Origin of the sequence: Natrinema sp. HArc-T2 (genome assembly GCF_041821085.1) — an archaeon.
GTDB lineage: Archaea > Halobacteriota > Halobacteria > Halobacteriales > Natrialbaceae > Natrinema.
The window spans coordinates 277,583-333,323 of sequence record NZ_JBGUAZ010000004.1 but is presented as its reverse complement, the minus strand read 5'-3'; the positions used below and the strand labels follow the sequence as shown (position 1 = coordinate 333,323).

The 55,741-nt window shown below is 62.7% G+C and carries 55 protein-coding genes (2 of these 55 cut by a window edge); 31 read left to right on the top strand and 24 right to left on the bottom strand.

The features are described 5' to 3' along the window. A protein-coding gene (locus tag ACERI1_RS12430; RefSeq protein WP_373618497.1) for a putative quinol monooxygenase crosses the window boundary here: on the bottom strand, positions 1 to 231 show its 5' portion. It extends 159 nt beyond the left edge of the window; only the first 231 of its 390 coding nucleotides appear in the window; the start codon lies at positions 229 to 231; the stop codon falls past the left edge of the window. Positions 232 to 492: 261 nt separating this feature from the next. Between ACERI1_RS12430 and ACERI1_RS12425 the strand changes: the two genes are divergently transcribed. Next, complete coding sequence (locus ACERI1_RS12425; RefSeq protein WP_373618496.1) at positions 493 to 1,545, top strand: deoxyhypusine synthase; 1,053 nt, start codon at positions 493 to 495, stop codon at positions 1,543 to 1,545. Between the two features lie 39 nt (positions 1,546 to 1,584). On the opposite strand, the gene ACERI1_RS12420 is transcribed toward ACERI1_RS12425, so the two are convergent. Further along, positions 1,585 to 1,986: a pyridoxamine 5'-phosphate oxidase family protein gene (locus tag ACERI1_RS12420; protein ID WP_373618495.1), complete on the bottom strand. Its 402-nt coding sequence runs from the start codon at positions 1,984 to 1,986 to the stop codon at positions 1,585 to 1,587. A gap of 267 nt (positions 1,987 to 2,253) precedes the next feature. On the opposite strand from ACERI1_RS12420, the gene ACERI1_RS12415 reads away from it, so the two are divergent. Next, complete coding sequence (locus tag ACERI1_RS12415) at positions 2,254 to 2,478, top strand: hypothetical protein (RefSeq protein WP_373618494.1); 225 nt, start codon at positions 2,254 to 2,256, stop codon at positions 2,476 to 2,478. Positions 2,479 to 2,674: 196 nt separating this feature from the next. Here the strand turns inward: ACERI1_RS12415 and ACERI1_RS12410 are convergent, their stop codons facing one another. Further along, positions 2,675 to 3,304: a class I SAM-dependent methyltransferase gene (locus ACERI1_RS12410; protein WP_373618493.1), complete on the bottom strand. Its 630-nt coding sequence runs from the start codon at positions 3,302 to 3,304 to the stop codon at positions 2,675 to 2,677. Positions 3,305 to 3,405: 101 nt separating this feature from the next. Then, positions 3,406 to 4,659 carry a cation:proton antiporter gene (locus ACERI1_RS12405; RefSeq protein WP_373618492.1) on the bottom strand — a complete coding sequence of 418 codons (1,254 nt, stop codon included), beginning with the start codon at positions 4,657 to 4,659 and terminating at the stop codon, positions 3,406 to 3,408. 218 nt (positions 4,660 to 4,877) lie between these two features. On the opposite strand from ACERI1_RS12405, the gene ACERI1_RS12400 reads away from it, so the two are divergent. Together ACERI1_RS12400 and ACERI1_RS12395 are read left to right on the top strand one after the other, a co-directional pair. Beyond that, positions 4,878 to 5,714, top strand: a complete 837-nt coding sequence (locus tag ACERI1_RS12400; protein WP_373618491.1) for an ion transporter — start codon at positions 4,878 to 4,880, stop codon at positions 5,712 to 5,714. Between the two features lie 402 nt (positions 5,715 to 6,116). Beyond that, positions 6,117 to 7,511 carry an FAD-dependent oxidoreductase gene (locus ACERI1_RS12395; RefSeq protein ID WP_373618490.1) on the top strand — a complete coding sequence of 465 codons (1,395 nt, stop codon included), beginning with the start codon at positions 6,117 to 6,119 and terminating at the stop codon, positions 7,509 to 7,511. A 137-nt stretch (positions 7,512 to 7,648) separates the two neighbouring features. Here the strand turns inward: ACERI1_RS12395 and ACERI1_RS12390 are convergent, their stop codons facing one another. Beyond that, a complete protein-coding gene (locus ACERI1_RS12390; protein WP_373618489.1) occupies positions 7,649 to 8,131 on the bottom strand; it encodes a pyridoxamine 5'-phosphate oxidase family protein in 483 nt (160 codons plus the stop codon). Between the two features lie 64 nt (positions 8,132 to 8,195). Next, on the bottom strand, positions 8,196 to 9,851 hold the full coding sequence (locus tag ACERI1_RS12385; protein WP_373618488.1) for an ATP-binding protein: 1,656 nt from the start codon (positions 9,849 to 9,851) through the stop codon (positions 8,196 to 8,198). Positions 9,852 to 10,110: 259 nt separating this feature from the next. Here ACERI1_RS12385 and ACERI1_RS12380 point away from each other — a divergent pair, with 259 nt between their 5' ends. Continuing rightward, positions 10,111 to 12,042, top strand: coding sequence for an MASE3 domain-containing protein (locus ACERI1_RS12380; RefSeq protein WP_373618486.1), 1,932 nt, complete (start codon positions 10,111 to 10,113; stop codon positions 12,040 to 12,042). 11 nt (positions 12,043 to 12,053) lie between these two features. Here ACERI1_RS12380 and ACERI1_RS12375 read toward each other — a convergent pair whose 3' ends face one another. Next, positions 12,054 to 13,091, bottom strand: coding sequence for an LEA type 2 family protein (locus tag ACERI1_RS12375; protein WP_373618485.1), 1,038 nt, complete (start codon positions 13,089 to 13,091; stop codon positions 12,054 to 12,056). 259 nt (positions 13,092 to 13,350) lie between these two features. Here ACERI1_RS12375 and ACERI1_RS12370 point away from each other — a divergent pair, with 259 nt between their 5' ends. The 5 genes from ACERI1_RS12370 to ACERI1_RS12350 all read left to right on the top strand — a co-directional run bounded on the left by ACERI1_RS12370 (position 13,351) and on the right by ACERI1_RS12350 (position 18,275). Then, positions 13,351 to 14,016, top strand: a complete 666-nt coding sequence (locus tag ACERI1_RS12370) for an AIM24 family protein (protein WP_373618484.1) — start codon at positions 13,351 to 13,353, stop codon at positions 14,014 to 14,016. Positions 14,017 to 14,073: 57 nt separating this feature from the next. Beyond that, positions 14,074 to 15,432 carry a sodium:calcium antiporter gene (locus ACERI1_RS12365; RefSeq protein ID WP_373618483.1) on the top strand — a complete coding sequence of 453 codons (1,359 nt, stop codon included), beginning with the start codon at positions 14,074 to 14,076 and terminating at the stop codon, positions 15,430 to 15,432. A 48-nt stretch (positions 15,433 to 15,480) separates the two neighbouring features. Further along, entirely contained in the window at positions 15,481 to 16,218 is a 738-nt protein-coding gene (locus ACERI1_RS12360; RefSeq protein ID WP_373618556.1) for a hypothetical protein, read from the top strand. Positions 16,219 to 16,315: 97 nt separating this feature from the next. Then, positions 16,316 to 16,756, top strand: a complete 441-nt coding sequence (locus ACERI1_RS12355; RefSeq protein WP_373618482.1) for a DUF2391 family protein — start codon at positions 16,316 to 16,318, stop codon at positions 16,754 to 16,756. Positions 16,757 to 17,015: 259 nt separating this feature from the next. Then, entirely contained in the window at positions 17,016 to 18,275 is a 1,260-nt protein-coding gene (locus tag ACERI1_RS12350) for an MgtC/SapB family protein (protein WP_373618481.1), read from the top strand. A 16-nt stretch (positions 18,276 to 18,291) separates the two neighbouring features. On the opposite strand, the gene ACERI1_RS12345 is transcribed toward ACERI1_RS12350, so the two are convergent. The 4 genes from ACERI1_RS12345 to ACERI1_RS12330 all read right to left on the bottom strand — a co-directional run bounded on the left by ACERI1_RS12345 (position 18,292) and on the right by ACERI1_RS12330 (position 21,805). Continuing rightward, entirely contained in the window at positions 18,292 to 18,750 is a 459-nt protein-coding gene (locus ACERI1_RS12345) for a pyridoxamine 5'-phosphate oxidase family protein (RefSeq protein ID WP_373618480.1), read from the bottom strand. 119 nt (positions 18,751 to 18,869) lie between these two features. Further along, positions 18,870 to 19,685, bottom strand: coding sequence for a GNAT family N-acetyltransferase (locus tag ACERI1_RS12340; protein WP_373618478.1), 816 nt, complete (start codon positions 19,683 to 19,685; stop codon positions 18,870 to 18,872). 113 nt (positions 19,686 to 19,798) lie between these two features. Then, positions 19,799 to 21,457: an acyl-CoA synthetase gene (locus tag ACERI1_RS12335; protein ID WP_373618477.1), complete on the bottom strand. Its 1,659-nt coding sequence runs from the start codon at positions 21,455 to 21,457 to the stop codon at positions 19,799 to 19,801. Between the two features lie 99 nt (positions 21,458 to 21,556). Further along, a complete protein-coding gene (locus ACERI1_RS12330; protein ID WP_373618476.1) occupies positions 21,557 to 21,805 on the bottom strand; it encodes a hypothetical protein in 249 nt (82 codons plus the stop codon). Positions 21,806 to 21,938: 133 nt separating this feature from the next. On the opposite strand from ACERI1_RS12330, the gene ACERI1_RS12325 reads away from it, so the two are divergent. Continuing rightward, a complete protein-coding gene (locus ACERI1_RS12325) occupies positions 21,939 to 22,496 on the top strand; it encodes a Rieske (2Fe-2S) protein (RefSeq protein ID WP_373618475.1) in 558 nt (185 codons plus the stop codon). Positions 22,497 to 22,547: 51 nt separating this feature from the next. Here ACERI1_RS12325 and ACERI1_RS12320 read toward each other — a convergent pair whose 3' ends face one another. From ACERI1_RS12320 to ACERI1_RS12310, 3 genes are all read right to left on the bottom strand, one after another. Then, positions 22,548 to 23,429 carry a TIGR01548 family HAD-type hydrolase gene (locus ACERI1_RS12320; RefSeq protein ID WP_373618474.1) on the bottom strand — a complete coding sequence of 294 codons (882 nt, stop codon included), beginning with the start codon at positions 23,427 to 23,429 and terminating at the stop codon, positions 22,548 to 22,550. Positions 23,430 to 23,503: 74 nt separating this feature from the next. Beyond that, complete coding sequence (locus ACERI1_RS12315) at positions 23,504 to 24,139, bottom strand: DUF3267 domain-containing protein (protein WP_373618473.1); 636 nt, start codon at positions 24,137 to 24,139, stop codon at positions 23,504 to 23,506. Between the two features lie 30 nt (positions 24,140 to 24,169). Then, the gene (locus ACERI1_RS12310) at positions 24,170 to 24,595 is read right to left on the bottom strand and encodes a UPF0146 family protein (protein WP_373618472.1); all 426 of its coding nucleotides are present in this window, start codon (positions 24,593 to 24,595) and stop codon (positions 24,170 to 24,172) included. 39 nt (positions 24,596 to 24,634) lie between these two features. Between ACERI1_RS12310 and ACERI1_RS12305 the strand changes: the two genes are divergently transcribed. After that, entirely contained in the window at positions 24,635 to 25,156 is a 522-nt protein-coding gene (locus ACERI1_RS12305; protein ID WP_373618471.1) for an archaemetzincin family Zn-dependent metalloprotease, read from the top strand. Positions 25,157 to 25,247: 91 nt separating this feature from the next. On the opposite strand, the gene ACERI1_RS12300 is transcribed toward ACERI1_RS12305, so the two are convergent. The 5 genes from ACERI1_RS12300 to ACERI1_RS12280 all read right to left on the bottom strand — a co-directional run bounded on the left by ACERI1_RS12300 (position 25,248) and on the right by ACERI1_RS12280 (position 30,186). Further along, positions 25,248 to 26,420: a PHB depolymerase family esterase gene (locus ACERI1_RS12300; RefSeq protein WP_373618470.1), complete on the bottom strand. Its 1,173-nt coding sequence runs from the start codon at positions 26,418 to 26,420 to the stop codon at positions 25,248 to 25,250. A gap of 85 nt (positions 26,421 to 26,505) precedes the next feature. After that, positions 26,506 to 28,320, bottom strand: coding sequence for a ribosome biogenesis/translation initiation ATPase RLI (locus ACERI1_RS12295; RefSeq protein ID WP_373618469.1), 1,815 nt, complete (start codon positions 28,318 to 28,320; stop codon positions 26,506 to 26,508). A gap of 1 nt (position 28,321) precedes the next feature. Next, complete coding sequence (locus ACERI1_RS12290; RefSeq protein WP_373618468.1) at positions 28,322 to 28,636, bottom strand: hypothetical protein; 315 nt, start codon at positions 28,634 to 28,636, stop codon at positions 28,322 to 28,324. A 102-nt stretch (positions 28,637 to 28,738) separates the two neighbouring features. Continuing rightward, on the bottom strand, positions 28,739 to 29,617 hold the full coding sequence (locus tag ACERI1_RS12285) for a hypothetical protein (protein ID WP_373618467.1): 879 nt from the start codon (positions 29,615 to 29,617) through the stop codon (positions 28,739 to 28,741). Continuing rightward, positions 29,614 to 30,186: a hypothetical protein gene (locus ACERI1_RS12280; RefSeq protein ID WP_373618466.1), complete on the bottom strand. Its 573-nt coding sequence runs from the start codon at positions 30,184 to 30,186 to the stop codon at positions 29,614 to 29,616. Before ACERI1_RS12280 ends, ACERI1_RS12285 begins: the two co-directional genes overlap by 4 nt. Positions 30,187 to 30,447: 261 nt before the next feature. On the opposite strand from ACERI1_RS12280, the gene ACERI1_RS12275 reads away from it, so the two are divergent. The 6 genes from ACERI1_RS12275 (at position 30,448) to ACERI1_RS12250 (ending at position 35,825) form a co-directional block, all read left to right on the top strand. Beyond that, complete coding sequence (locus ACERI1_RS12275; protein WP_373618465.1) at positions 30,448 to 30,981, top strand: hypothetical protein; 534 nt, start codon at positions 30,448 to 30,450, stop codon at positions 30,979 to 30,981. 173 nt (positions 30,982 to 31,154) lie between these two features. Continuing rightward, the gene (locus tag ACERI1_RS12270; RefSeq protein WP_373618464.1) at positions 31,155 to 32,216 is read left to right on the top strand and encodes a CARDB domain-containing protein; all 1,062 of its coding nucleotides are present in this window, start codon (positions 31,155 to 31,157) and stop codon (positions 32,214 to 32,216) included. 117 nt (positions 32,217 to 32,333) lie between these two features. Beyond that, on the top strand, positions 32,334 to 33,515 hold the full coding sequence (locus tag ACERI1_RS12265) for a signal peptidase I (protein ID WP_373618463.1): 1,182 nt from the start codon (positions 32,334 to 32,336) through the stop codon (positions 33,513 to 33,515). A gap of 151 nt (positions 33,516 to 33,666) precedes the next feature. Continuing rightward, positions 33,667 to 34,851: a DUF5305 domain-containing protein gene (locus ACERI1_RS12260; RefSeq protein ID WP_373618462.1), complete on the top strand. Its 1,185-nt coding sequence runs from the start codon at positions 33,667 to 33,669 to the stop codon at positions 34,849 to 34,851. Between the two features lie 221 nt (positions 34,852 to 35,072). Then, positions 35,073 to 35,366, top strand: coding sequence for a MarR family transcriptional regulator (locus tag ACERI1_RS12255; protein ID WP_373618460.1), 294 nt, complete (start codon positions 35,073 to 35,075; stop codon positions 35,364 to 35,366). 45 nt (positions 35,367 to 35,411) lie between these two features. After that, positions 35,412 to 35,825, top strand: coding sequence for a hypothetical protein (locus tag ACERI1_RS12250; RefSeq protein ID WP_373618459.1), 414 nt, complete (start codon positions 35,412 to 35,414; stop codon positions 35,823 to 35,825). A 124-nt stretch (positions 35,826 to 35,949) separates the two neighbouring features. Here ACERI1_RS12250 and ACERI1_RS12245 read toward each other — a convergent pair whose 3' ends face one another. After that, on the bottom strand, positions 35,950 to 36,849 hold the full coding sequence (locus tag ACERI1_RS12245) for an NAD+ synthase (protein ID WP_373618458.1): 900 nt from the start codon (positions 36,847 to 36,849) through the stop codon (positions 35,950 to 35,952). A gap of 315 nt (positions 36,850 to 37,164) precedes the next feature. Beyond that, the gene (locus ACERI1_RS12240) at positions 37,165 to 37,773 is read right to left on the bottom strand and encodes a hypothetical protein (protein ID WP_373618457.1); all 609 of its coding nucleotides are present in this window, start codon (positions 37,771 to 37,773) and stop codon (positions 37,165 to 37,167) included. A 150-nt stretch (positions 37,774 to 37,923) separates the two neighbouring features. Between ACERI1_RS12240 and ACERI1_RS12235 the strand changes: the two genes are divergently transcribed. From ACERI1_RS12235 to ACERI1_RS12220, 4 genes are all read left to right on the top strand, one after another. Beyond that, entirely contained in the window at positions 37,924 to 38,664 is a 741-nt protein-coding gene (locus tag ACERI1_RS12235; protein ID WP_373618456.1) for a bacteriorhodopsin, read from the top strand. Positions 38,665 to 38,861: 197 nt separating this feature from the next. After that, positions 38,862 to 39,731, top strand: coding sequence for a bacteriorhodopsin (locus tag ACERI1_RS12230; protein WP_373618455.1), 870 nt, complete (start codon positions 38,862 to 38,864; stop codon positions 39,729 to 39,731). A gap of 166 nt (positions 39,732 to 39,897) precedes the next feature. Next, positions 39,898 to 40,680: a lycopene cyclase domain-containing protein gene (locus ACERI1_RS12225; protein WP_373618454.1), complete on the top strand. Its 783-nt coding sequence runs from the start codon at positions 39,898 to 39,900 to the stop codon at positions 40,678 to 40,680. Beyond that, positions 40,670 to 41,734 (top strand): Brp/Blh family beta-carotene 15,15'-dioxygenase, encoded by a 1,065-nt coding sequence (locus tag ACERI1_RS12220; protein ID WP_373618453.1) that lies wholly within the window; start codon positions 40,670 to 40,672, stop codon positions 41,732 to 41,734. Before ACERI1_RS12225 ends, ACERI1_RS12220 begins: the two co-directional genes overlap by 11 nt. Positions 41,735 to 41,779: 45 nt before the next feature. Here the strand turns inward: ACERI1_RS12220 and ACERI1_RS12215 are convergent, their stop codons facing one another. Next, positions 41,780 to 43,657: a PINc/VapC family ATPase gene (locus tag ACERI1_RS12215; RefSeq protein WP_373618452.1), complete on the bottom strand. Its 1,878-nt coding sequence runs from the start codon at positions 43,655 to 43,657 to the stop codon at positions 41,780 to 41,782. Between the two features lie 338 nt (positions 43,658 to 43,995). Here ACERI1_RS12215 and ACERI1_RS12210 point away from each other — a divergent pair, with 338 nt between their 5' ends. Beyond that, positions 43,996 to 45,639 (top strand): protoglobin domain-containing protein, encoded by a 1,644-nt coding sequence (locus tag ACERI1_RS12210; RefSeq protein WP_373618451.1) that lies wholly within the window; start codon positions 43,996 to 43,998, stop codon positions 45,637 to 45,639. Positions 45,640 to 45,732: 93 nt separating this feature from the next. Beyond that, positions 45,733 to 46,818, top strand: coding sequence for a M20 family metallopeptidase (locus ACERI1_RS12205; RefSeq protein WP_373618450.1), 1,086 nt, complete (start codon positions 45,733 to 45,735; stop codon positions 46,816 to 46,818). 28 nt (positions 46,819 to 46,846) lie between these two features. On the opposite strand, the gene ACERI1_RS12200 is transcribed toward ACERI1_RS12205, so the two are convergent. Further along, entirely contained in the window at positions 46,847 to 47,215 is a 369-nt protein-coding gene (locus ACERI1_RS12200) for a hypothetical protein (protein ID WP_373618449.1), read from the bottom strand. A 226-nt stretch (positions 47,216 to 47,441) separates the two neighbouring features. Here ACERI1_RS12200 and ACERI1_RS12195 point away from each other — a divergent pair, with 226 nt between their 5' ends. The 5 genes from ACERI1_RS12195 to truA all read left to right on the top strand — a co-directional run bounded on the left by ACERI1_RS12195 (position 47,442) and on the right by truA (position 51,760). Then, positions 47,442 to 47,654 carry a CDGSH iron-sulfur domain-containing protein gene (locus ACERI1_RS12195; RefSeq protein WP_373618448.1) on the top strand — a complete coding sequence of 71 codons (213 nt, stop codon included), beginning with the start codon at positions 47,442 to 47,444 and terminating at the stop codon, positions 47,652 to 47,654. 215 nt (positions 47,655 to 47,869) lie between these two features. Continuing rightward, positions 47,870 to 49,402: a carboxypeptidase M32 gene (locus tag ACERI1_RS12190; RefSeq protein WP_373618447.1), complete on the top strand. Its 1,533-nt coding sequence runs from the start codon at positions 47,870 to 47,872 to the stop codon at positions 49,400 to 49,402. Between the two features lie 81 nt (positions 49,403 to 49,483). Next, positions 49,484 to 50,227, top strand: coding sequence for an SDR family oxidoreductase (locus ACERI1_RS12185; RefSeq protein ID WP_373618555.1), 744 nt, complete (start codon positions 49,484 to 49,486; stop codon positions 50,225 to 50,227). A gap of 57 nt (positions 50,228 to 50,284) precedes the next feature. Next, positions 50,285 to 50,782: a hypothetical protein gene (locus ACERI1_RS12180; RefSeq protein ID WP_373618446.1), complete on the top strand. Its 498-nt coding sequence runs from the start codon at positions 50,285 to 50,287 to the stop codon at positions 50,780 to 50,782. 138 nt (positions 50,783 to 50,920) lie between these two features. After that, positions 50,921 to 51,760, top strand: a complete 840-nt coding sequence (gene truA / locus ACERI1_RS12175; protein ID WP_373618445.1) for a tRNA pseudouridine(38-40) synthase TruA — start codon at positions 50,921 to 50,923, stop codon at positions 51,758 to 51,760. 33 nt (positions 51,761 to 51,793) lie between these two features. Here the strand turns inward: truA and ACERI1_RS12170 are convergent, their stop codons facing one another. Beyond that, complete coding sequence (locus ACERI1_RS12170) at positions 51,794 to 53,092, bottom strand: PQQ-binding-like beta-propeller repeat protein (protein WP_373618444.1); 1,299 nt, start codon at positions 53,090 to 53,092, stop codon at positions 51,794 to 51,796. A 198-nt stretch (positions 53,093 to 53,290) separates the two neighbouring features. On the opposite strand from ACERI1_RS12170, the gene pepF reads away from it, so the two are divergent. Continuing rightward, positions 53,291 to 55,084 (top strand): oligoendopeptidase F, encoded by a 1,794-nt coding sequence (gene pepF / locus ACERI1_RS12165; protein WP_373618443.1) that lies wholly within the window; start codon positions 53,291 to 53,293, stop codon positions 55,082 to 55,084. Positions 55,085 to 55,205: 121 nt separating this feature from the next. Next, positions 55,206 to 55,741, top strand: partial view of a proteasome-activating nucleotidase gene (locus ACERI1_RS12160; protein ID WP_373618442.1) — the 5' portion only. Its footprint extends 697 nt past the window's final position; only the first 536 of its 1,233 coding nucleotides appear in the window; it begins with the start codon at positions 55,206 to 55,208; the stop codon falls past the right edge of the window.

Here is a 55,741-nt window from a genome sequence, read left to right as displayed (position 1 = left end):
GGGGAACTTCGGGCCCGCAACCTCCATGTGATACGCCAGTGATGCCGAGTCAGCGTGCGTGTGCACGACGGCCATTTGGGTGCCGTCATCACTGAAGTAGACGTCGTACGATAGGATGTCCGGTTCGTTGGCGTCGACGAAATCCACCAGATCAGACATCGCTGCCTTGAGTTCGTCCAGTTTTCCATCACGTACTGTCGACTGGTCGACGTACACAATCACGTCAGACACCCCTCTCCGTTGTGGTTAGCTCCATTGTTCTCAGTTCTCTACACGCCGGCAGACTATGGTGGCCTTTTCGCATGCCAGTAGAGTCGGGAGCCAAACAAGATACGCGCCTTGTATCTTGCACGGGTCCAAGAGCATCTATCACAATTGGCATGGGTCCTGATGGTCAGTACGCATTGTGGGTGAACGGTTTCATGACTCTCTCGAGGCGACGAAACGACCCGAACCGCGACGTTCAAACCGGTGGCTCGCGCATGCGAGAACATGAGCGACGAGCACGATCACGACAGCGACGCCGACGGCGACGCGGACGGCCACCACGAGCCAGAGCGGGAGACCTTCTCGCACGATCCGATCGGCCACGCCGAAGTCCGGGCCGGAATGACGGTCGGCGAACTCGCCGACGAGTACGGGGCGGCTGGCGTCGGCGCGGCGAACCTCCATGAGGCCGTCGACATCACCGAAGCGATGTTCGACGACGACGTGACCGTCTTCTTCAGCCTCGCGGGTGCGATGGTGCCGACCGGCATGCGCGCGATCGTCGCCGATCTCATCCGTGACGGCTACATCGACGTGCTGGTCACGACGGGGGCGAACCTCACCCACGACGCGATCGAGGCCATCGGCGGCAAACACCACCACGGCGAGGTGACCGCCGAGGACAAGACCGAACGCGAACACGACGAGCAACTGCGTGACGAGGGTGTCGACCGCATCTACAACGTCTATCTCCCACAGGAGTTTTTCGCGACGTTCGAATCGCACCTGCGCGAGGAGGTCTTCCCGGTGCTCGAGGAGGAGGGCGTCGTCTCGATCCAGCGGCTCACCGAGGAACTCGGTCGGGCCAACGCCGAGGTGAACGAGCGCGACGACGTCCACGAAGATCCCGGCATCGCCGCCGCGGCGTACGAAAACGACGTGCCGATCTACTGTCCCGCCGTTCAGGACTCCGTGCTGGGTCTGCAGGCGTGGATGTATTCCCAGACGTCCGACTTCTCGCTGGACGCGCTGGCCGACATGACGCCGCTGACCGATATCGCCTACCACGCCGACGAGGCCGCCGCGTTCGTCGTCGGCGGTGGCGTCCCGAAGAACTTCACCCTCCAGACGATGCTCGTCTCGCCCGACGCCTACGACTACGCCGTCCAGTTGACAATGGACCCCCAACAGACCGGGGGCCTCTCCGGGGCGACCTTGGACGAGGCGCGCTCGTGGGGCAAACTCGAGAAAGACGCCGAAAACGTCTCGGTCTACGCCGATGCGACGATCACGCTTCCGCTGGTCATCGCGGCCGCGCGCGAACGACTCGAGAACTGATCGAGCGCAGCCACCCCGCGTGCGGGCTGGCGTGTATCGCTACTCGAGGGTGTCGTCGTACATCCGATACGTCGCCGAGCCGACGTCGATCCGCACCAGCGTGTTCTCGGCGTAGGCGTCGGGACCTGCACCGTACTTCTCGTTGATCCGGCGGCGAGCCGCAGCCGTTTCGTCCTCGGCTTCGATCACCGTCGCCGTCCCGAGTAGCGACACCATCCAGCGTGCCTGTCCTGTCTCGTCATTCTGGACCGAGAGGGCAACCCGCGGATTCTGCCTGATGTTCGCCAGCTTTCGGCCCGTCGTCACGATCTCGACGACCTCGTCGGCGTACCGGTACCAGACCGGTGCGACGTGGGGTCGTCCATCGATGCAGGTACCCAGATGGGCCATCAGTGGCTCGTCCTCGAGCAATCGTTCTGCCTCCGGTGGAACGGTCGACACACGAGATGCGCCCACGGCGACGGTGAAAAACGTCGGCCTTTGGATGGGCGCCGCGAGTCACCCTCGCGTGGGCTATTGTGACAACTGAACCGAACGATACACGCCATGGTAGTTGTTTTCACACACCATCGCCCGGAGATGAGATTTATCATGAACTTTTATAACCATGGGGGCAGTACGAGGGTGTACAGATGTCGGTCGTACACGTAGCAGCCTGAGTTCATTGCCGATCAGCACCGATTTCGACGACACCAACACCCGACCGACATGCACACAGAATACCTGACCCGAACCGACTCCGAGCCCGAACCGACGACTGACCGAACGCGAGCGACACCTGCGAGCACGAACACGACTCCGCTCGAGGACCCGCGAACGGCGACCGACCGCGCCCCCCGGATGTTCTCCTATCAGAACCGGGCGCGACTCGAGAATCTAGTCGACGAGTGGAACGCGGCGTTTGCATCCGGAACCACGAACGAAGCGGCGTAAGGAAGACCTGTTCTGTCGAATCCAAACCGTCTTTGGAGCGACGGCCCTACGCTCGCGTGGCCGATGACGATGCACCCGCTCCGAGCCGGACTCGGCATCCGTCCGTGACGAGCCCTATGAGTGCCGAGGCCTGCTTTTGAGAACGGTCATGGTCGCTTCGTTGTGGCCGCTTACTCGCTCGAGCGCTCAGTAACGACTAGGCCTGTGGCGTCCGGAACGTTCGAATCGTATCTCGCTTGCCGGATGTGGCCTCGAGTTCGCGCAGGCCCAGCTCGGTAAACACACGGTTCCAGTCGCGGTGGTACAGCGGGAAGTCGTCGTTGACGTAGCTCACGTCGGTATCTGCCGACTCTGACTCGTCGCCGTCGCACTCGCCCTCGTTTTCGATCGTAATGAGGAGGTCGGCAGTGATTCGGGCTAGGTCCTCGAACACCCACTCGGCGTCGGGGTGAAGATGTTGGAGCGTCTCGACCGAGTAGACGACGTCGAACTGGTCGTCGTCGAACTCGCCGACGACGGTTTCGATCGAGTCGTGGTAGAACGTTCCGTCGGCAGCAAGTTCGGGGTAGGCCTCTGCCATGACGTCGAACGCGTCGTCGTTGACATCGATTCCAGACAGGGTTTCGAAGCCATCGTCGTGGAGATGCGCGAGGTGACGGCCCGAACTACAGCCGACCTCGAGAATAGATACGTCTCGGTCGACGAGCCGATCGAGAATGCTGCGGATCGTCTCACTCGTCTCGTCAGGCCCGTAGTAGGCGTAATATTCCGGTGAGTATTCGCCGGACCGGTCTGCCCACTGGCGACGGACCTCTGTAGAATTCACGTGTGCTAGTGCCGACGAACACGTAAAGTCTAGGTGGTCTCTCTCGCCCGCTTCCACGCGTCAATTTCGAGTTCATGCCGACATCGCAGCCGCCGAGGTCGTTACTCCGCCCTGTCGGATGCACCGAGACGTGATGCACGCTCCTGGATCCCAGTCACACGGAGGACCGTTGGCATCAGCAACCCCTGGACGAGCGCACCGGTTATCGCGACGCCGAAGACTACCGTCTGAATGAACTCGCGGTGTGGGAGCCCTGCGGGCAGCCCGAGCGCCAGTGCGATGGGAACGACGGTGTGTAGCCCGCCCCAGACGAGCATGTGTTGATAGCTCCGTGGCGTCTTCGTCGCGGCAGTCACGTTCACGATTCCGACCAGACTGTAGACGACCACTGCCCGCACGAGCAAGACGAGGACGGTCGCGACGAGTATCGACCACAGGTGCGTGACCAGACTGGCGATCTGGACCTGCGCGCCGATGAGGACGTACACCAACGTCGAGAGGAGAAACGAGCCGCCTTCCCAGGTGTCGCGGACGAACTCGAGGGTGTCGCGATCGATCTCGAGTCCCTCGCTGGCGGTCGTCTCCACGAACAGGCCTGCACCCACCGTCGCGAGGATGCCGCTGACGCCGACGACGCTCGTGGCGATGACATAGCTCCCGTATGCCACCAGGACGGTACTGAGCAAGACCGCCATTCGTTCGGGAACGCGGCGAATGAACTGCGTGGCGGCGTATCCGAGAACGCTCCCGATGAGGAAGCCACCGACGCCGACGACGAGGAGTTCGAGCACGACCGTGCTGGCGAGTCCGGAACCGCCCGTCGCCGGTGGGTGCTCGGCGATGAGTACGAGCAGGACGTTGACGATAACGACCGCGACGCCATCGTTGAACAGGCTCTCGCTGTCGATGATGACCGACAGCCGCTCCGGCGCGTCGATCTCCTCGAACAGCGAGAGAACGGCGACCGGATCCGTCGGCACCACGATCCCGGCCAGCAACAGCGAAACCAGCACTGGAAGCCCGAACGCGACCGCCGTAACCGCACCGAGCAGTGCGACCGCCAGCGGGACCCCGACCACGACTAAGACGAGCGGCACGACGATGTTCTCGCGCAACACCCTGCGATTCAACTTGATCACCCCGTTAAACAGGATCAGCGGGAGCACGAGGGACATAATCACGTCGTGAGACAGCCGAAGTCCGACATCGATGGGCTGGACCGAAATCCCAACCCCGACCAGAATCAGGAGAATCGAGTAGGGAATCTCGAGCCAGACGTCGACGAGGATCCTGATCGCCAGTGCGAGAGCAAGCAGTGCGAGGACACGATACAGAAACTCGAGCGCCGCGCTCATCACCGCACTACTCTACGCGAATAGGCTAATACCCGGTTGATACACAGTCGTGGTCGTCCGTTGGAACGGAGTGTTCGACGTGTTTCGGTGTCGTCCGCGACGCGAGCACGCGACTAGAGGGTGTTGCAAGCCAGCGAACTCGGTCGCAGATGGCTCGAGGCGACTCCCACGTACGGATCCGAGGGTCTACATGGTTCGCCCTCGGAGACTACTGCCGAATGCCAGCCGAACCGTCGCCTGAGAGCCGCGATCGTCAGGAGACCGTTCGTTTCTACCTGATCGATCACCGGACGCCGCTTGGAAAAGCGATCGACATCGTGCTGTTGGTCTTGAACGTCGTGTTCGTCGCCCTCTTCGTCGCCGAGACCTACGCGCTCCCGTCGGCGATTCAGGCGACGCTCTGGCGACTCGAGGTCGGGATCGCCGTCGTGTTTCTGGGAGAGTACTTGCTACGACTGTACGGCGCTCGAAATCGTCTCGAGGAGTTTCTCAATCCTTACACCATGGTCGATCTGATCGCGGTTCTCCCGACGTTTCTCGTGTTGTTCGTCCCGGGCGTAACGGTCGTCAACGTCGGGTTCCTCCGTATGCTTCGGGTGTTGCGGGCACTTCGGTTCTATCGGTTCACGCAGGACGCGGAGTTCTTCTTCGGAACGATCACGGACAATTCCTTGCGCGCGCTGAAGTTGCTGTTGACGGTCTTGGTGCTGTTTTTCGTCTCCGCCGGCCTGTTCTACAGCGCCGAACACGCGGTCAATCCGGACGTTGTCACGTTCGGTGATGCGTTCTACTACGTCGTGGTCGCGCTATCGACGGTTGGATTCGGCGATATCGTCCCGGTTACGATCGCGGGGCGATGGGTCACGGTGGCAGCGATCCTGACGGGCATCATCGTCCTTCCGTGGCAGGCGAGCAAGATCGTCCGCGAGTGGAGCCACAGAGAGAAAGTCGACGTGACGTGTCCCAACTGCGGGCTGTCGTCGCACGACCGGGACGCCTCCCACTGTAAGGCCTGCGGGCACGTCATCTACCAGAAGGTCGACTCGAGCGAGTGAGACGGTCTCCTGCCAGTCAGTGCCGGTGGGACCGCGACCGCCCTGTGGGCCCACCGGGACATCGGGACAGCAAACCGTATGAGCCGCCGCGGACAGCGACGCATTCGGTGGGGGTCGCTTCGTGGTACGTCGACTGTCGATATCGTGTGGGGACACGTCCCGAGCTACCGGGTGCAAACCGGCAGTCGAGACATAACCTGCCACCGATGAAGCGGTCGGATACGATGACAATTCGCTCGATTGATCCACGAATCGACCGATATCGCCACCCTACGTACGGTTTCACCGCTGAGCTCACAGTCGTCGATGCCTGTGTAGACAGTTGTCGAAAACGAGGAGGAAAAAATATGAGTTATAGGTCTGGAGTCGAGCGTATGCAGTACCGACCCACACAACCCAATAATGTCTGGTAAATACGACCTAGTTATCGTCGGCGGCGGTATCAGTGGCGCGTCCCTTCTGTACACGACCGCGAAGTTCACTGATATCGACTCGATCGCACTGATCGAGAAGGAATCGGAGATCGCAGCGATCAACTCCCACCACACCAACAACTCCCAGACCCTCCACTTCGGAGATATCGAGACCAACTACACGCTCGAGAAGGCCGAAGAGGTCAAAGAGGCTGCAGAGCTTCTCGCGGGGTATCTCGAGAACCACGACCCCGACCGGGAGATGCACTCCAAGCGCAGCAAGATGGTCCTCGGTGTCGGCGACGAGGAGGTCGCAGAACTCGAGGAGCGCTACCACGAGGAAGGCTTTGGCGACCTCTTCCCGAAGCTGCGCCCGATCGATCGCGAGGAGATCGGCGAACTCGAGCCCAAGGTCGTCGAGGGCCGCGACCCCAACAAGGAGATGCTCGCCCTGCAGACGCCCGACGGCTACGTCGTCGACTACGGCGAGACGTCGAAGTCGTTCGTCGACGAAGCCCGCGAGGAGGCAAACGTCGACGTCTACACCGGCACGGAAGTCACAGACATCACGCCGACGCTCGACGGCTACACGCTCGAGACCGACCGCGGGCGCTTCGACTGTGACGCCACCGTCGTCGCTGCCGGCTCCCACAGCCTGCAGATGGCGAAGGAACTCGGCTACGGGCAGGACAAGGTCCTGCTCCCCATCGCCGGGAGCTTCTTCCTGGCCGACACAGACGACGGCCTCCTGAACGGGAAGGTCTACACGCTCCAGATGAAGAAACTGCCCTTCGCGGCCGTCCACGGCGACGCGGACGTCCACGACGGCAGCATCACCCGCTTCGGACCGACCGCAAAGCTCGTCCCGACGCTCGAGCGCGGTCGCATCTCGACGGTGAAAGACTTCCTCGACGTGTTCGGTCTGAACGCCGCGGCGTTCCTGAGTTACGCCAACATTCTCTCGGACCGCATTCTGCTGCCGTACGTGCTCCGGAACCTCGTCTACGACGTGCCGAACGTCGGTCGGAAGCAGTTCCTACCCCACGTCCAGAAGGTCGTCCCGACCGTCGAACTCGAGGACATCGAGCGCGCGAAAGGCTACGGTGGCGTCCGGCCACAGATCGTCGACACGAAGAACAAATCGCTCGACATGGGCGAGGCCAAGATCGTCGGCGACGATATCATCTTCAACATCACGCCGTCGCCGGGTGCCTCGACGTGTCTCAAAAACGCCATGCGGGACACGCACACGCTGCTTGACTTCCTCGGCGACGACTACGAGTTCGACGAGGAGGCGTTCCGCGAGGAGACGATCGGCCACTTCCCGCGCGCTGACGACTCTGACGACCCGAAAGTGGTCGCACCGAACGCCGACGACGACTGATCGGCCACAGCGGTCCCGTCCAATCGATCCCCGTTTTCGGAAACCGGAGTGCCTACTATCATCGTTTCTATAGTAGCCACTGAACGTCAGTGCACACCTGATCGCACGAGGGCTGTGCGATCCGTCTGTCACTTGTTTCAGTTGTCACTCTCGTCTGCGCTTTCGCTCGAGCCCTCGCCCATCCGCTCGCTGTAATCCCAGCTATAGATCTCGTGGGGCTCGATCCGAATCCGGATCTCCTCGCGAGCGTCGTCGAGCAGCCACACGGCGAGGTCGGAGTCCGTCCCGCCGAGATACCGCTCGAGGAGCGCCCGTAGGACCGCCTTGTCGTGATCGGGTTCGAGTTCGGCAGTCCCGTTGCCCCTAATGCCGCGATAGGGGACGTCGTTGGTCGAAACCTCGAAGGCGACCGCTGGCTCGTGCCGGAGGAAGCGAACGAGCGCCGAACTGGCTCCGGTCGCACACTCGAGCCTGCCGTCGCGGTAGCGATACCACAGCGTGACGAGCCACAGCGAGCCGTCCGGTCGCTGGGTGGCGACGCGGAGTGGAATCGTCACCTCCTGTAAGAAGGTCTCGACTTCGGGTTCGGACCAGGTGCCGCGGAAGTCTGGTGCGGGCATACTCGAGACGACACCTCACAGTCGCAAAAAGCTCAACCACGGGAGTGGGAGGGTGACGGGCGCACTACTTGGCTTTTGGTAGCGTGATTACGAAGACGGCGCCCTCGGGCTCGTTGTCTTCGACCCAGATGTCGCCGCCATAGGCGTCGACTAGGGTCTTGGCCAAATACAGGCCGAGTCCAGTTCCGGCACTTTCGAGTCCGCGCGCGCCTTTGCCGAAGATATCGTCCTTTTGCGCGTCAGGGACGCCGGGACCGTTGTCCGCGACGCGAACGGTGACCTTGCTTGCGTCGTCGCTCACCGAAACGGCTACCTTGGGAACCGCCTTGTCATTGTGTTGGATGGCGTTTTTTACCAGATTTCGGAAGACCGAGGCGAGCATCTCGTTTGCCACCACTTCCGTCTCGGAGGCCTCCCAGTCGACGGTGATGTCTGCCGTCGTATACTGTGTCCGGACCTCCCCAACGACATCCGTGATGAGGGGTTTCAGACGAACCTGCTGCTGATCGTCTACGTTCGCAAGCATCACGTCGGCCATCTCCCGCGCCGTCTCCGTCAACTCGACCGCCTGCGTCGCACTGTCTCGGAGCGTCTCGAGGTATTCTTCGTCGTCGCTTCCCGCTTCGACGTGGTCGGCCAGCAGGTCCGCGTAGGCGAGTACGATCTGCAGGTCGTTGCGGATATCGTGGCGCAACACTTGATTCAACGTCTCGAGGTTGTCACGCTGGGTCTCGAGTCGACGTTCGTATTCTTGCCGCTCGCGCATATGCCCGTCGAGCGTCCGACTCAACTGATTGAACCCGTGCTCGATGTGCTGCCACTCGTCTGCTCCCTCGAGTTCGATGCGGGTTTGATACTCCTGATGTTCGAGCGCTTCGAAGCCGGTCAGCACCTGGTCGAGTTGCGCGAGGCTTCGCCGGTAGACCCACCACCCGAACAGGGAGAGCGTGCCGAGTACGAACAGGAGAGCACCGCTTTGAAGGGTCGAGAGCTCTCGACTCCGTTCTTGTAGCGGTACTCGACTTTCCTTGACGCTCACCGTCCACCCGGTCTCCGAGAGCGTTGTCTGGTGTTCCATCAGGTCGGTGTTCGGTGACGGCGCGGCCGTATAGATGCGCTTGCCGGATTGTGACTCGATCGTCAACCCCTGTTCGTCCTCGAGCGTCGCGGTAAACTGTGAGAAGAAGTCCCCGTGTTTCAGGTGAAACGCCGCGTTGAGCGTGCCGACACGCGTGCCGTTCTCGGAAAGCGGTGTACTGATCGTCAGGATGTAGTTGCCGGAGTCGGCTTCGATCGGCTCGCTCACGTACGTCTCCCCGGCCATCGCGCGCTGGAAGTACACGCGATCGCTGAAATCTGCGCCGACGGTTGCGTCCGGCCTGCCGGAGTCAGCGACGATGTTCGTCATCGTCCCGTTGGCGGCGATGACGGACGCGCCGGCGAACGATGACCGCTCGACGAACGTCTCGAGGGTGCGTCGCTGGGACGCGCTTCCGTGGCGTGTAAGCGTCGGGTTCGTCGCCTCGATCTCGGTGGTTCGCTGCAGGGCGTCGAGTTGCCCGTCGAGTTCGGACTGGACGTGCATCGTCGCTCGCTCGAGTTCCGCTTGCTCGTGTGTGAAAAGCGCCTCCTTGTGGTGTTGAAAGCCGACGACGACGGAAGCCGTGAGGACCACCGCGATAAGCGCGAGTAAGAGAACGAACAGGCGCTTCGTCTTCATCGACTGTCTCTTGGGCTTCCAGACAGTGAAGATACTGATTCACGCTGCCGCACAGGTCAAATTAGATAGTTGTTCCACTTCGGAATAGCTGTGTGCTACGCTGAAACGAATCGGACACCGATCGCAGCGCGGTCAGCGGATCGGGTGGCGTAACCGACAGTGACGACGACCGATGTGTCATCGATCGCCACCCGCGTCCAACCCGTGATACGATCTTCTTAATATTCTTATAGACTCGTGAGAACGAGAGACAGTACGTGTGACGTTCAGCAATTGGGCGTTCAAGTGGCGATCGTACGCACCCGCCATCGTCGTAGTCTGTGGTGGGTTCGTTTCGCTGCTGTTCGTCCAAGTGAACAACTTTCTGCTCTTTCACAGCCTCGTCGAGTTCGTCAGCGTGCTCATTGCCGCTGCAGTCTTCATCATCACCTGGAACACACGGGCGGATCTGGAAAGCCGGTTTCTGGCGATCCTCGGTGTCAGTTACCTGTTCGTGGGCGGTCTCGATTTGTTCCACACGCTTGCATACAAGGGGATGGGCGTCTTTCCGGGTGCTGGTGTCGATCTCCCGACGCAGCTTTGGGTCTTGAGCCGCGCTCTCGAGGCCCTCTCGCTTCTCGGTGCGGGTGCCGTTGGCCTCTCTCTCGACGCGCGAGAGGACGCTACCGTTGGGTGGACCGGACGAACCCTGCTCGCGCTCGTGTCTGGCTACGCCGTCGTCGTCGGGCTCGGTCTCGGCTCGATCGCAGTCGGGTGGTTCCCACAGACGTACGTTCCGGGAAGCGGCTTGACGCAGTTCAAGATCGGCAGCGAATACCTGATCATCGCCCTCTTTGCAGCTAGCCTCGGCCTCATCTATCGACATCGAACGGCGTTCGATACGCGCGTCTTCCAGCTCGTCGCCGCCTCGATACTGCTGACGATGGGGTCGGAACTCGCCTTTACGTTCTACGTCGATGTCTACGGCCTGTCGAACGCCGTCGGTCACGTCCTCAAGCTCGGTTCGTTTTATCTGGTCTACGTCTCAGTCGTGAAAACCGGCATCAAAGAGCCACAGACCACACTCTATCGCACGCTCGCACGGCGCGAGGCCGAAGCCCGCAAATTCAAAAAAGCGGCTGACTACTCGGGTCATGCTGTTTTGATCACGGATCGAGCGGGCACCATTCAGTACGTCAACGACGCGTGGGTCACGATGACTGGCTATTCGGCAACCGAAGCCCGTGGACGGACACCACGGATACTCAACTCCGGTGTGCACGACGAGGCGTTTTACGACGAACTCTGGTCGACCATCCTCGCAGGCACCGTCTGGGAGGGCGAACTCGTCAACGAGCGTCGAAACGGCGATCAGTTCGTCGTCCACCAAACGATTGCGCCGATCTTCGATGCGGACGGCACGATTCAGAACTTCGTCGCGATCCACGACGACATCACCGAACAGAAGGCCTACCAACGACAGCTCGAGACCGACCTCCACCAGAGCGTCACGCAACTGCAGGTGCTCGCTCGCGTTCTCCGTCACAACATCCGCAACGAACTGAACGTGGTCACGGGGACCGCCGAGATGATCCGAACGGAGGCGTCCGACGACGACGATGACCTCGCGGCGATGGCCGCCCAGATCATCGCGGCAAGCGATCAGCTACTCGCCCAGGCCGACAAGCAACGTGAGATCGTCCAGTTCCTCCTGGAGCCGTCGACGGAGCAGTCACTCGACCTGCCAGCGGTCGTCGACGATGTCGTCCGTCACCTCGAGCGGCGCTATCCCCAGGCTGCGATCACCGTCGACGTCCCGGCCAGCCTCGAGCTACGGACGGTGCCGGAACTCGAGCAGGCGATCACGGAACTCGTCGAGAACGGGATCGTTCATGCGACACAGGACACACCCGCGGTGACGATCAGCGTCCACTCTCGAGATCAGCTGGTCGAAATCCGGGTCGAAGACGACGGACCGGGGATTCCAGCCGCGGAACGACAGGTGATCGCGGGAGAGGCAGAGATCGATGCGCTCTTACACAGCAACGGGATGGGGCTGTGGCTCGTCGACCACATTGTCACGGACGCTGGCGGCACGATTCGATTCGAGGACGCAGCGCCTCGGGGGAGTATCGTCACGCTGCTCATCCCACAAAAACAGGCGCTGAGCGACGAGAGCGGACCATCAGAGCCGACTGCCACTGCTCGGTGACGCCGCTGTCGTCAGTTCTGCACTCGAACGCGTCTCCCGTGGCTCGAGTGGCCCGCTGTCGCGTCTTCCGTGCGCTGCGATCGGCGCTGACGTGACAGCTGTTCCCGTGCCCGTTCGGTCTGGTCGCCAGCGGACTCGTTCATGCGCTCGGGTTCCGCTCCGAGCAGGTCCGTTTCGAACGGTCGCTGGTACGAGAGAAACTCGAGGGGGACCGTTCGCTCGACGTCGCCGTACGCCAGCGTCGCGTTGAATTGAACTGTCAGGGTCGACCGTTCGTCGTTTCGGAGGTGTGTGACCCACCACTCGTCGAGTTTGGAGTTGTTGATTGCTGCAGTGGCCTCGAGCGTTCGGGTGCTGTCGGGTTGCAAGACGGTCTGTTGGCCGGCGCTGCCCTGCCCGACGACGATGCCATTCAGCCGGACCGTGTATCGAAGTTCCGTGATCGGCACCGGAAGCGGCGTCGGGTTGGTTACCGTCGCCGACGCGTCGATCGGCGTTCGGGTGACGGTCGCGTTGCCCCACCGTGCGTTCGTCTCGGTGACGACCAGCACCGTTTGGTTGGCCACCTGTAACCGCTGACTCTCGTTCGTTTCGAGTGGCTCGAGCAGGTCCGTGTGAACGGTTCGGGTCCGAGTCCACTCTTCTGCCGGGAGGCGAATACCGGCGTAGTCGACGACGACGTCGGGATCGATTCGAACTGTCGTCGTCTCGTTTCTGTTGACGTGGCCGGCCCACCACGTCGGGATTTCGCCGTTGTCGAACCACGTGGTGACGGTGACAGTACGCTCGTCGCCGCCGAGAGAGACGTTGGTTGTCTCTCCCGTTGCGACTTCGATGTCGTTCATCGAAACCGTATACGAGACGTCCGCCACGGCATCGCCAGCGCGGGGCAACAGCGGATTGGCGACGGTGAGTTGCGTCTCGATTTCCGTTCGGTCCGTCGTGACGGTCCCCCAGTCGTTGTCGACCGATTCGACCTGCGGGCGGCCTCCCGTGAGAACGCCGTAGGCTGCCGTTGTGACGAGCAGGGCAGCTACGAGGAGCACCACTGCGCCCGTTCTGCGACGAACCATCCACTACAATACCGATCCGACCGTAGTTCCAGCATCGCGTTACACATTCAAGCCGTTGAAATCGGATTCCCCGTCGATCGATGCCGACGAGACGGGCCGAGTTCGTCGCCTGATTTACTTGGTGTCCGTCCCTCTCATGGTCGGTCGTCGTTCACGCTAATCTGAAATTAGAATGTGAGTAACTGTTTTTACGGATCCCGCTCAACGGTCGATAGAGCCACCCGGCTCGACTATCATGAACGTCGACGAATTTGTCACTGCAAACGAACCGAAAGCTGGCGGCGAGACGTTTCAACTCGAGAACTCGACGCTGCTCGATATCGACCTCGACGGAACCGTCATGGCAAAAGCCGGATCGATGATCGCCTACGACGGGGACGTCTCGTTCACGGGAAAATCGTCTGCCGAAGGCGGCATTACGGGCTTCCTCAAGGAGAAAGCGACGGGAGAGGGAACGCCGGTGATGGAGGCGACCGGCACCGGCCACCTCTATCTGGCAGATCAGGAAAAGAAGATTCAACTCCTCGAGCTGGATGCCGGCCAGTCGATTTCGGTCAACGGCAACGACGTCCTCGCGTTCGAGTCGAGCGTGAACTACGAAATCCGGACGATCAAGAGCATCGCGGGCTTTTCGGCCGGCGGTATGACGAACGTCTTCCTCGAGGGACCCGGCAGCGTCGCGATCACGACCCACGGCGAGCCGCTGGTCTTGCGCCCGCCGGTTCGCACTGACCCCAGTGCGACCGTCGCCTGGAGCGAGACGACGCCCGGCAGCCACGTCGACAGCGCGCTCTCGAATATGATCGGCCAGTCCTCTGATGAGACCTACCAGCTCGAGTTTACGGGATCGGAGGGATTCGTGGTCGTCCAGCCCTTCGAGGAACGCGGGCCACAGCAGTAGCAGGCACGACGGCCACTGCCACGGACGACTTATCAATACGCGGTTTAAGACGATTCTATGAGACGACAAGCGCTCGGCGCGATTTCGGCTGCGCTCGCACTGACGCTCCCCTGGGTCGCCGTCTGGGGTGCGACGGATCTCCTGCCCCAGTTCGCGCCGGCAGCGCTTCGAACCCTGCCAACGCTCGGAACGGTGATCGTCTCCGGCCTCGCCGTCCTCGGAGCGTCGTTTCTGCTCGCGTGGGCGGCCGAAACCGCCGAGAAGGACGTCCCGCGAGCGTTCGCGATCGCGGTGCTGGCCGTCCTCGCGGTCGCCCCCGAGTACGCCGTCGACGCCCTGTATGCGTGGAACGCGGGCCAGTTCGCGGGCACCGAACGCGGGATCGAAGCCGGCAATCTGGCCGTCGCCAACATGACCGGCGCGAACCGCATCCTCATCGGGATCGGCTGGGCCGGCATCGCCCTCTTTACGATCTTTCGCCGGGGTGCGTCGACCGATCCCGCCGTCGAACGACGGCCCGGCTTTCTGGCCGACGTCGTCTCCCTCGACCGCGACATCGGCCTCGAGATCGTGTTCTTACTCGCCGCGACGCTCTGGGCGTTTTTCGTCCCGTTTAACGGCGGAATCGACATCTTCGACATGCTGTTTCTGGTCGGCCTGTACGTCTGCTACATCGCGGTGATCCTCCGCGGCGAGGCCGAACCCGAGACCCAACACGTCGGCGTGCCGGCGTACCTACAGCGGTTTTCGCGGCCTCGCCGCACCGCCACCGTCTTTTTGCTGTTTGCCTACTCGGGCGCGATGATCTTCACCGCCGTCGAACCCTTCGCGCACGGCCTCGAGGAACTCGGGCAGAGCGTCGGCATCCCCTCCTTTTTCATGATCCAGTGGATCGCGCCGCTGGCTTCGGAGTCGCCGGAACTCATCGTCGTCGTCTATCTGGTGAACAAGGCGCGGTCGACGGCGGGTTTCAACGCACTCATCTCGTCGAAGCTCAACCAGTGGACGCTGCTCATCGGCACCCTCGTCGTCGTCCACTCGCTCGCGCTTGGCCGCTACGGCGTCCTCGCGTTCGACTTCAAGCAGTCCGCGGAGATCTGGCTGACCGCCGCCCAGTCGTTTTTCGCGATCGGGCTGTTGCTTCGGTTCGAAATCTCCGTCCGGGAAGCGCTCGTCTTGCTCGGGTTGTTCTTCTCTCAGGTCGTCCTCGAGTTTCTCATCATCCGCGAACTCGTCTCACTCCCGGTCTCGAGTACCGACCTGTTGCTCGCGTACAGCGTCCTTTATGTCGTGCTCGGGACGGCGCTGTTCGTCAGCCGCCGGCGATCGTTCGGTCGGCTCGTCCGGCGGACAGCGGGGACGGTCAGCGATGCAATACCGACCGGCGAGGAGCGTCCGCACGGCGTCGACGACTGATGTGCCGGCCACAGATCGACAACCGTGGGGATGGAACACCCACCATCGATGCTCTCGATCGGTGCGCCGCGCTCTGACATCGCGGTCGTCGTCGCTGCTGCAGTCGTCTTGACGCTGCCCCATCTCTTCGCCGGTCGACTCGGCGTCAGCGGTCGGGTCCCTCGGAGCCGGTGGCTGTCGATCGCCGGCGGCGTTTCGGTCGCGTACGTCTTCGTCCATCTCCTGCCGGACGTCGGGGACGCTGCAGCGACACTCGCGGAATACGGGGATCCGACCGCCTTCGCCGAACACCACGGTTATCTGATCGCGCTGTTCGGCTTCGCTACCTTCTACGGCCTCGAGCAACTCGCCCGCCGGTCGAACGCCGACCCGGATGGAACCGGGCAAGCCGGCGACGGCATCTTCTGGATTCACGTCAGTTCCTTCGCCGCCTACAATGCGATCGTCGGCTACCTGCTGTGGGACCGCGAACTCGGGAGTCTGCTCCTGTTTTCGGTGGCGATGGCGCTACACTTCCTCGTCACCGACGACGGCCTCCGCGCACATCACGGTCGGACGTACCACCGTCGTGGCCGGTGGCTGCTCGCGGCGGCGGTGATCGCCGGCGCCGGCGCTGGCTACACCCTCGAGAACGTCGAGCTCCTCGTGGCAGTATTCGTCCCGTTTCTCTCCGGCGGGATCATTCTTAATGTGATCAAAGAGGAGTTGCCGCCCGATCGCGAGAGTCGGTTCTGGGCGTTCGCCGTCGGCGCGGCGGGCTACGCCGCGCTGTTGCTGTTCGTCTGATGTCGCAGCCAGTCCGATCGTGCTCGTCACTGACGGCCTCGAGCGACCAGTGATGCTCGAGCGAGAGCGTTTTGTCGGTCCGGAATAATCACCTGCTATGAGACTCCGGCCGCGCCGCCCCCAGCAGTTCCGGCTTGCGGACTCGGCCCAGCAGATGGTCGGTGGGTTCCTGCTTGCAGGTCCGTTCGTGGTCACTGAAGAAGTCTGGACGCTTGCGAGGAACATGCACATCCTGCAGGCGTTCGTGATCGTGACCATCGTCTTCGCGATCGGCTACGCGGCGCTGTACAAGGCGGACGCGACCCGCGACGCCGACGACGAACAGGAGGTCGCCGGAATTCCAATCCGCTTTATTTCACTGATGATCGTCACGTTCGGCTCGGTCACCGTCCTTGCGTTGCTATTCGGGGCGCCCGAGACCTTCCTCGAGACTAAGGAAACCAGTCAACTCGTGGAGACGACGTTCAAGGCTGTCAGCGTCGGCTCGGTTTTCAGCGTCGTCGGCGCGGCGACGGCAGATACCATCTTTGCGAAGTAGCGCCGACTCAGGTTGTGAACCCAACTCACTCGTCGGGGCGCTTTCGCGTTTCTTATTCACATCGTTCAGTCGGCCCATAATACGCATTTGGCGGACTGCCGTGGGGTCGGACACCCGCGTCGACCAGGCATCCATCGATCACGGACGTATCGAAATCGATGCCACGGACAGATGAGATATGAACACGATCACAGTCACTGGTGTTCTCACACCGAAGAGTCCCGAAGCTTGACGGAACTCACCCACGAAGCACAGCGACATGGTCGATCCCGTCGCTGCCCCGCTTCAACTGCTCGTGTTTCGGGTGGCGATCGCGTTCGGGATCGGCGCGCTCATCGGGCTCGAGCGCGAACAAAGTGAGTCGGGCGGCACGTTCGCTGGAAGTCGCACGTTTCCGCTGTTCGCGCTCTATGGTGCGCTCGTCCAGGCGTTCTTTCCGACGCTGCTCCCGATCGCAGTCGGGACGCTCGTGATTCCGCTAACGGTGGCGTATCTCGGGAAGATCTGGATCGAAGGCGATATCGGGCTGACGACGGTGATGGCCGCGTTACTGACCGTCGTCCTGGGAGCACTGACGACCCATTCGGAACGCGGCGCGGTGCTGGCCGTCGTCGTCGGCGGTGTGGTCACGGTCTTGCTCTCTGCGAAGGGGACCATTCACGACTTCGTCGACCGGATCGACGAGGCCGAACGCCGCGCGTCGATCAAGTTCATCCTCGTCGTGTTGGTCGTCTTTCCGCTCCTCCCCGATCGGGAACTCGATGTCGCGTTCGGACTCAATCCACAGTTCATCTGGCTTATGGTCGTGTTCGTCACCGGGCTGAGCTTCGTCGCCTACGTTCTGAGTCGGACGATCGGAACGGAACGGGGGATCGCACTGACGGGTGTCCTGGGTGGGTTCGTCTCTTCGACCGCGACGACGGTGTCGATGGCCGAACGGACGAAAGCGGAACACTCCCTCTATCAGATCTGTGCGTTCTCGACGATCGTCGCGTCAATCGTCATGTTTCCGCGGGCACTCATTGAAGTCGCCGTCGTCAACCGGGACCTGCTACCATACGTCGCTGTTCCGCTGGCCGTGATGACGGTCCTCGGCGCGGGCATCGCCGCCGTCGTCTACTGGCGAGCGACCACGAAACTGGACGAGGAGGCCGAAACCGAACTCACGAACCCGTTTCAGTTGCGCCCGGCGCTGTTTTTCGGTGCCGTCTTCGCAGTGGTTCTGTTGGTCTCCGAGTCCGCACACTCCCTGCTCGGTGAATCGGGAATCTACGCGACCGCGTTCGTCTCCGGACTCGCCGATGTCGACGCGATCACGCTTACGTTGAGCAGGCTCGCAGCCGACGGGACGGTCTCGAACCACGTCGCTGCAACGGGGATCGTCATCGGCGCAATCGCGAACACCATCGTGAAAGCTGGCCTCGCATGGGTGATCGGGACGTACGAACTCGGTCGCGTCGTGACTGCTGGCCTCGGTGCCGTGTCGGCAGCCGGACTCCTCGTCGTCTTACTCGCATAGGCGACCACACGAGCGGCTACGTCGACGTGGTCCGACCGGTGATCGTGTCGATTTCCAGTTCGAAAATGCGGATCTCGATCTCGTCGATGTTCTCGTCGAAGACGCGGATGGGGGCGAACTGTCGGTTGATTTCCGCCGTGTCGAACCGGTCGTGGTCCGATTTCGGTACCTCGGACAGTTGGCCGGTGATCATCACGCTCCAGGAGTCGATTTCGTGTGGGTCCTCGGTGGGTTCCGTTCCGTAGCACACGTAACACGCCGTCTCGGTAGCCTCGATGAATTTCTGTTTTCGGCTCCCGTCGGTGACGCCGAGCCGGAAGTAGAGTCCGTCACCGTCGTAGTAGTGTGCCAGCGGGATGGCGTAACTCTCGTCGCCTTTCGAAAGCGAGAGGACGCCCGTCTCGGCCGTTTGCAGCCGCTCTTCGATCGTCGACTCGTCGATGCCGAACGTGTACGCGTAGTCGATGTGTTTCATCAGCGGGAAAAGTCAGTGAAGACGGCTACGCGACCGCGAAGTATAGGTGTTCGCTCCGCCATGTCGGTTCCTCGAGGTGGCCGTGTCGCTCTCGTAGGACCGGGGGCTCCTCTCGACAGCTAGAGGTACGAGTCGTCGTACGATTCCGTGGACCGCTCCGCGTGGGAGTTCCCACAGTCGCTACACTCGAGGCGATCCATGTTGTCCATCGAAATACCGAGCGAGCCACAGTTCGCACAGTAGAAGCCGTACTGTTCGGTATAGCCGTCGTCCTCGTAGGTTGTGAAAAACGGCGCTGCGGTCCCTGACTCCTTCTCGTCGCGGTTGATAAACACTGTCGTTCCGTCGTCGGTCGTCGTCAGCTGGCCGTCGACGCGCTCTGTTTCGGGGAACTCCTCGTCCGCTGCGTCTTCTGCCGTCGAATCAGGGAGGTTCGCGTCGACGTCCGGATTCGTGTAGACGTAGTTGACGACTGACTCGTCGGCGATCTCGACACGCCGGTCGCCGTCGTGCTCGAGGTCGAACCGTTCGACGAAGTCGTGGCCCTCCGTGTTGGCCTCGAGAACAGAGACACAGACGTGGTCGGCCCCACGGTCACGGAGGGTCTCGGTCGCTGTCTCGTACAGCTCCGTTCCGATGCCTTTCCCTCGGTGTTCGGGATCGACGAACAGCCACCTGACCTCGCCCCAGCCGTCCTCGAGCCGTCCTTCGACGAATCCGGTGATGGTCGTTTCCTCGATTTCCGCGCCGGTTTCGGCCACCTGTAGCAGAATCTGCTCGTCTTCGCGTTTGTCAGCGATCGCCTCGTCCGCGAACTGGTCGCCGACCAGCCCGTCGATCTGTCCCGGACTGAGCCTGAACGAGGTCGTCATCGAACTGTCGACGACCTCACGAATCCGTTCGGCCTCCGCGGACTCCGGGTTCCGAATTTCCATACCGGACACTCGGGATCGATCCCGATAAGCGGGCTGCCGGCGCGAACAAGCGACGCACCGGATTCGATCAGCTCGAGCCTTCCTCGTGGCCGGCTCTGGTCCGGGATGTCCGGCTACTCGTCGATTCCCTCGCGCTCGCGCAGGGAGCGCCGTCGGATCTTCCCCGTCGTCGTGGTCGGCAGCGTTTCGACGAACGCGATGTGCTGGGGATACTCGTATTCGGCCAATCGGTCGCGGACGAGGGCACGGATCTCTTCGCGAAGGCCGTCGGGATCGTACTCGTCGTGTGCGGGCTTGACGAACGCTTTGATCGCCTCACCACGCGTGTCGTCGGGAACACCGACGACGCCAGCCTGCTCGATGGCTTCGTGTGTAAGTATGGCGTCCTCGACTTCCATCGGTCCGACGCGGTAGCCACTGGTGAGGATCACGTCATCGGCCCGCGAGACGAACCAGAGGTAGCCATCCTCGTCGCGCTCGACGAGGTCATCGGTCAGGAACCACCCCTCCTCGGTCTGTTTGTTCGCCGTCTTCTCGGGCAGCCCGTGATACTCATCGAAGAAGACACGGCGATCGCCCGGTTTGATCGCCAGTTCGCCGGTCTCGCCACGCTCTTTGCGCTCGTGGGTCTCGGGATCGAGCACCGCAACCTCGTAGCCGGGGAAGGGCTTGCCCATGCTGCCCGGTCGCGTGTCGAACCAGGTCTCGGAGTTGCCAACGACGAGGTTGAGTTCCGTCTGGCCGTAGAACTCGTTGATCGCGACGTCCTCGAACGTCGCGTCGACCCACTCGACGACCTCCGAGGTGAGCGGCTCGCCGGCCGAGGCGAAGGTCTCGAGCGAGAGATCAAAGCGAGCTTCGGGGTCGTCGACGCCCATCAGCATCCGAAGCGCGGTCGGCGGCATGAACGCCTTCGTTACGTCGTGGCGCTCGAGCAGGTCGTAGACCTCGTGGGGATCGAACCCGTCGCGAGGCCAGCCGACGGTCGTACAGCCGTGGTGCCACGCCGCAAAGAGGGTGCCACCGAGGGCTGCACCCCAGGCCCAGTCCGCCGGAGTCCACAGCGTGGCCTCGCCCTCCGCGAGCCCCTGATCGAAGTAGTTGTACGCCGCGGCGGCTCGTCCGAGCCAGAGCGCGTGACTGTGGCGGACCCCTTTCGGTGGCCCCGTCGAGCCGCTGGTATACATGATCGCCGTCGGCGTCTCGGGCGTCGCGTCGTAGACGTCGATCCCCGGCTCGTAGGCGGCGACGAGCTCGTCGAAGGCGTGTGCCTCGCCCGCGACCGCATCGGCGTCGCCGAGTTCGATGACATGCTCGAGTGCCGGACAGTCGTCGCGGATCTCGTCGATCGTTTCGCGGACGCTCGGGTCGACGACGACCGCTGTGGCCTCGCTGTCTTCGAGCCGGTACTGCAAGGCGTCGCGCCCGAAGAGGACAGTCAGCGGCACCGACACCGCACCGAGTTTCCAGTTCGCGAGGTGGGTCAGCGGGTTCTGTGGCTTCTGCGGGACGACGACGCCCACGCGGTCGCCAGCCGTAACGCCGAGGTCAGCCAGCGCGGCGGCGAAGCGATCCGATTGCTCGTCGAGGTCGTCGAAGGAGTAGGTCTCGAGGCCACTACTGGGATGTTCGTATCGCAGCGCCGTTCGACTCGTGTCCTCGTGTTTCCGAAGGAAATCGACGGCGGGATTGTACTCGTCGGGAAGTTCCCACGAAAATTCCTCGCGGGCCGTCTCGTACTCGTTGAACGTCGGCATTACCGTCCAGGTCATGCGGTGGCGTACCGGTGCCAGCACATAGCCTTTTTCGACATGCGCGAACCTCGAAGTGGACCGGGGGATCGCAGACAGAAGCGAGCGCGATGTCCCGATTTACTCGTCGTCCTCGTCCGTTTCTTCCTCCTCGTCTTTACTTTCTTCTTCGTCCTCCTCTTCGTCGGCCTCCTCGAATTCTTCGTCCGCTTCACCTTCGACTTCGACCGTCGCTTCGACTTCGATCGTCAGCCCGCTGGCCTCGAGCTCGGCCTCGAACTCGCGTTCGTCTCCGACCTCGATCTCGAGTTCGTTGGAATCCACTTCGACTTCGACCTCGACGTCGACGGTGACTTCAGCGTCGTCCATACCGTCCCTTCGCTCGGCTACGGGAAAGGAGTACCGCGCAGCTTCGAAAGTCGAACCAGTCTGCTTGCACAACTCCTGTCGATCAGCGCCCGGAGGCGGAACGTATTTTTAGGCTGGCCAAAAATGGGTGGGTATGACTGATTCCGTCCGGGTAACGCTAGAGGGAAGCGACGAATCGACGTCGGTTCGGGTCTACGGCGACGAGGGCGACGTCTCTACCGACGACGCGACGTTTCGATTCAGTATCGACGGTGGCGGCGACGGGACGGCAGACGACGGTGCCAGCGCCCCATCTGTGGACGAACGAACCGAGTGCGACAACCCCCGTTACGTCGCCCCGCTCGCGGACGTTCCCTCGGACGGGACGCTCAGGTGTGAGGCCAGATCAGGCAATCGGGGAACGGAGCTGATCCTCCGACGCGTGGGTGACGATGTGTCCGCATGGCGAAACTCGTGTCCACACAAACCCGAGGTTCGACTCGATCCGGGTTCCGGCGCGATCGTCCACGACGAGCAGCTGGTGTGTCACAAACACGGCGCGCGGTTCGAGTGCGGTGATGGCATCTGTACGGCAGGCCCGTGTCGCGGTGACGCGCTCGATGCTATCGCCGTCACCGTTCGGGACGGGAGCGTCTACCTGACGGACGAGCGGTTCGAGTCGTGCCACCGATTCGACGAGCCATCCGCGTGATGCCGTCGGAGCAACTCCGCACTCGGACGTGCGTGACTGCTCGCATCGGGCCTACGACTCGAGCCAGCCGGGAACCGCGTTGACCGATTCGAGCACTGCTGTTGCCCCTTCGCGCTCGTATTTCCGGCGTCCCTCTTCGCCGGTCAGCCCGCCAGTCAGGACGCCGATCCCGTGATACTCGCGGGCGGAATCGGTCTCGCTCGCGTTGACCGCCGTCCGAACGTCGTCTAACGTGTCACCGACAAACGCGACGCTGGCCGCGTCGAACCGCTCCGCGAGGATCGTCAACGCTTTCGGGTGTGGTTTCCCCTCCTCCCAGTCGTCCATCGTGAAGCGACGGTCGACCGGGATCGCATCGTCGAGCCCGACTCGCTCTAAGGCGATCTCGGCTTCGGCTTCCGGTCGTCCAGTGAGCACGCCCACGTCGTATCCCTCGAGCAGCCGATCTCGGGCGTCGGCCTCGAGCAACACCGGTTCGTCGTGGATGAACCCCGGCGTCTCCCGGTCGAGATCGGGTTCGCCGTCCTCGAGCCCGCGATAGAGTTCGTCGCCGAGATACAACTGCTGAAAGACATCGCGGAGCCGCTCGTGGTCCCAGCGGTCGGTCACGCGCTGGGTTGCCTGGGCACCGATCGCCTCGCGGACGACGGTTTCGGCTGCCTCGAGGCCGCCGCCCGCAGCGGCGATCTCGTCGGTGAACGTCTCGAGTGACTCGCTGTACCCTTCCTCGGCTGCCAGCACGTAGAGTGCAGCGGCGTAGGTCAGCTCCCAGTCGTTGTTGAATCCGCCTGCATCCTTGAACTCCTGAATGTCGTCTTTCCGGATCGTCCGATCGTAGACCGCGTCGACGGACTCGACGATCGCGCGCCGGTAGGAGTCGGCGACGTCGACGAGCACCCCGTCGATATCGAGGACGACGGCATCTGCGTGCATACCCGTTCGGACGGGCCGCCGAGGATAAAAACCACCCTTTCGGACTTTGTGGCTGGTCACCCGAGACGTCCCGATCAGATCGACACTGGCACCGTGCCGACGACCAAAAACGCCAGGACCCCCAGCCCGAGCGCGTAGAGCACGTCCGCCCACAGCCACGAGAGTAGATTCGCGACGTAGATCACGACGACGACCGGAATCCCGAGCAACACCGTCGGCGACTGGCGCCACTCGAGTCGCGAGCGACGCCAGAGCGTGTTCGCGTCCCCGGTGCTCGGAAACGCGTGCATCCCGATCGAGAGCCCCAGCCAGCCGAGACCGACAGCGAAAGCGATCGTTCCGCTCGAGGCACCTCGCAGATCGCCGGTCGTCGAGACGAGCGCCGCGAGGCCGAGAAAGATGGCGAACGCGACGACCGTGTTGACCAGAAACGGGGCAACGCTGACGACGAACGCCTCCCGATACCGTTTGGGCTGGGCGTGGCGGACGTACCCCGCCGGATCGCCGAACCGGAAGTACACGACCTCGAGAACGGGTACGCCGACCAGTTCACAGGCCTGCTTGTGGGCGAACTCGTGGACGACGACGCCAGGGATCGTAAACAGTCGGACCAGAAGCCAGAGAAGCGTACTGATACCGACGACAAGCGCTGTCAGCGCGACGATCGCACCGACGGCTGCAACGGCATACGCGACGGTCTCGGCGTTCACGAATTCGTGAACGTGTCGCGACCGGATAATTCATTCGCGCCAGTCAGTTCCGGTCGCTCCTGGCGCTCGAGCAACGTACAGCGTCCCGGATTCGATCGTCTTCCGTTCGACTGGAACCGCGGGCTGGTCACCGCCCAGGGTCGTAAACAGGAAGTCGGCGTCGGCGTTTCGGGCGACCGCGAGCGCCGGACGGTGCAGTTCCGGCGGCAGGTTCCGTGCGTAGATCGCGTCCGCGTTCGCGTAGACCGACGAGTCGGGATCGACGATATCGTCACGGACGAACGTCACACTCGCTGGCACGTCACGGTCGTAGATGTCCGTTGCGGTGACTGTCACCCCGCGCTCGGCGAGGGCTCGGGCGAGCTCTGTCCGGCGACCGATCCCGACTTCGACGACTCGCTCGTACGCAGCGAGGAACTCGATTATTGCGTCGGGATTCCGGCGAGAGTCGGCCATGGCGGGACGTTTATGCCACCCGCGGTCATAGCCCTTGCTATGCTCGTCGATATCGTACCGGTCGGGAACGTCTCCGCTGAGGTCAAGCGGGCGGCCTCCGCGGCGTTGCGATCGGTCTACGACTGCGACGTGTCGATCAACGATTCGCAGTCGGTTCCCAACGGTGCGTACGACTCCGACCGGAACCAATACTCTGCCGAGACGTTCATCCAACTTGCCGAACGAGTCGGCCGCGGCACGAAAAATATCGCGATCACGCCCCACGACCTCTTCTATCGGCGTCGTAACTACGTCTTCGGGCTCGCCTATCTCGACGGCAGCGGCAGCGTCGTCTCTACCTACCGGCTCCAGACCTCGAGCGACGGCGGCTTCTCGAATCAAAGCGCCGCCGACATCTTCGAAGACCGGGTCCGCAAGGAAATCGTCCACGAGATCGGCCACACCTACGGCCTCGAGCACTGCGATAACAACCGCTGTGTGATGAACTTCTCGCCGACGGTCCGCGAGGTCGACATCAAAGAAGAGAACCTCTGTGGGAGCTGTCAGCGACTGATTAGCTAAGTCCGTTTCTACACGCTTTGGCGTCGACCGTCGATCGACGAGAGTGGGGCGCTTCGTTGCTACCTGTTGTAGACGTCTCTCGAGTCGCCACTTATCCTTCGATCAGTCGTGAGAACGCCGCTCGCACCTGCGCTGGCACCCGAGCGAGCCGGCTACGCGAGACCGGACCGACGACCGGCAGCGTCCACCGGGCGTCGGCTGCGGTCTCGAGCGTCGACCGCTCGTACTCGCTGACGAACTCCCACAGGAGGCGACTCGCGTCCGGTCCGTCGGGTGCGGTGAACTGCTCGTCGGGACTGCCGCCGGCCCACGCGTGGCCCATGCCATCGACGAGCCACTCCTCGACGACGAGTGTCCCTGTCCCGTCGTGATACTGGCGTCTGGCATACTCGTACGGACCGCTTGTGCCTGTCTCCACCCGGTCGGGCTCGATCTCGAGCGTCTGTTCGTTGCCGTCGACCCCGAGGTGGCTCGCTCGGAGTGTCCCCTCGGTGAGTTGCCGGGCGTTCGTCACGTCAACGACGTCGTCGTCGGTCCCGTGGAAAACGATCGTCGGGATCGCACGCGAGCGCTCTTCCATCGCCTCGTACGCTTCGATCCCCGCCTCGAGCCCGCCCTGGCCGTCGCCACGATACATCTGTGACAGTGCTGCAACCGTACTCCCGACGGCGTCGTACGCAGGCCCGCTGTGAACGCCCGCTGCAGCGAACAGGTCGGCGTATTCGACGAGCGCTCGAGCCGCCATCGACCCGCCGGCCGAGAGGCCGGCGACGTAAACTCGATCCGCATCGACGGCGAACTCAGCTGTCACGCTGCGCGTGAGGTCGGCGAGCCAGGCGAGTTCGCCGTTCCCGCGTGTGGCGTCCGCGTCGTCGTACCAGTTCCAACACCGGAGTGGGTTTCCGAAAATCGACTGCTTCGGGTAGGCGACCAGAAACGTCTCGTCCGCGGCAACCTCGTTCATCCCGGTTGCGGCGGCGAACGCTGTCGGCGTTTGCCGGCACCCATGAAGCAATACGAGCAACGGCACTGGTTCGTCGGGGTCGTAGTCGGGTGGTACGTACAGCCGATACGATCGGTCGTCGTGTTTCCTGTGCAGGAATGTACCGTCGTCAGCACCAGTCTTCGAAATCGCACTCCTCCCACCGGATCGGACGGCACGTTTGACTCCGGACGAAGACGACTGCAACACCTCCCTCGCACGGAGCAACGTTCGGCGGCCAACGGACTCGTCGGTCGTGTCCGTTTCATCAGTGGAGGGCATACTGTCTCCATGACTGTCCGTTCGAGTATAAGCGCTCTGCTCGGCAACCTACTCACCCTCGAAGAGTCGGAACAGACCTGCGAACCTACGGCGCGTAGTAGTACTCGCCTTCGCTTTTCTGCTGGCGATCCAGCTGGGACTCGGGCTTGTTGATCCGCGGGCGCGAGGTGCGCTCGTCCCGACGGAACGTGACCTCGAGGTTCGCGAGGAACTCGTTCATGCCGTCGCGCATCGGCTGGGGTTGGCCGGCGCGACCGTGGACGGCGGGTTCGCCGTCGAAGACCATCAGCCGGTCGGCGAGCAGGTCCATCATGTAGATGTCGTGGTCGATGACTAGCACGGTGGCGTCCTGCTGTTCGGCGTATCGTCGGATCGCGCTGGTCGCCTGCACGCGCTGTTCGACGTCCAGATGCGCCGAGGGTTCGTCGAGCAGGTAGAGGTCCGCCGAGTCGGAGAGACAGGCCGCGATGGCGACCCGCTGGCGCTCACCGCCGGAGAGATCCGAGAGGTTCTGCTCCATGATCCGCTCGAGTTGCAGCGGCTGGGCGATCTCGGTGTTCCAGTACGACGAGCCGAACTGGTCGGTAATCGAGGACAGGAAGGCGTCGACCCGCATGTGCTGGTCGATAGTGACGTACTGGGGCTTGTAGGAAATATCGAGGTCGAGATCGGCATCGCCCTCGTCGGGTTCGAGATTGCCTGTCAACAGCTTCGCGAACGTCGACTTCCCGATCCCGTTGGGACCGACGATACCGAGCACTTCGTTTTCGCGGATCGTCCCGCCCTCGACCTCGAGAGTGAACTCGCCGTCGCCGTAGCTCTTGGTGAGGTCGGGGTACTCCACGAGCGCGTCGGCGGCGGTCGCCGTTCGCGGTGCGTGTTCCTCGAACTCGATGGGGTTCGGCCGGATCCGCATGTTCTCGTTGTCGAGATACCCCGAGAGGTACTCGTTGATCCCGTTGCGGACGGATTTCGGCGAGGTGATGACACCGTAGGCCCCGGGCTCACCGTAGGCGACGTGGAGCGTATCGGCGAGCAGATCCAGGATCGCGAGGTCGTGTTCGATGACGAGCATCGATTTGTCCTCCTCCTCGGCGAGTTCGCGGATCAGCCGCGCCGCCGTCACGCGCTGGCCGATGTCCAGATAGGGCGTGATCTCGTCTAAGAAGTAGAAGTCCGTATCACGAGCGAGTGTGGCCGCGATGGCGACTCGCTGGAGTTCGCCACCCGAGAGGTCGTCGATCGACTGGTCCATGACCGGGCCGATCGAGAGCCGCTCGACGAGCGAGTCGAGTGCACCGCGTTCGTTGGTCCGCTCGAGCAGTTCGCGGGTGTTGCCATCGAAGCTATTGGGAATCTGGTCGACGTACTGGGGCTTTCGCGCGATTGTGACGTCGCCGTCGCGGACATCCGCGATGTAATCCTGGAGCTCGGTCCCGCGGTAGGCCTCGAGCACCTCGTCCCACCCCGGCTCTTCTTCGTGGCGGCCAAGGTTTGGCTCGAGTTCGCCGGCCAGAATGCGGACGGCGGTCGTCTTCCCGATTCCGTTGGGGCCCAGAATGCCGGTCACCTGCCCGTCCTGTGGTGCGGGCAGCCCGTATAGCGAGAAAGCGTTCTCGCCGTAGCGGTGGGCCGGATCGTCCTGGAGCTCCTTCGGGAGGTTGATGATCTCGATCGCATCGAACGGACATTTCTCGACGCAGATCCCGCAGGTTTCGCCCAGACAGATCTCTTCGGAGATGTGGATCTGCTCGGGTTGGCCCTCGTCAGTTTCCTCGCCGCGGAGGGTGATACACTCCTTGCCGGTGCGATTCGGCGGACAGTAGTTCTTGCACTCGTAGCTACACCGGTCGGGCTGACACCGGTCTAGGTCTACGACGGCGATGCTGTCGTCTGCCATCTTAGGACGCCTCCGCAGTCAGCAGGATGCCCCACGTGACAAACCACAGCGCGAAGGTCATGAACGCGACGAACAGGTAGTGTTTCGTCCCGAACTCGTCTTCCTCGTAGATCCCTGCAGCGTTGATGAGAACGTACTGGACGAAGATCGCGCCGAGGACGAACGCGAGCGCCTGCGTGTTCTGGGCGGCTGCCTCGGAGACCCCAACCCAGGCCGCAGAGGCCAGCGCCGCGGCGACACCCAGCAGCGCGGACAACGCCGTCACGCCCACCGAGCGGATGTGTTCGCGCCGGTCGCTGATCGATTCGGTCGACATGGAGCAAAATCCGGGAGCAGGGCTAAAAAGGCGTTCGCATTGGATGACGGCTCACTATCAACCGAAATGGAGACTATTTTTGAGTCGCCGTTAGTAGCACGATTATGAGAGAGTAGTTTGTATCGTCTGTATTTTACTATTACTGCTATACAGACTAAATTCGACCGTTTTTCCGCTCATCTCGACGGTACTGGTGCCATCTCTAAATTCGCTAATCGTTATTTGTACCGTCTCTCCGCTGGCAATGTCCTCTCCCCCTTTGACTTTGTACTCCGTTCCATCGATAAGGATCTTGTTTTTGTTTTTCTTGTTCCTGTTTACGTTACTGTTGCCAATAATGATCTCTGGATTATTTCCGTTGTTGACTGTGTCAGCGCTCGAGCTAGTGCTATCGATGCTGATACCCTTCACGGTCTCTGCGGCACCGTTGTTCTTGATGTCTATCACAGCGGTATTATTATTGTCTCCTGTCGACGCTGCACTCGTTACCTCAAAGAGGGCACTGCTTTTGCCTTTACAGTCTACCTCAATCTGGCTACTCGTCGTTCTTTCAAGATCAATCGTAGGATTGTCGCTCGCGTTCAGATGAATGGTCACGTTCCCAGTATCTTTTAGATCCGAAGTTCCACATGAGACTCCCACAGCGAAATCATGGGTGGTATCCGTGGTATCAACCTGTGCAACAAGACCTGTCGAACTCCCAGAAAATTCGATGACCTCCGCGTCGATAGCTGCAGCATCAAAGGTGCCAGTGTTGTCATCGAGATAGTAGACTGTTCCCTCCCCACCATTCTTTGAAATTACATCTGCGCTTTGGTTCGGTGAATTGTCGAAGATGCCGAGATATGCCGACGTATCATCTGCAACGTTAACATCCGCATCTCGGTCGGCAGCAAACGAACTGAAGCCAAATACTGGCCCACCCAGCAACACCGCTCCTACTACAATGAACACAAGCGCCAGATTCTTGATCACCTTCATGGTGGTCGCTCCATTTCACCGAGTCGCATCCGCCGGTTCTGTACCACGTGCACGATAGCCGAAACGGCAAATAGACCAAATACTAATGTCGCCCAGCCGAGTTCCGGAATTATATCGGTCGGTACGATTTCGAGCCACAACCCAGCCATCACAACCGAGCCGATCACCGTTAGCCCCAGATAATAGACGCCCCACGGGATCGAATCGCCGGGTACGACGTCGAGATAGACCTCGAGTTCGGCAGCCTCGTCGGTGAGTTCGATCGTGCGGTCGTCGAACTCGATTACATTGGCGCGCTCGAGTGTCGGCAGATGGCTCTGCTGAAGTGAGGTGTAGACGCGCTTTCGCTCGGTGGAGGTAATTTCCTCGACCTCTTTGTTGAGTTCCCAGGCAGCGACGTGTTCGGCGAGGTCGCTGAGCGTGACGGGGTCGTCCTCGCGCTTGCAGTAGTGAATGGCGTAGCGACGGCGCTGATTGCTCAGTAGGTCGAAAATCTCGCCTTGTCGCGACTCTTCGCCCTGACCTGCAGTCTTCGATGTAGCCGCTTTGCTTTCACTGGTCGTCGCCATCCCCCTTTCGCATGAATATTCGAACTGTTGATAGATAAGACTTGCTGCCGAGTACTGTTGTCTGGGAAGTTCTTGGGTCAATGCGTACTGTTCGAGATGGTCGTGACAATGTTCAGGAAAACCTTGAACGTCAGTATAGCCAATCTTTCAGCTATTCTGGATACTCAATACAAAGTGGATACCGTCCCTACGACGGAATAGAGATGGCCCGGTAATCGATACCTACGATTCCGGTGCCAAATACCAACTGACAAAATAACAATGAACAGAAAAAAAGTGCTGATGACGCTCGGTATGGTGGTTATGATGGGTGGTGTGGTGATCGCGTCGGGCGCGTTTACTCAGGTGACCGCGGACCGTGACGCCGAATTCGTGGTCAATGGCGATAGTAATGGCTATCTCAATCTGACTGGAGATGGTGAGTATGTTGTTAAGGATGATCAGGGAGCAGCCGGAGAGGACATTATCACGTTTGGATTTAACAGTCTGAATGATAACGCCACCACTACTGTGAATGGTGCGCTTACCATCGAAAACAACGCAAATGATGGAAACAAGGAAGTTTACATCAAAAACGAAGATCCAGTCAACAGATCGGTGATCGACTTCCAGTATAGTTCGGAATCGGACGGTATCTCTGGTACTGATGGAAATTCCATTGTCGGGTCCGGTAATTCGGTTACAGTCGGTAACCAGTCTGCCACACTTGTGGTTGACATCAAGATCGATACGAATCAAGGTGACCCGAGCAGCATCGAGAATGTTACCATCGTTGCTGCAGAATCAACTTCATAAGGAATAGCCAATAGCGGCACACATTTCTGGGGTATGCCTTTTGATTGTTGTTGGCTGTTAGTTAATAAAATATATCGATAGCGTCAACGACTATGTCCCCCAATAGAAATAGAGTATTATTACTCGCCGTCGCCCTTCTCCTCACTACCGTTCTTGCAGTATCGACTGCTGCTATGACCCTCAAGGACGATACCTCCGGCGGGATTATACTCGAGTCTTCCTCACCGAACGGCGACTACGCCGCGATCGAGGACGGCCAACTCGAGCTAAACCTCGAGAAACTCAACGACCGCGCGATCACACGCGCGGACGATGTCTTCACGATCACGGTCACCAACGAGACCGTCGAACGAGTCTGGATCGAGCACAACGTCAGCGGGCTCACGTTCTACGAAGGGGACGATCCAACCAACACGATCACCAGTTCGAATCCACTCGACCCCGCCGCCGGCGACACCGAACACATCGGCGTTGCCGTCGATACCAACGTCGCACAGGGAGGAACGGAGACGTTCACGCTCACTGTACAATACGACGACGAGGAAGACCACGACCCATCGCCGGAGATCGAACGTTCGGACCTGAACGTCTCGTCGACGACGCTCGAGACTGGAGACACGATCACGGCGACCGCGACCTATCGCAACTTCGGTGACGCGTCGGGCGAGACCACAGCACAGCTCACCGTCGACGGAACCGTCGTCGATCAGCGCACGATCGACCTCGAGCCGGGGGAAGAACGAACGGTCACGTTCGAACGCACGATGTACTGGCCCGGCACGTACGAGGTGGGAATCACGGGAGCAGGCAGCCAGTCGGTGACCGTCGGGGGGCCGCCGATCGACGTCGTCAACGCTAGTGTCGATAGCACAACGGTCACCACAGGCGACGCGACCACCGTTCGGGCGACAGTCACGAATCCGACCGACAGGGGGGTCGATCGGACGCTCGAGGTAGCGGTCGACGGCATCGTCGTCGACAGCCGGGCCGTCTCGATTCCGGCGAACAGCGAGCGGACGGTGACATTCGAGCGGGAGTTCGCGACACCGGGGACCTACGAAATCGCAGTCAGCGGCGTCCCCGCGGGCGAGGTATCGGTCGCGGAGCCAGCGGTGGGTACACTGCAGAACCGCGAACTCGCGGCGGTGACGACGGCAGCGCTTGCACCGCCGGCGACGGCGGGGCTGTTGTTCTTGGCGGTGTCGGCGAACCGCCGGTGGGCGATCGTTCGCTAATCGCGGCTCGGAGTCGCATCTCACTGAACTCTCGCACCTCTCGCGGACTTTATACTGCCACAGAACGTTCGTACAGTCGAACAGTCAGCTATCCATGACCGTCCTCGCAACTCGTCGATGACTGCTGGTACACTCCTCAAGCGAGGGCTCGGGTACGCCCTCGCGTTGGTCGTCGTCTTGCTACTCGTCGGACAACTGCTCGGCCAGCCGATCCTGCTCGGCTACGTCGCCACCGGGAGCATGGAGCCCACGATGGACGCTGGCGACGGGTTCGTCGCAATCCCAACTGCTGTCACCGGCGACGTCGAGGACGGTGATGTCGTCGTCTTCCAGGCCAGAGAGCTCCATAGCGGCGGGCTGACGACCCACCGCGTGGTTGGCGAGACCGAAGGTGGATACGTTACGAAAGGCGATGCGAACCCGTTTACCGACCAGGACGGCGGCGAGCCGCCGGTCAGCGACGGCCAGATCGTCGCCGAAGCGTTGCAGATAAACGGCGAAGTGGTAACGATTCCGTTCCTCGGAACGGCGATCATGGGAATCCAGGGGCTCGTGCAAGGGGCCGTCGAAACTGGTGCCTCGATCCTTGGGTTGACGACGACCGGCTCGAGCAACGGCACCGGTGCCATGCTCGTCGCCATCGGCGTCGCCATGCTCGGCTTTGGGACGCTGCTCGAGCGACTCGGGCCCGCGCGACGCGAGACGACCAGACGCCGCTCGCGCGAGAACGTGATCGCGTTCTGGACCACGCTCGGGCTGGTGTTGCTCGTGTTCGTTACGTTCGCGACTGCGGCGATGGTCGTCCCGTCGGGGACCTACGAGTACGGACTCGTCAGCACCGAGTCACCGACCGACGATCCGCAGATCGTCGCGCCGGGGGTGACGACCGAACTCACGCGGTCGGTCGACAACGCCGGCTACCTGCCGGTGGTCGTCGTCCACGAGGCCGAAAGCAACGGGGTCAGGGCCGATCCGGGGTGGCAGACGATCGGCATCCGCGGGAGCGGTGAGACGACGGTTCGACTGTCTGCACCCGCTGAAACTGGAGAGTACACGCGCCACCTCGGCGAGTACCGGTATCTCGCCGTCCTGCCACCGTCGCTGCTGGTCTGGCTCCACGGTGTGCATCCGTTCGTTGCGATCGGAGCGGTCAACGGCGTTATCGTCGGGCTCACCGTCGTCCTTATTCTCCTGCTGTTCGGTAGCGGCGACCTTCGCGTTCGATCCGGGGCCGATCACGTCCCGCTCTCGACACGGCTCGAGCGACGGCTTCGCGCGTGGCTTCGCAACCGAGAGTAGCTCGAGCCACTATTCTTATGATGGTCGATTACTTCGGTTGACGTATGTATTGTCCCGATGACCGACCAGTTCGAAACCGAACCGGTCGGCCAGCGGGCGGGTTCGACCGACGAGCCCGGACCGGGGGAGACAGGGACGGGAGGGACGACGGATGATCGACAGTCCACGACTCGAGTTGGTGCTTGCCAGATCCGGGCGGGAGATCGCGATCGTGCTGGCTGTCGTCGGTGTTCTCTCGATCGCTGCGACCGGCTGGGCCGTCGCGAACCCGGTCACGACGACGACACCGCAGTTCGATGAGGAACGCGTCACGGCTGACGTCGGGACGAGTGCCGTCGTTACCCAAAACAGCACGCTCTGGACGGAAGGCGACCGGCTCACCGATAGTTCGGTCTATCTGCTCAACGAGTCACCGGAGCTAACGGTCCAGCCCGAGACGAGGGTGCAAAACGCGACCGGGGGGACGCCTATCGAGGACGGTGACGTTACCCACGAGCTGTTACTTCGGTTCGAAGCGACCCGCAACGGCGAGTCGTTCTGGAACGAGACACGGCCCGTGTTGCGCGAGTCGCCGTCGGTCGACAACGGCGTCGCGACGTCGAACGCGACGATCGATATCGAATCCCTCCGCCAGCGACAGCGACAACTCGAGCGCGAGGTCGCTGGCGTCGGCTCGGTCGAGTTGACGATGGAGGTTCGCACTGAGTACGATACCGGTCACCATCAGGGGACGATAACGACGACAGCACCGGTGACGATCACGGAGGAGGCCTACTGGCTCGACGGGTCACTGTCGGATTCGGCAACTCACAGCCATCAAAGCGGACTTACTCGGACGACCGAGGCCCGGAGTCCGGTACTGATCGGTGGGCTGTCAGTGCTCGGGACGCTCGCACTCGCCGGTGCAGTGTTCGTCACCCGCCGGTCGCCCGCAGACATCGACGCCGCCCGCCGGGCGGTCCACGAACAGCGTTACGCCGAGTGGATCTCACGGGGGTCGATCCCGATGTGGATCGGCGATTATCACGTCGCGCTCGATACGCTCGAGGACGTCGTCGACGTCGCGATCGATACGAACGAGCGGGTCGTCCACGACGAGCAACGGGACCTGTTTGCGGTCCTCAGCGACGGTGTCATCTACTACTACACCGACCGGGGACTCTGGGAGGAGACTGCCTGGCCCGAGATGGACCTCACAAGTCAGTCGACTGTCGTGGACACTGATGGGGAGTTACCGTCTGGTGATGTCTCTGAACTCGAGGGGATCGACGAGTTCGCAGCTGCCGACGATCCGGACGGCTTCGAGGACGACGAGGAGATCTGGAACCAGCTGTAGGCCAGTGCGGTTCTCGCGAAGGTCCGCAACGATGTTGACGGACGTATTCGGGAACCGCTGACGACCCGAGCACGAACGAGGGCGGTCTATCCGTTGATCGGTTTCCATCCTGTTCGACACCCCGCGAGGTGCTTCACGGAACGAAAAATACAGCGCTTTATCACGATCTTATTTTTGGTAAGGCTCAACTTTTATACTGCTGGGGACGTTCGATTCGTAGTATGGCAGAGACCGACGGGGAGGAGATCGAAGATTTGCCACCAAGCGCGAAACTCGTCTTCAAGGTTCTCGAGTATGACGGACCCTTGACACAGAAACAGATCGTCGAGGAATCGATGCTCTCAGCCCGGACGGTGCGATACGCCCTCGAGCGTCTCGAAGGGATCGGAATCGTCGACGAGGACATCTACTTTGCGGACGCTCGGCAGAGTCTCTATCGACTCGAGGAACCCGTCGCGGCTGACGGGAACGGTGTCGACGAGTCCCCGAAAAAGGACGCCTGCTGTGCGGAATAACGTCCAGAACGCCAAGATTAATTCCCAGCGGTGAGCCTCTCCGGTATGGACAAAGCGCGGCTCCCGCGGTGGGCCTGGCTGACGATCGGACTGTTTCTTGCGGTGCTGGTCTCGAACCTGCTCAACCTGTTCGTGCTGGTGCCGGCGGTACTTCCGGAGACGTATCGATCGATTACGGTTATCGCGGCGATGGCGCCGGTCTTGATCTACGTCGGGATCTGGTACGACGAGGAGCGCCAACCGTACTGGCGCCAATCGCGGGCAAAAATCGCCGGGGACATCCTGTTCGTCGTGACGGGGGCGATACTGGGGTCGGCGATCGCACTCGTGGCGCTGGTCGGCGTCGGCCTCCCCGGCACGGTGCTGGATATCCTCGCGATGAGCGCCGGCTTCCTCTTGGCGTGGGGGCTGTTCTGGTGGCGCAACCCGACGCTCTACGACGTCGACCTCGAACGCTAGCCGATTAGAGCCGGTATTTCGTGCGAGCGTCCGACTGGCAGTCATACGGTCTGCTGTCCCGATGTCCCGGTAGGCCCGCAGTGCGGGTCGCGGGTGTACCCGAACCGACTGACAGGAGTCCGTATCAGTCGAACTGGGCTCCTGTCCCGCCGCGGTCGGCGATTCCCGGCGTCGGCGGAACGGTGCGTTTGTGCGCCGTCTCGGCGTATCGAGACGTGATTTCCGCCGCCGTCTCGCGGTCGATCCTGAGCCCCGCAGCGGCCTCCTCGAGCGGGCGTCCTTCCTCGACGAACCGATAGAGTAGCGGATCGATCACGGCGTAGCGCGCACCGAGTTCCCCGGCGTCGGTCTGAGTCGCCCAGAACCCTGCCGTCGGCTCCTTGGCGATGACCCGACGGGGCAACCCGATCTGTTCCGCGAGCGCTCGCACCTCCGTCTTGTAGCAGTCGCCGAGCGGGTGGATATCAGCCGCACCGTCTCCGTACTTGGTGAAGTACCCGAGCAGCCGCTCCGAGCGGTTCGCCGTCCCGAGGACGACCCGTGACTGGCGGTTCGCCGCGTAGTAGGCCGTCAGCATCCGCAACCGCGCCGTCGCGTTCCCGAGTTCGTGGGTGCGCTCGTTGGGTCGCTCGTCGTCAGTCGACGGCTCGACCTCGCTTCCGACCGTGTCCTCGAAACACTCGAGCAACGGTCGCAACTGAATCTCCTCGAAGTCGATTCCCATGCCGTCGGCGATCGTGCGGGCGTCGCTCGCGTGGATGTCGTCGGTCATGTGACAGGGCAATCCCAGTCCGAGGACCCGCTCGCTGCCGACGGCTTCGACCGCCAGTGCTGCCGTTAGCGTCGAGTCGATCCCGCCGCTCATCGCGACGACGACGCCTTCGGCGTTCGCGTCGGCGACCGTCGCCTGAATTTCAGCGACGATCCGCTCGCGGATCCGCTCGAGCGACTGCTGATCCGTAAAAAGTGGCCCGTTCGTACGGTTGGTTCTCGGATAGACGATCGTCTTACTATCTACTCCCATCTGTGTAAATCACGTTGTTTCTCTCTGCTTCACCAAATGATTGTCTCCTATATGAAGCTAATCCTTGAACAGCTAGTACTGCTGCCTATGGTCCACAGTCACATGGTCGGATGCCGGGCGTGTTGCTGACTGTCCGTCCACTTATTGCATCGAGAAACGTCGCGTTCCGTTCGTTCGTGGATCCCCCGTGGCCCCTCGTACGAGGGCAGGACAAACTGTGATCCTCGCGCGCGCACTGTTTCCGCGATCGCACTCTCCCTCGAGACCTAGAACTCACGGCTGCTCGAGCGGGTCCGGCTGCTTCAGGCTGCGTTTTCACTGCGACTTCGGCGCGAGATACCGGCTGATTAGGTAAACGACACCGGAACTGATCGCCGCTGCTGCGCCGACTGCGATCACGGGCACTGAGACGCCGGTCTGTCCGTACGGGTTTCGCGGCGCGGAGTCGATGACCGCCTGGAACGTTTCGCCTCCCGCATGGCCGAGCAAGAAGAAGCCAACCGTGAGCAGGATGGCGAATCCGCCGGTTGTCAGCCCGAACATCGACGCAACGTCCTCGACGTTCAGTAATACGTGCGCCTGTGACTCCGAGAGCTGCGGTTCACGACTCTGTCGAACGATCGCGACCGCGACGAGACACGCCGCGGTTCCGAGCTCGATGCCGCCGGCGTACACGCCGAGCCAGAGGACGAGCGGCGACGCCCACAGGGGATCACCGCCCGGGAAGACTGCCTGGACCGACGTCGGATAGGTGGCCGCGATCGGCACGACGAGTGCGAGCGCGAGTAACAGGCCGCTCTGGTAGACGAGTTTCTGAGGAATCCGTCGCTTGATCAGCGCATATCGCTCCACTCGAAGTCGTTCGTACGTCGACTCGCCGAGGAGTGCGTCCGCAATCGGATCGTTCGGGTCAGTTGAAGTCATCAGCTCGAGAGTACGATCGTCGTCGGTTCAGATGGCCGAACACAGGCCGTCGAAATATACACTCCGATTTCGTGCCCAGCGTCAGAATTCCGGACATACACTCCTGTCTGAGGGTTATATTCGTTAGGCTCAATCGGCATATTATGCGGGATGCTACGCTTGACCATGACCGCACTAGTCGGTCCGGAATCCCTGTGGTTGTGGATCGGAACGATCGGAATGACCCTCGGAACCCTGTACTTCGTCGGTCGGGGGCGCGGTGTTCGCGACCGGAAGATGCAGGAGTTCTACATCATCACGATCTTCATTACGGCGATCGCCGCGGCGATGTATTTCGCGATGGCGACGGGCTTTGGCGTCACCGAAGTCATGGTCGGCGACGAGGCGCTCACGATTTACTGGGCACGCTACGCTGACTGGCTGTTCACGACGCCGCTGCTGTTGCTCGACCTCTCGCTGCTGGCGGGAGCACACCGCAACACGATCGCGACACTGATCGGCCTCGACGTCTTCATGATCGGGACCGGCGCGGTCGCGGCGTTCGCGGCGACTCCCGGCACCCGGATCGCGTGGTGGGGCATCAGCACCGGCGCCCTGCTCGCGCTCCTGTACGTGCTCGTCGGGACCCTCTCGAAGAACGCACGCGACCGGTCGTCGGAGGTTGCGTCGCTGTTTGGCACCCTTCGCAACCTGGTCATCGTGCTGTGGCTCCTCTACCCGGTGGTCTGGATCCTCGGCACCGAAGGGACGTTCGGCATCCTTCCGTTGTACTGGGAGACCGCCGCGTTCATGGTGCTCGATCTCTCGGCAAAGGTCGGCTTCGGGGTGATCCTGCTCCGGAGCCGCTCTGTCCTGGAACGGGCCGCCACGCCGTCCGCTGCGGCCGCGTGACGACCCAGTCGGACGCTGCTCGATGACGCTCCAGTCGGCACCGCCCTCTCGTACGGGGTCGATACCACGTCCTGCTCGGCTCCCGGTGCGATCGCGGCGCTGGCCGCTTCCCGCACGCTGACCGCTCAACACCGATGAGGTTCCGCATTTGTACGAACACCCGTTTATGGGTAATGATGCTGACGTAACGTGTACGCATGCAGTCACTTGTCGCGTTCGCTATCCGGGCACACGTGCTCCAAACCGGGCCGACCGACGCGGAACTGTTCGAGTACGTCTTCGGTGGCGGCAACACGCTGCTCGCGCTGTCGTTCGTCGTCAACATCGCCCTCGCCGGCCTCACGATTCTCGGGATCGTCTACCTCGGACGCTCGCTTACCGATCCGCGTGCGAAGGCGATCGCGACCGCACTGCTGCTGATCTCCGTCGTCTCGATCTCGAGTTACACCGGCCTCACGTCGGGGCTGACGCTGAGCGTTATCGAGATGCCGGCGGGTCACCCGGCGGCGGGTGCGACGACGACCGGTGCGGACGGCGTCCTGGTGATGTGGGGCCGGTACCTCACGTGGACCTTCTCCACGCCGTTCATCCTGATCGTGCTCGGAATGATCGCCGGGTCGAACTGGACGAAGATTCTCACAACCTGTGCGTTTACTATCGCGATGTGTGTCACCGGCCTGGCAGCCGCACTGACCACGTCCTCGTTGGTGCTGCGCTGGTGGTGGTTCGTGCTGGGGTCGATCTTCTTCCTCGTGATCGTGTACGTTATCCTCGTCGATTGGACCGCCGAGGCCGAGCGAACGGGAACGTCGGATCTGTTCCGGACGCTCAAACTCCTCACCGTCGTCGGCTGGTTCGGCTATCCGATCCTCTGGATGCTCGGCGTCGAAGGGGTCGCGATCTTAGACGTCGCGATCACCTCGTGGGGCTACAGCGTCCTCGACATCATCACGAAGTACGTCGTGACGTTCCTTGCCATGTTCTACGTCGTCGACGAGCCGGAATCGATCACCGGCGGCGCGAACTACGGTGCCAGCCTCCCCGGGTCCGGGCCGTCGGACGACTGACCGTCCCGGTTTCGAGTCGATCCGGCACCCGTGTCAGCACCGATGCGTCGCCTCGGGTCCCGAACGGGCCTAACCAGTTCGGATTTGGGGCTTTGTCGACGCCGTCCCTAGTCCGACCACGAGGCCCGCTCCCAGCGGAGAACCGGCAGCACACGCCGGCACACTCATGACCGTTCCACTCACGTACTTCGGTGTTCACCTCACGTTCATCCTCCCGCCGCTTTTGGTTCTGGGCTGGCTCGCGCGTCGACGCGATCGGGCCTGGTGGGGCGCTCGGCCACTCTCCGGACTCGCCATCCTGATCGGCCTCGCTGTCATCTATACGACGCCGTTGACGAATCACCTGATCCCCGAGGAGGTCTGGTGGTACGGCGAGGGAGCGGTCGTCGCGACGGTCTGGCACACGCCGATCGAGGAATACCTCTTCTTCGTTCTCCAGCCGATACTGACCGCGTTCTGGCTGTTCCAGCTGCCGGCGACCGCCGATCGATCGCTGGCGATCCCCCTCACGCACCGGCTGCTCGGCGTCGGGGGCGGCCTGTCGATCGCCGGCGTCGGCTGGCTGTTGGCTGCCGACACCTCGACGTACTATCTCGGCTGGCTGTTGCTCTGGGCCGGGCCGATCCTCGCCATCCAGTGGGGGTTTGGCCTCACGTACCTCTGGGACGTCCGTCGCCCGCTGGTTGTCGCCATCGCGGTGCCGACGATCTACCTCTGGATCGTCGACCGTATCGCGATCGAACTCGGCGTCTGGGCCATCTCGGACGTCCACACGATCGGCTTTGCGCCCCTGGGACTTCCGATCGAGGAAGCGCTGTTCTTTCTCGTGACCAACGTCTTCCTCGTTCAGGGACTCGTCATGTACATGTGGCTGCTCGAGCACGTCCACGAACTCCCGTCCCTCGCCAGGGTGGCGACCCGAATCGCCGCGAACTCTGATGACCGGTGACACGACCTCCAGTGGCGGTGTCCTCCACACGGATGCCGCGGCCCGTCGACTGGCTGCTCGCCTGTGCCTCGGCGTCGGACTGGTGCTTATCGTCACCGTCGTCTCGGTCACGATCCTCGTGGGCTCGCCGCCGCTCGCGTACCAGTACGTTCCGCTGGCGCTCAGCGTCGTCGTCCTCGGGCTTCCCCACGGGGCCGTCGACCACCTCGTGTTGCCGCGGGCCCGGGGCGACCCCGTCACCCTGCGGTCGCTCGCATTCGTCGGCAGCCTCTATCTGCTGGTCGGCACCGCGTACGCCGCCGTCTGGTTTCTCGCCCCCGTCGTCGCGTTCGTCCTCTTTATCTTCGTCACGCTCGTCCACTGGGGGCAAGGCGACGTCTACGCCCTGCTCGCACTTGTCCGTGCCCCCCATCTCGAGACGCGGGCCAGCCGGCTCCTCGCTCTCGTCGTCCGGGGCGGGCTTCCGATGCTCGTCCCGCTGGTCGCGTTTCCGGCCCAGTACGCATTCGTCGCCGAGACACTCGTCGGGCTGTTCGACCCCGACGCGGCGACTGCGCTCGAGCCGGCGTTCTCCGCGTCGGTGCGGGCAGCCGTCGCGATCGGCTTCGGCTCCCTCATCGTGCTCGCGACGGGTCTCGGCTTCCTCCGGACGAGCGACGGTGATCGTGGCCCGTGGATCGTCGACACCGCGGAGACGATCGGGCTCGTCGCCTACTTCGCAATCGTCCCGCCGATCCTCGCGATCGGGCTCTACTTCTGTTTCTGGCACTCCCTCCGGCATATCCTCAGAACGATGCTCGTCGACGCCGTCGCCGGCGGGGCGCTCGAACGGGAGGCGATCGGCACCGCGTCTCGTCGCTTCGCCCGCGATGCGGCGCCGCTGACCGCAGGCGGATTGCTTGTCCTCGTTGTGATCGGGCTCGCCGTCCCGCGCACGCCCGCGACCGTCCCCGACGTGCTCGCGCTCTATCTGGTGACGATCGCCGTCCTGACGCTTCCGCACGTGGTCATCGTCACGTTGCTCGACCGAGAACAGCGGCTCTGGTCGCCATAGGGCTCCGTCTGGAGCGCCGATCACTCGGCTGGCTCGCGGCGTGTTCTACGACGGGACGACTGTGACCGGGTCTTTCCGATCGATCGCTCGCTCGAGTTCCTCCGCGATCGCACTCCCACGCGAGACCTGGATTTCGCCGCCGCGGCTCACCGTCGCCGTAAAGAGGTAGTCACCGGCGGCCTGAATCTCGACGGTTTCGCCGTGGTTGCCGTCGACGGGGATGACGATGTGCCGGGAGGTGATCTCGGGTTGGACCATCTGGCCGGCCTGTGACCCGCCACCGGCGCTGTTGGCGCTCGCGCCGCCGCCACCACCGTCGCCAGTACCGTAGTGGGGGTTCTCGTCGTGCGTGCGAACGTCGATATCGATCCCCAGCCGGTTTTCGATATCGGTGATCCGACCGCCGCCTTTGCCGATGACGCTCGAGATGTCGTCTTCTTCGACGTAGACGATGGCTTTGTCCTGGCTTTTGAGTTGGACATCGACGTAGCCACGGGCGACCGAGCGGATCTCGCGTTCGATCTCCTGTTTGGCGATGCGGTCGACGCCGGACTCGCTGCTGGGGCCGCCCTCCTCGTCTTTCAGTGGGACGGTGACGACCTGACGGTTGAACGTGTAGATCTCGTATTCGGGCTCGCCGGTCTGGAAGTTCGTAACCTGGATGACGGGCCGGGCGAGGTCCTCTTCGGTGAGTCCGGCAGGCACTTTGACCGTCGTCTTGACGTCGTAGACCGTCTCGACTTTCCCGGCTTCGATGTAGACGACGGTGTCGGCGACCTGGGGAATCATCCCGAGTTCGACCCGACCGACGAGCCGCTGGAGCGAGTCGATCGGTCTGGTCGCGTGGACGACACCGATCATGCCCACACCCGCCAGCCGCATGTCTGCGAAGACCTCGAAGTCGTCGGTCTTGCGGACCTCGTCGTAGATCGTGTAGTCCGGTCGGACCATCAACAGGGCGTCGGCCGTTTTGGCCATCTCGCCGCCCAGTTCGGTATACTGGGTGATGTCGGGGCCGACCTGCAGGTCCCGTGGTTTCTCCATCGTCTTGACCGAGTAGTCGTGATCGGAGATGTAGCGGGCGACCGCCTGTGCGAACGTCGACTTCCCGGCCCCGGGCGCACCCGAAATGAGGACGCCACGCTGGCGCTCGAGCAGTCGCTCTTTGAGTTCGTCGGCGTGCTCGTAGTCGTCGATGTCTGTCTGGGCGATCGGGCGGACGGCGGTGATCTCGATCCCGTCCGAGAACGGCGGGCGACCGATCGCGATCCGGTAATCCCGGAACTGGACGATTGTCATGCCCGGCTCTGAGAGCTCGATGAAGCCGTCGTGGGCCTCCTTGGCACCGTCGATGACCTCGCGGGCGTACTCGTCCATCGTCGCCTCGTCTACGGGCTCGTCGGCGATCTCCTCGTAGGCCATTGCGCCGAGTTCGCCGCGTTTGGCCCGCGGGATAGCGTCCGTTTTCAGGTGGACGCTCATCGTTTGGTCGTCGAAGTACTCCTCGACGGCCAGCGTGCCGACTCTGCGAACCTCGGGCGAGACGTGTTCGACGTCGAGTCCCTTCGCCTGTGCGACCTCCGCCTGAACGACGTCGCTGGTGACGAAGGTTGCGTCGAGGTCCTCCGCGAGATCACGGATCAGGGCGTCGATCTCGCCCTCGGAGGCGTGGCCGCGCTCGATGGCGCTTGGCCGCTCGCCGACGTACTCGAGGTCGACGACGCCCTCGTCGGCCAGCTCGGCCAGCCGCTGGAGCTCCTCTAGACCGTCCCAGCCGCTGTCGAGTCCGTCGTTTGCCTGCGCCTCGAGTTCCGCGACGACTGCTTCGGGCACACAGATCGTCGCTCCCTCGAACTGCCCGTCTTCGATTGTCGCCGAAACGCGGCCATCGATGACCACGCTCGTATCCGGCACGACGTTCATACGTAAACTGATTCACGTACGCCTATAAGGGTTTCACAGCACCTCGTGCCGACAGCTCGATGCATGCTTGCAGTCTTCGGGAGACCGTAGCCGTTCTGGAACCACCGATCGCCGCTGTACGATACACTCTGTTGTCGGACAAGAGTCCCCGGGGGCTCGATCGTGTCTCGACGCCTGTCGCCACTGACGAGGGCGTCTCGAGTCCGGACGATGGGAACCGTGTTGTCCGAGGAAGGTGACGATACCGGTAGTTGTTTCTAACAGTGATAGAAGCGTACGTTCCTATTCGACGGGAACATCAACGGAATCTTAACTGACCGGTTAACTAGAGTGTTGGTATGCAACCGGAGCAGACGTTCGGTAAGGGGGGACTCAACGGTTTTCTCGATGTCGACGAACTCGTTGATCGCATTGGCCTCGACGAAGACGAGGTCGAGTGGCGAAAACACTTCATCGGATTCGACGAAACCGATCAACAGCGACTCTCGGATCTCGAGCCGCTGTTACGGGACAATCGCCAGGAGATTTCCGACGACTTCTACGAGAACATTCTGCAGTACGAGGGCACGCGGAAGGTCATCAATCGGTCGCCGAAGGGCGTCGAGGCGCTCAAACAGACCCAGCAGGCGTATCTCGTCTCGCTGGCGACGGGGGACTACGATCTGTCGTACTTCGAAAACCGGACCCGGATCGGAAAGCTCCACGAAATGCTCGATATGCCGCTGAAACACTACGTGGGCCAATACGGCGTCTACTACGATCTGCTGCTCTCGCGGATGAACGAGCGGGTCCAAGATCAAGTCGTCGACGCGATCGAGGAGTGGGCGGCAGAACGCGACGCCGAGAGCGACGAGGGCGGACTCGGCAAAGTCGTCGGCGCGCTGGGATTCGGCGGCAGCGATGACGATATCGACGACGGGCTCGAGGAGTCGTTCGAAGCAGCCGTCAGAGATGCCATCGACGACGGCATGATGGACATCCTCTCGCTGCTCCGAATCATCAACCTCGACATGCAGATCGCGACCGAAACCTACGTGGACTCCTACGCGAAGCGACTCGAGGAGTCGATCGAACAGCGCAAGCGCCTCGCCAGCGAGGTCGAAACCGACGTGCAGGCCCCGCTGTCCGAACTCCACGAGTCGGGCGAGGTGGTCGCAAAGCGCGCCGAGGCGATCAGCCAGCACACCGAGTCACAGGCTGCCGGTGTCACGCGGGCCGCACGCGAACTCGACGAAGTGAGCGCCGCCGTCGAGGAGGTCGCAAGCGTGGCAGACCAAGTCAGCAAGGAAAGCGACCGGACCGAGCAACTCGCTGCCGAAGGGGTCGAAGCCGCCGACGACGCCTTGGACGAACTCGAGGCGATCGAAAACGCGACCGACCGCGTCGCCGAGGCCGTCGACTCGCTCGCAGAGCGGACCGAAGAGATCGACGAGATCGTCGACCGACTCGACGACCTCGCCGAGCGAACGACGGTGCTGGCAGCGAACGCGAAGATCGAGTCCTCTCGTGGCGGCGGTGACGGTGACACGATGGGTGTGATCGCCAACGAAGTGCGCTCGTTCGCCGAACAGACCAAATCGGATCTCGCGGAGATCGAAGACACCGTCGAAGCCGTCCGCGAGGACGCCAGCGCGACGGTCGCGACGACCGAGGAGACGGTCACCCGTGTCGACGCCGGCACCGACCGGGTTAGAGAGACCGTCCACTCGCTCGAGTCGATCCACGAGTCGGCACAGCAGACGGCGACGGGCATGGAAGACGTGACGGCGGCGGCCGACCAGCAGGCACGGGGCGTCGAAGCAACTGCCGAGACGCTCGCGGAACTGTCCCAGTCGGCTGACAAGGTCGCGAATGCGGCGGAATCGGTCGCGGCGGCGAGCCAAGAACAGACGGCCAGCCTCCGCGAAGTGCGCGACTCGGTCGCGCGGCTCACCGACGACGAACAGGAGACGGAGCCGCCGGTCTACGAGCAAGTTGACTGACGACGAACGGCGTTTGCTGCCCTCCTCCGCAACGACAGCAGTCTCCCCAGCCTTTTCGGTGCACTGAACACGACTGCCGGTGATTGCCTCCGCATGACTCTCGTCGAGTTGACGCGCGAGCTCGTTTCGATTCCCAGCCACGGAGACGAGACTGCTGCCGGTGACTTCCTCGAGTCGTGGCTGCGCCGCGAGACCGACGCCGACGTACGCCGAGACGAGGTCGGGAACGTATTCGCCCGGAAAGGCAGTGGCGACGAGACACTCGCACTCGTCGGCCACCACGATGTTGTCGAGCCGGTTGACTCGCAAGTCACCGAGATGGGCGATGCATACACCGTCGAGGAACGAGACGGTCGACTCTATGGCCGTGGGACGGCGGATATGAAAGGCGCGCTCGTGGCTGCCCTGCTCGCGTTCCATGATGCCACCCCCGCCGGTGAACTCGTATTCGCGAGTTTCGTCGGCGAGGAAGTCGGCGGTGTCGGCGCACGCCACGCGATCGAGCAGGGGTTCTCCCCGGAGTACGCCATCGTCGGTGAGGGCTCGACCAACTACTCGGGGCCGAACGTCACCGATGTCGCCGTCGCGCACAAGGGCCGACGCGGAAGTACGATCACTGCCCACGGAACCGCGGCCCACGCCAGCGAGGCCGACGCCGGCGAGAACGCCATCTACCGCGCGACGGACGCGATCGACCGTGTTCGGGCACTTGAGCCCCCGTCGGTCGACGTCGCGGGCGAGATCATCGAGGGACGCCTCACCGTCACCGAGATCGAGGGTGGCTCCGCGTGGAACGTCGTCCCTGCCCGCTGTTCGTTCACCGTCGACGAGCGGACGGTGCCGGGCGAGCGCGCCCCCCTCGAGCGGATCGCGGACCGCGAGGGAATCGAGTGGACCGTCGACCAGGACTGGCCGCCGATGCAGTGCGAGGACGCGTCCTTTGCCGATGCGGTTCTCGAGGCCGCAACGGCGGCACAAGATGCCGACCCCGAACACGTCACCAAACCCCACGCGACCGACGCGGGCTGGCTCTCGGACGCCGGCACGGAGTGTGTGATCTACGGCCCTTCCGAGCCCGGCGAGGCCCACACCGACGGCGAGAGCGTCTCGATCGCCGTCCTCGAGCGCTGTCGCGAGACCTACCGGTGGGTCGCGGAGACGTGGCCGCCATCACACTAAACCCGCTGACAGTACTCCACTCGGTTGATCAGAGGCCCGGAACGCCGACCGCGCCGAAACTCGTAATGCCGACCGCGGCGAGGACGTAGAGGACGATCAGGACGGTGATCCAGGCGACGAGGCCGATCATCGCCGCGGCGGTCCAGTCACCGGGATATCGCCAGTTGATGACCGCGACGTAGGCCAGCAGGGCGACCAACGGGCCGACGAGGGGGATCCACCCGACAGTGAAGCCGACGATGGCCCAGACGATCGCGCCGATCAGCGCGGTGACGATGGCGTGATCGTAGCCAGTCCGTCCGACGATGACGCGTGCGCCGGCGTAGATGCCGAGCGCACCGATCAGCAGGCTCACGAGGAACACGATGACCGACGCGACTGGTGATGCGATTGCCATACTGATAGCTACGGATCCCCGCGGAACAGGCCGGTGCTTGCACGTTCTACTGGGGGTATACTCTCGAGGGGGACTGCAATTGATATGATATCAATCTATGTCCTGACAAATGGGATACGTATCACGGACGAAACCGTGGGACACTCGTCCCCTGGTGGGACGAGCACAACCTGGTAACACATAAGTTCGCTTAGGTATATGGGGCAGCCGTTCGTTACCCCAGTTGATGGCACGCGAAGTCACTCACGAGGAACGCGAACCGACTGCGATCGACCCAGACGACCACGATGGCGACATCTACGTCTGCCAGTGTGGTCTGTCCGACGACAAGCCGTTCTGTGACGGCGCACATACTGTCACGGCAGACGAAGAAGACGGCGTCGTATACAAGTACGAGGACGACGACAGCGACCAGCCTCGTCAGCCCGTCGACGAGTAACGACTTAAAGAACGTCTGACATCATTTCGACGGCGGTTGACTGCCTTCTCTGGCTCAGACGGACTGCTGTCACTGGGTCTCGACGCATCCGTGTAACGGGTTGGGGGTGTGCCGACACTGCCAGGAGTCCGTCCCACTATCGCCGCCGATTCTCGCGACGACTCGAGCCACCGGAACCCAGACGTTGATACCGGCTCCGAGCGAACGATACGGCTATGGCGACCGATCAGGCTGGAAGCGATGCGACCGAGGCCGACACGTACGAGCAGTTCGAACGACGCGTCCAGCGCATCTCGAACGTTGGCAACGCCGCCGGTATCCTGCGATGGGACCAGGAGGTTGTGATGCCCGACGAGGGGACGCCGGCCCGAGCCCAGCAACTCTCGACGCTGTCGTCGCTCAGTCACGAACTCCTGACTGCCGACGAAACCGGACAGCTGCTCGACGACCTTGAGGACGACGACCTCACCGACGAGCAGGCCGCGGTCGTCCGCGAGACCCGACGCCAGTACGACCGCGAGACGAGCGTTCCCCAAGAACTCGTCGAAGAACTCTCCGCGACGGCGTCGAACGCCCATCCGACGTGGAAGCAGGCCCGCGAGGAGGACGACTTCGAGCAGTTCGCACCGACCCTCGAGAAACTGGTCGAACTCAAACGCGAGTACGCCGCCCATATCGATCCCGATGCCGATCCCTACGCCGTCCTCTTTGCGGACTACGAGCCCTACATCGACCTCGAGACTGCCGAACGGGTCCTAGAGCGCCTGCGAGAGGAACTCGTCCCACTGATCGACGCGATCCAAGATAGTGACGCTGACCTCGCCACTGACGCCTTTGCGGGGGAGTTCGACGACGACGATCAGGAAGCGCTCGCACGCGACGTGCTGGGTTCGCTCGGCTACGACTGGGACCGGGGGCGGCTCGATACCGCGCCGCATCCGTTCTCCTCGGGGACGCAGTTCGACGCCCGCGTGACGACCCGCTTCGACGAGGAAGACCTGCTGGGGTCGATCACCTCGACCATCCACGAGTTCGGCCACGCGAACTACACGCTCGGCCTCCCCGACGAGGGCTACGGTACGCCGCTTGGCGAAGCCCGCGACCTGTCGGTCCACGAATCCCAGTCCCGGCTCTGGGAGAACCACATCGGTCGTTCCCGCCCCTTCTGGGAACATTTCCTGCCGGTTGCCCGCGAGCGGTTCCCGGGGCTCGAGGACGTCTCTCCTGACGCGGCCTACGAAGCCGCAAATCAGGTTTACGACGACAACCTCATTCGCGTCGAGGCGGACGAACTCACCTACCACCTTCACATCGTGATCCGCTTCGAGATCGAGCGCGATCTGATCCGTGGCGATCTCGAGGTCTCAGAGGTCCCGCAGGTCTGGAACGACAAGTACGAGGAGTATCTGGGCGTCCGTCCCGAGACGGACGCGGAGGGCTGTCTGCAGGACATCCACTGGTCGCACGGCGACTTCGGCTACTTCCCGACGTACTCGCTGGGCTCGGTCCTCGCCGCACAGTTGTACGCCGCTGCCGAGGATGACCGCGGCCCGTTCGACGAGGAGATCCGCGAGGGCGAGTTCGACGACCTCAACGGCTGGCTCCGCGAGCACATCCACCAGCACGGCAAACACTTCGTCACGCCCGACCTGATCGAACGGGCCACTGGCGAGGACCTGACCGCCGATCACTTCCTCGAGTACGTCACCGAGAAATACGGCAAACTGTACGCGCTCGAGGACTACTGACTACCGGTTCCCTCGCTTTCGACCGGGATATCGGATACCGCGGCCATCGTTTTTAGCATCTGCCCGTCGATGTGGGCAATGATGTCTACCACACTCGAGCAGCAAACGGCGATCGTCACGGGTGCGAGTTCCGGGATCGGTGCGGCGACCTGCCACGAACTCGCGGCGGCGGGTGCAAACGTTGTTCTCGCGGCGCGAAGCGAGGCGCAACTGGAAGCAGTTGCCGACGACCTCGAGGCCGACCACGACGTCGAGACGCTGGTCGTCCCGACGGACGTCCGCGAGGAGGACGACATCGATGCACTCATCGAGACGACCGTCGACCGCTTTGGCGGGATCGACGTGTTGGTTAACAACGCGGGGCTGGCCCGCGGGAGCGACGTCGAGGCGCTGACAACCGACGAGTACGAGACGATGCAGGAGACCAACGTCGACGGTGTCTTCTACGCGACACGGGCGGCGGTTCCGCACGTCCGCGAGCGCGGTGGGCACCTGATCTTCGTCGGCAGTTTCGCCGGCCAGTACCCGCGACCGTTCAACCCTGTCTATGCCGCGTCGAAGTGGTGGGTTCGGGGCTTCGCCAAGAGCGTCGCCGCCCAGGTCGGCGACGACGGCGTCGGCGTCACGATCGTCAACCCCTCCGAAGTCCGCTCGCAGTTCGGGAGCACCGACGGCGACCCCTTCGTCGAGCGCTTCGACGAGGGGGAGGCGACCGAACCAGAGGAAATCGCCGAGGCGATCCGCTTTGCCGCGAGTCGGGGCGGCTCGAGCGTGACCGAACTCGATCTCTACCGGCGGGACAAGTTCGCCGACACCATCCGATAAAACGGGGTTGGGTGTGCCGGGTGTGGACTCACCCGTCCGTGACTCTCTCACTCGAGTATGCGAGTCACCATTCCGGGCATACCGGGCGTCTCCTTCGACACCGACAGCGAGTCGACGGCGAAGACCGTCGCGTTGACCGCAGCTGGCCGGCGGGCACCCAAACCGCAGGGCTACGCCCTCCAGCTCCTGCCGTATCTCTGGTCGTTCGATCTCGACCTGCGGGAAGTCCCAACCGACCACCCGATCCAATACCTCCACCCGGAGGGCGCACAGAGTCTGGGGACGCTTGCCGACCAGCGCAGCGTCCGCGAGGTCGGCACCGAATTCGAGTCGGTACTGCGGTTCGCCTGGTCGATCAATCGGGAAGTCGAATCGGCGACCAGCCAGCTGTTGGGGGCGTCGTCCGACGACGACGGTGTCACGATCGAGATTCAGGATGGAACGATCACTGCCGATGGGTCGCCACTCGAGACCGACGAATTCGATGTCGACGAGACCGAGATCGAGATCGACGATACAGACTCTGACGGCTACGACACCGACGACGAACTGTAACGGTCGACCGAGACCAGCCTCGGATCGGTCTCGAGATCGGCGCGCTGATGTTCGCGCTCTCGCCGCATTGCTTGCATCCGTCCGAGTCCACAGCGAACAGTATAACCCGCTGGCCCCGCTGGATCGACTCGAGATTCCATGCTCCTCCGCGCGTTCCGGATCGCCTATGACGGCACGGACTACTACGGCTACCAGCGCCAGCCCGATGTTCCAACCGTCGAGGACACCATTTTCGACGCGCTTCGGGCACTCGGGGTCCTCGAGTCCGATGCCGACAAACCCGACGGCTACGCCGCTGCCGGTCGCACCGACGCGGGCGTCTCCGCGCTCGCCCAGACGATCGCACTCGAGGCCCCCGGCTGGCTCACGCCGCGGGCGCTCAATGCCGAACTCCCCGCCGACGTGCGCGCGTGGGCGAGCGCCGACGCACCCGACGGGTTCCACGCGACTCATCACGCGAGCCGCCGGACGTACACCTATCACCTGTACGCACCATCCGACGTCCCGGCTGATTCCGAGATAGCTCTGATCGACGACGAGCACTTTTTGACCGCCTGTGAGGCGCTATCCGGAACGCACGACGTGGCGAATCTGACACCCGACGATCACAACACCGAACGAACCTTGGCGCTGACAGCGACCAGAGACGGCGACTACCTCGTCGTCACTGCCAGCGCGGGCGGATTCACCCGCGAACTCGTCCGACGACTCGTCTCGCTGGCCTGTGAGATCGGGAGCGGCGAGTCGTCGTTCGCGAAACTCGATCGGGTGTTCGAGCCCGAGCCGCTGCCCGGTCCCGAGGGTATCGCGCCGGCACCGCCGGAGCCGCTCGTCTTGACCGACGTAGCCTATCCCGACCTCACGTTCGAGACCGACGACGACGCCGCCGAGAGCGCTCGCGCCGTGTTCGACCGCCGTCGCATCGAACGGCGGACGGGAGCGCGAGTCGCCGGTCAGGTCGCCGACGGGATACGGTAGAGTCGAACGAGCGATTACGGTCGACGCCGAAATCTAAGTCTCCGCGAGTGCATAGACCATCCCACTGCTATCGCCGACGACGACCGTCCCGTCGGCAACCGCAGGTGATGCGACGACGCGACTCTCGGTCGAAACTCGCCACAGTCCCTCGCCGTCGGTCAGCGAGGCGGCGACGAGTCCCTGTGACGTTCCGACGACGACCACGTCACCGGCAATCGCCGGCGACGACCAGCTCGGCGCGTACTGGACCGCCATCGGCTCGATGCGCTCGAGCGGCGTCTCCCACCGCGTGCTGCCGTCGCTTCGCTCGAGTGCCACCAGTCGTTCGTCCGGTTCGTGGACGACGACGAGCTCGTCGGCGACTGCGACTGACGGCTCCATCGCCACTCGCTGCTGGAGTTGACGCGCCCCGGTCCACCTGTTCGACCGGCGGTCGGCCATCGCCGTGAACGCATCCTCGGCCTGCCACTCGAGGTCGCCACTGTTGGCTTCGAGTGCGAACGGCTTCGTGCCGCCGACGTAGACCATGCCATCCACGACAGCCGGCGCTGATCGCACTGCGCGGTCGGTTTCGTGAGTCCACTCGCTCGAGCCGCTGGTCGCGTCGAACGCTGCAATACCCGCCTCGGTACCGACGATCACCCGGCCGCCCGCGACGGCGGGCGAGGAGACGACGGCACCCGACTGCCGGGCCTGCGAGAGGGTTGTCCAGCCGACCGTCGCGGAGGACTGCCACGTCACGCCATCCTCGTCGAGCGCGACCGCGATGAGATCGCCGTTCGACGTTCCGACGTAGGCCGTGCCGTCGGCGACGGTCGGTGACGACGGCTTCGACTGGACCTGTTGCTGTGTCGTCCAGCGCAGACTCGACACGTCGCCATCGAACCCGATCCGTCGCCTGTCTTTTCCATCGCGGTTGACGACGATCAGCCCGGAACCGGTCGGACAGACCACGGCGTCGTCAGTCACGGCTGGCGCGGCGGTCCGATCGCTCTCGAGGGCGACCGTCCACTGTGTTTTGCCCGACTCGAGGCCGATCGCGTGGAGCGTCGAGCCGGCAGCGAGATACGCGGTTCTGTCGACGATGGCTGCGGTCTTCGGTTCCCGAGCGAGCTCCGCAGTCCATCGCTCTGTTGGTTCCGCCGTCGGAATGGCCGTGTCGACGGATCCCGTGTTCGACGGCCCGGCACGGAACGATGCCCACCAGTTGTTCCCTGTCCCTTGATTGGGCCCGGTTCCGTCTGAATCAGCCGTGTCACCGAGACAGCCCGCACCGAACGCGAGCGACGCCCCACACGCTCCGATCATCGCTCGCCGTGAAATCTGTTGCATCGTCTCTTTGTAGCGTGCCGGCTACAAAAGATAATTATGACTGAATATAGTGCCGACTGACACTGACTGCTGGCAGTGGGTGCCGGTGGGCCCGCGACTGCCCGGCGACTCCACCGGGATAGCGAAACAGCAGACGGTCTCGGATACGCCGTGAAAGGGTCCGACACGCTTTACCGCGGGGGCTCCGAAACCGGAGCTATGAGTTCCGTTCCCGACCGCTCCGAGGTCGATGAGGAATATACCTGGGACCTCGAGAGCATCTACGCGACCGACGATGACTGGGAGGCCGCCTACGAGGCAGTCGCCGAACGCGTCGAGGACCTCGCGTCCTACGAGGGACAGACGACCGACGACGCCGAAACCCTCCTCGAAGTGCTCGAGTTACGCGACGAGCTCATGCGCGAGGTGTCGACGGTCGCGGCCTACGCCCGCATGCGCCGCGACGAGGACACGACCGACCAGCACTACCAGGCGCTGACTGCCCGCGCACAGTCGCTTGCTGTCGACGCCCAGTCTGCGGCGTCGTTTATCGACCCCGAACTCCAGGAACTGACCCGCGAGGAGTTCGACGAGATGGTCGACGAGGAATCCGACCTCGAGACCTACGACCACTACGTCGACGACGTGCTCCGGATGAAACCGCACACGCGCTCGGCTGAGGTCGAAGCGCTGCTGGCGGACTTGAGTGAGGTGACCGGCGCGACGGGCGAAGTCTACACCATGCTCTCGAACGCCGACATGGCGTTCCCGACCATCGAGGACCCCGAAGGCGAGGCCGTCGAGATCACCCAGAGTAACTTCACAAATCTGCTCAAACGGCCCGATCGGGACTTCCGCAAACGCGTCTACGAGAACTACTTCGACGAGTGGGAATCCGTCCGGAACACGGTCGCAGCGAGCTACAAAAACAGCGTCAAAGCCGACGTAAAGACGGCACAGGCACGCAACTACGACACGGCACGCGAAGCCGCCCTCGACGGCCCGAACGTCCCCGTCGATGTCTACGACACGCTCGTCGACACCGTCCACGACAACATCGACAAGCTCCACCATCACGCCAACCTCAAGCGGCAGGCGCTGGATGTCGACGAACTGCAGATGTGGGACCTTTACATGCCGCTGACTGGTGACGAAGGACCCGACCTCGAGTACGAGCAGGCGACCGAGTACGTCGTCGACGCGCTCGCACCGCTGGGCGAGGAGTACCAGTCCCGCGTCGCCGAGGGTCTCGACTCTCGGTGGGTCGACGTCTACGAGAACGAGGGCAAACAGTCCGGCGCGTACTCGGGTGGCACCTACGACACTCAGCCGTTTATCCTGCTGAACTACCAGCAGGACATCGCCTCGATGTACACGCTGGCCCACGAACTCGGCCACTCGATGCACTCCGAACTCACCAAGGACGAACAGCCCTACGTCTACTCGAGCTACGAAATCTTCGTCGCCGAAGTCGCCAGCACGGTCAACGAGGCCCTGCTGACCAACCACTTGCTCGAGACGGTCGACGATCCCGAGTTCCGCAAACACGTCTTGAACGAGTTCGTAGAGCGCGTGCGCTCGACGCTCTATCGCCAGACGCTGTTTGCGGAGTTCGAACACGAAACCCACCGCCTCGAGGAGGCAGGCGAGCCGCTGACCGCCGATCGGCTGGACGACCTTTATCGAGGGCTCAAGGAAGACTACTACGAACCTGCCGCCATCGACGACCGGATCGCCCGCGAGTGGATGCGCATTCCTCACTTCTATCGGGCCTTCTACGTCTACCAGTACGCGACCGGTATCTCCGCCGCGCTCGCGATCGTTGACGACGTCTTGGAACGCGGCCAACCCGCTGCCAAGGACTACCTCGAGTTCCTCAAGCGGGGCTCCCGCGAGTATCCCCTCGAGCTCCTGCGGATCGCGGGCGTCGACATGAGCAGTTCGGACCCGATCGACCGCGCGCTCGAGACCTACGGCGAGCGTCTCGACGAGTTCGAGTCGCTGCTCGACTAATCTGAGCACGTTCACTCCCGATCGCTTGCAATTGCTGGGTGGACAGTAACGATACCCAATAGCTCTGCCTCCGCGACCCAAAGGCACATTTACTGTCCATATCTTATCGGCGTATATCAGGATGTCTCGAAGCCCGTCTATTCCCGACCGACCTCACCGCGATATCGACTCCGATCTTCCCGACGACGAGCGGCTCGAGGCGCTTCGCGGGCATTACGAGGATATCGTCGACGTCAACGAGCAGCTGTCAGCCCAGCTCGATGACGCCGAGGACCGCCGCGAGCGCCTCCAGGACAAAGTCGATCGGATCGAACGCGAAAACGAGATGCTCAAGAGCTCGTCGCTGTACATCGCCACCGTCGAGGACGTCCTCGACGACGCGCAGGTCATCGTCAAGCAACACGGCAACAATCAGGAAGTGCTCACCGATGTCTCTCCGCGGATGGTCGACCGCGTCGAGCCCGGCGACCGCGTCGCCGTCAACGACTCCTTTGCGATCCAGACGGTTCTGAACGCCGAGACCGACGCGCGCGCCCAGTCGATGGAGATCACCGAGAAACCCGCGGTCACCTACGCCGACATCGGCGGCATCGACGAGCAGGTCCGCGAGGTCCGCGAGGCCGTCGAGCAGCCACTGTCCGAACCCGAACTGTTCGA

What these genes read in the sequence shown, in the direction of transcription:
- ACERI1_RS12425 (WP_373618496.1), top strand. Translation starts at nt 493, where the DNA reads ATGAGCGACGAGCACGATCACGACAGCGACGCCGACGGCGACGCGGAC.
- ACERI1_RS12415 (WP_373618494.1), top strand. Translation starts at nt 2,254, where the DNA reads ATGCACACAGAATACCTGACCCGAACCGACTCCGAGCCCGAACCGACG.
- ACERI1_RS12405 (WP_373618492.1), bottom strand. Translation starts at nt 4,659, where the DNA reads ATGAGCGCGGCGCTCGAGTTTCTGTATCGTGTCCTCGCACTGCTTGCT.
- ACERI1_RS12400 (WP_373618491.1), top strand. Translation starts at nt 4,878, where the DNA reads ATGCCAGCCGAACCGTCGCCTGAGAGCCGCGATCGTCAGGAGACCGTT.
- ACERI1_RS12395 (WP_373618490.1), top strand. Translation starts at nt 6,117, where the DNA reads ATGTCTGGTAAATACGACCTAGTTATCGTCGGCGGCGGTATCAGTGGC.
- ACERI1_RS12390 (WP_373618489.1), bottom strand. Translation starts at nt 8,131, where the DNA reads ATGCCCGCACCAGACTTCCGCGGCACCTGGTCCGAACCCGAAGTCGAG.
- ACERI1_RS12385 (WP_373618488.1), bottom strand. Translation starts at nt 9,851, where the DNA reads ATGAAGACGAAGCGCCTGTTCGTTCTCTTACTCGCGCTTATCGCGGTG.
- ACERI1_RS12370 (WP_373618484.1), top strand. Translation starts at nt 13,351, where the DNA reads ATGAACGTCGACGAATTTGTCACTGCAAACGAACCGAAAGCTGGCGGC.
- ACERI1_RS12365 (WP_373618483.1), top strand. Translation starts at nt 14,074, where the DNA reads ATGAGACGACAAGCGCTCGGCGCGATTTCGGCTGCGCTCGCACTGACG.
- ACERI1_RS12360 (WP_373618556.1), top strand. Translation starts at nt 15,481, where the DNA reads ATGCTCTCGATCGGTGCGCCGCGCTCTGACATCGCGGTCGTCGTCGCT.
- ACERI1_RS12355 (WP_373618482.1), top strand. Translation starts at nt 16,316, where the DNA reads ATGAGACTCCGGCCGCGCCGCCCCCAGCAGTTCCGGCTTGCGGACTCG.
- ACERI1_RS12350 (WP_373618481.1), top strand. Translation starts at nt 17,016, where the DNA reads ATGGTCGATCCCGTCGCTGCCCCGCTTCAACTGCTCGTGTTTCGGGTG.
- ACERI1_RS12345 (WP_373618480.1), bottom strand. Translation starts at nt 18,750, where the DNA reads ATGAAACACATCGACTACGCGTACACGTTCGGCATCGACGAGTCGACG.
- ACERI1_RS12340 (WP_373618478.1), bottom strand. Translation starts at nt 19,685, where the DNA reads ATGGAAATTCGGAACCCGGAGTCCGCGGAGGCCGAACGGATTCGTGAG.
- ACERI1_RS12335 (WP_373618477.1), bottom strand. Translation starts at nt 21,457, where the DNA reads ATGACCTGGACGGTAATGCCGACGTTCAACGAGTACGAGACGGCCCGC.
- ACERI1_RS12330 (WP_373618476.1), bottom strand. Translation starts at nt 21,805, where the DNA reads ATGGACGACGCTGAAGTCACCGTCGACGTCGAGGTCGAAGTCGAAGTG.
- ACERI1_RS12325 (WP_373618475.1), top strand. Translation starts at nt 21,939, where the DNA reads ATGACTGATTCCGTCCGGGTAACGCTAGAGGGAAGCGACGAATCGACG.
- ACERI1_RS12320 (WP_373618474.1), bottom strand. Translation starts at nt 23,429, where the DNA reads ATGCACGCAGATGCCGTCGTCCTCGATATCGACGGGGTGCTCGTCGAC.
- ACERI1_RS12310 (WP_373618472.1), bottom strand. Translation starts at nt 24,595, where the DNA reads ATGGCCGACTCTCGCCGGAATCCCGACGCAATAATCGAGTTCCTCGCT.
- ACERI1_RS12305 (WP_373618471.1), top strand. Translation starts at nt 24,635, where the DNA reads ATGCTCGTCGATATCGTACCGGTCGGGAACGTCTCCGCTGAGGTCAAG.
- ACERI1_RS12300 (WP_373618470.1), bottom strand. Translation starts at nt 26,420, where the DNA reads ATGCCCTCCACTGATGAAACGGACACGACCGACGAGTCCGTTGGCCGC.
- ACERI1_RS12295 (WP_373618469.1), bottom strand. Translation starts at nt 28,320, where the DNA reads ATGGCAGACGACAGCATCGCCGTCGTAGACCTAGACCGGTGTCAGCCC.
- ACERI1_RS12290 (WP_373618468.1), bottom strand. Translation starts at nt 28,636, where the DNA reads ATGTCGACCGAATCGATCAGCGACCGGCGCGAACACATCCGCTCGGTG.
- ACERI1_RS12285 (WP_373618467.1), bottom strand. Translation starts at nt 29,617, where the DNA reads ATGAAGGTGATCAAGAATCTGGCGCTTGTGTTCATTGTAGTAGGAGCG.
- ACERI1_RS12280 (WP_373618466.1), bottom strand. Translation starts at nt 30,186, where the DNA reads ATGGCGACGACCAGTGAAAGCAAAGCGGCTACATCGAAGACTGCAGGT.
- ACERI1_RS12275 (WP_373618465.1), top strand. Translation starts at nt 30,448, where the DNA reads ATGAACAGAAAAAAAGTGCTGATGACGCTCGGTATGGTGGTTATGATG.
- ACERI1_RS12270 (WP_373618464.1), top strand. Translation starts at nt 31,155, where the DNA reads ATGACCCTCAAGGACGATACCTCCGGCGGGATTATACTCGAGTCTTCC.
- ACERI1_RS12265 (WP_373618463.1), top strand. Translation starts at nt 32,334, where the DNA reads ATGACTGCTGGTACACTCCTCAAGCGAGGGCTCGGGTACGCCCTCGCG.
- ACERI1_RS12260 (WP_373618462.1), top strand. Translation starts at nt 33,667, where the DNA reads ATGATCGACAGTCCACGACTCGAGTTGGTGCTTGCCAGATCCGGGCGG.
- ACERI1_RS12255 (WP_373618460.1), top strand. Translation starts at nt 35,073, where the DNA reads ATGGCAGAGACCGACGGGGAGGAGATCGAAGATTTGCCACCAAGCGCG.
- ACERI1_RS12250 (WP_373618459.1), top strand. Translation starts at nt 35,412, where the DNA reads ATGGACAAAGCGCGGCTCCCGCGGTGGGCCTGGCTGACGATCGGACTG.
- ACERI1_RS12245 (WP_373618458.1), bottom strand. Translation starts at nt 36,849, where the DNA reads ATGGGAGTAGATAGTAAGACGATCGTCTATCCGAGAACCAACCGTACG.
- ACERI1_RS12240 (WP_373618457.1), bottom strand. Translation starts at nt 37,773, where the DNA reads ATGACTTCAACTGACCCGAACGATCCGATTGCGGACGCACTCCTCGGC.
- ACERI1_RS12235 (WP_373618456.1), top strand. Translation starts at nt 37,924, where the DNA reads ATGCTACGCTTGACCATGACCGCACTAGTCGGTCCGGAATCCCTGTGG.
- ACERI1_RS12230 (WP_373618455.1), top strand. Translation starts at nt 38,862, where the DNA reads ATGCAGTCACTTGTCGCGTTCGCTATCCGGGCACACGTGCTCCAAACC.
- ACERI1_RS12225 (WP_373618454.1), top strand. Translation starts at nt 39,898, where the DNA reads ATGACCGTTCCACTCACGTACTTCGGTGTTCACCTCACGTTCATCCTC.
- ACERI1_RS12220 (WP_373618453.1), top strand. Translation starts at nt 40,670, where the DNA reads ATGACCGGTGACACGACCTCCAGTGGCGGTGTCCTCCACACGGATGCC.
- ACERI1_RS12215 (WP_373618452.1), bottom strand. Translation starts at nt 43,657, where the DNA reads ATGAACGTCGTGCCGGATACGAGCGTGGTCATCGATGGCCGCGTTTCG.
- ACERI1_RS12210 (WP_373618451.1), top strand. Translation starts at nt 43,996, where the DNA reads ATGCAACCGGAGCAGACGTTCGGTAAGGGGGGACTCAACGGTTTTCTC.
- ACERI1_RS12205 (WP_373618450.1), top strand. Translation starts at nt 45,733, where the DNA reads ATGACTCTCGTCGAGTTGACGCGCGAGCTCGTTTCGATTCCCAGCCAC.
- ACERI1_RS12200 (WP_373618449.1), bottom strand. Translation starts at nt 47,215, where the DNA reads ATGGCAATCGCATCACCAGTCGCGTCGGTCATCGTGTTCCTCGTGAGC.
- ACERI1_RS12195 (WP_373618448.1), top strand. Translation starts at nt 47,442, where the DNA reads ATGGCACGCGAAGTCACTCACGAGGAACGCGAACCGACTGCGATCGAC.
- ACERI1_RS12190 (WP_373618447.1), top strand. Translation starts at nt 47,870, where the DNA reads ATGGCGACCGATCAGGCTGGAAGCGATGCGACCGAGGCCGACACGTAC.
- ACERI1_RS12185 (WP_373618555.1), top strand. Translation starts at nt 49,484, where the DNA reads ATGTCTACCACACTCGAGCAGCAAACGGCGATCGTCACGGGTGCGAGT.
- ACERI1_RS12180 (WP_373618446.1), top strand. Translation starts at nt 50,285, where the DNA reads ATGCGAGTCACCATTCCGGGCATACCGGGCGTCTCCTTCGACACCGAC.
- truA (WP_373618445.1), top strand. Translation starts at nt 50,921, where the DNA reads ATGCTCCTCCGCGCGTTCCGGATCGCCTATGACGGCACGGACTACTAC.
- ACERI1_RS12170 (WP_373618444.1), bottom strand. Translation starts at nt 53,092, where the DNA reads ATGCAACAGATTTCACGGCGAGCGATGATCGGAGCGTGTGGGGCGTCG.
- pepF (WP_373618443.1), top strand. Translation starts at nt 53,291, where the DNA reads ATGAGTTCCGTTCCCGACCGCTCCGAGGTCGATGAGGAATATACCTGG.